Source organism: Roseateles toxinivorans (assembly GCF_004362525.1).
Taxonomy (GTDB): Bacteria; Pseudomonadota; Gammaproteobacteria; order Burkholderiales; family Burkholderiaceae_C; genus Paucibacter; species Paucibacter toxinivorans.
The window spans coordinates 1-49,721 of record NZ_SNXS01000019.1; the positions used below are offsets into that span (position 1 = coordinate 1).

The window sequence follows — 49,721 nt, forward strand, 5'->3', positions numbered from 1 at the left end:
CCCATGCCGAAGGCCATCAGCTTCAGGTTGCGGGTGTTGATGCCCATCGCCTTGGCGGCGATCTCGTCCTCGCGTATGGCCATCCAGGCGCGGCCTATGCGGGAGTTCTCCAGCCGGTAGCAGATCACGATGCTGAAGATCACCAGGGCCAGGAACAGGTAGTAGTACAGGGTCACCGGCGGCAGCACGAAGCCGAACACGTCCAGCGGTTTGCCCAGGTCGATGCCGAAGATGTGGATGCCGTCGATCTGGCCGATGCCGCGCGGGCCATTGGTGATGTTCAGCGGGTGTTCCATATTGTTCAGGAACACACGGATGATCTCGCCGAAGCCCAGGGTGACGATGGCCAGGTAATCGCCGCGCAGCTTCAGGGTCGGCGCGCCCAGCAGGATGCCGAACAGCCCCGCCAGCCCGGCGCCCACCGGGATGACGATCCACAGCGGCGAGTGCAGGCCATCGGGGAACATGGTCTTGAAGGCCTCGAACTGCTCGCTCAAGTGCGGCGAGGCCAGCAGCGCAAACATGTACGCGCCCAGGGCATAGAAGGCAACGTAACCCAGGTCCAGCAGGCCGGCATAGCCGACGACGATGTTCAGCCCGAGGGCCAGCAGCACATAGAGCAGGGCCAGGTCGATGATGCGCACCGGGCCGTTGCCGATCTGCTGCGCCAGCAACGGCAGGATGAACAGGCCGATGGCCGCCAGCACATAGAGGAAAAGCTTGTTCTTTTTCATGAGGGGCTCCTTCGGCTTCAGGCGCGGTCGGCCACACGTTCACCCAGCAGGCCCGAGGGTCGCAGGGTGAGCACCAGGATCAGGGCGATGAAGGCAAAGATGTCGGCGTAATGGCTGCCAAGAATGCCCCCGGTCAGGTCGCCGAGATAGCCGGCGCCAATCGCTTCGATCAGGCCCAGGAGCACACCACCCAGCATCGCGCCGCCAAGGTTGCCGATACCTCCCAGCACCGCGGCCGTGAAGGCCTTCAAGCCGGGCATGAAACCCATCGAATGCTGGACCGTGCCGTAGTTGGCAGCCCACATGATGCCGGCCACGGCCGCCAGCGCGGCGCCAATGATGAAGGTGGCCGAAATCACCGAATCCGGCTTCACGCCCATCAGCCCCGCCACGCGGGGGTTCTCGGCCGTGGCCCGCATCGCGCGGCCCAGCTTGGTGTGATTGACCAGCCACAGCAGGCCGACCAGGATGATGCCGGTGGTGACCAGAATCATGATCTGCACCACGGTGATGACCGGGCCGCCCAGGTCAAACGGAATCGAAGGCAGCAGGATCGGGAAGGGCTTGGGATTGGGCTTCCAGACGATCATGGCCAGCGTCTGCAGCAGCAGCGACATGCCCATCGCTGTGATCAGCGGCGCCAGGCGCGGCGCATTGCGCAGCGGCCGGTAGGCGATCTTCTCGATCGTGAAATTCAGCGCCGTGCAGACGATCACCGCCGCCACCAGCGAGATCAGCAACAGCACCCAGCCGGGCAGGCCCGAGTCGGCCAGGAAGGTGACCACCGTCCAGCTCGTCAGCGCACCCACCATCAAGACCTCGCCATGGGCGAAATTGATCAGGTTGATGATGCCGTACACCATGGTGTAGCCCAGCGCCACCAGCGCATACATGCTGCCCAGCACCAGACCATTGATGATCTGCTGGATGAAAGTTTCCATTGAGGAGGCTCCTGTTCGTTGCCATGCCAACCGCGGTCGGCATGCATCACGCGTTAAGCCCTGCGGCTGAGTCGGGCCGAGACCCCCACCAGCGCAGACGACCGGTTGCTGCGCACAAGTCGTGCAGACCGGCGCATTGTAGGAGCGGAGTTGGTGCCTTCCCGCCCGGAGTTTCCCGCGAGGCGGCATTGGCACGGCGGCCCCATATTCCCTTGACCGTGGCGCCGGCTGATGCTTGAACAAGCTAGGGTTTGGCGGCCCGCGCCTCCTCATTGAGCCGGCGCAACTCCGCCAGCTTCTCGCCAATGCGCTGCTCCAGGCCCCGCGGCACCGGTTCGTAGAAGCGCTGGTCTTCCAGCCCTTCGGGCAGATACTGCTCGCCAGCGACAAAGCCACCCGGCGCGTCATGGGCGTACTGATACTGGCTGCCATAGCCAAGCTGCTTCATCAGGCCGGTCGGCGCATTGCGCAGGTGCATGGGCACGGGCCGGGTGCCGTCCTGTTTGACGAAGGCGCGCACCGCGTTATAGGCCTTGTAAACGGCGTTCGACTTAGGCGCCACGGCCAGGAACACGACCGCCTGGGCCAGCGTCAGCTCGCCCTCGGGCGAGCCCAGGCGCTCGTAGGTTTCGGAGGCATCGAGACAGATGCGCAATGCGCGCGGATCGGCCAGGCCGATGTCCTCGCTGGCCATGCGCACCAGGCGCCGTGCGATGTAGCGCACATCGACACCGCCATCCAGCATGCGGGCAAACCAGTACAGCGCCGCATCCGGGTCCGAGCCGCGCACCGATTTGTGCAGGGCCGAGATGACGTCGTAGAACTGCTCGCCGCCCTTGTCGTAGCGGCGCAGTTGCTCGCCCAAAGCGCGCTCCAGCGTAGCCTCATCGATCTCGGCCAGGTCGGGCGCGGCCACCGAGGCGGCTGCGTCCACCGCATTGAGCAGCCGGCGGGCATCGCCATCGGCATAGGCAGCCAGGCGCTTGGCCGCAGCGGCGCTGAACGGCGGGCAGCCCAGCTGGGCCCGGGCGCGGGCGATCAGCGCCAGCAACTCGGCCTCGTCCAGCGCCTTCAACACATGAACGGTGGCACGCGACAGCAAGGCCGAGTTGACCTCGAACGAAGGATTCTCGGTGGTTGCGCCGATGAAGCTGAACAGGCCGGACTCGACATGCGGCAGAAAGGCGTCCTGCTGCGCCTTGTTGAAGCGGTGCACCTCGTCGACAAAGACCACCGTGCGCCGGCCCTGGGCCTTGGCCACCTGGGCCCGCTCCACCGCCTCGCGGATGTCTTTCACCCCGCCCAGCACGGCCGAGATGGCAATGAACTGGGCATCGAAGCTCTGCGCCACCAGCAGGGCCAGCGTCGTCTTGCCCACGCCCGGCGGCCCCCAGAGGATCATCGAATGCAGGCGCCCGGTCTCGAAGGCCACACGCAGCGGCTTGCCCGGACCCAGCAACTGCTGCTGGCCAATCACCTCGTCCAGCGTGCGCGGACGCAATTGCTCGGCCAGCGGGGCATCGGTCTGGGCCGTTGCCGGAACCTCGGAAGGGTCGGATTCAAAGAGAAGATCTTGCGCCGTCATCCGATCATTGTCTCAGGCGTGCATTGTTCACGTCAGCCGGCGCATTGCTGAGTCATGCACTCAATTGCTTCCAGCCGGCGCCGATACGACGAAGGACCGCAAGCGTTCTTGAGCGCGGCAACAAACTCCCGAGGAAACAGAATGAGCACAGACATCGTCGCCCTGAACACCACCAGCTACCCGGTGGCCCAACGCGCTGGCGCCCGCATCGCGGCCAACAGCGCCCCCGGCGAGTATCTGAGCATGCGTCTGGGCAATGAGGAATACGCGATCGAGATCCTGCGCGTGCAAGAGATCCGCTCCTACGAGGAACCCACCCGAATCGCCAACTCGGCCGCCTGCGTCAAGGGCGTGCTGAATCTGCGCGGCAATATCGTGCCGGTGATGGACCTGCGCCAGCTGTTCGGCCTGCCCGCCATCGAGCCCAGCGCCTCGACCGTGACCATCGTCCTGAACCTCGGCGGCCAGACCGTCGGTGTGGTGGCCGATGCCGTCAACGACGTGGTCGAGCTACGCGAGCAGGACATCAAGCCGGCCCCCGGCTTCTCGGGTGCGATCAAGTCCGATCACATCACCGGCATCGCCACCCTGCGCAATGCCGACGACCAGCAGCGCATGCTGATCTTGACCGATATGCAGCAGCTGCTGGCCAGTGCCGGGGCATTGCCTGAAACGCAGCTGGCGGCCTGATTTCCGTTCGTGGCCCCGGATTGCATCCGGGTCACTGTTCAATAAGGTCGGCGCCCGCCGGCATCACAAACTTGAAGCGATCCGCCGGGAAGGCGGGATTGCTGCTCACCGCGCTGAACTTCAGCTCGGAGCGCTGGCCGAAACCATCGACCAGTTCCAGCGCGGCCAACTCCCTGCCCTTGAACGCGATGCGCATCTGCTGGATGCTGCCGTCGCGCTGGCGCGGTGTGGCCTGCACCCAGTCCAGCCCTTGCGCGCTGGGCAGGGCCCTCAACTCGAAATCCTTGGCCAGATTGCCACCGGCCAGCAGCGCCGCCGGAGTTGACCCCAGGGCCTCGCCCATGCGGCGCGAGCTGACCTGGTTCAGGTCGGCGTCATAGAGCCAGACCTTCTGCCCGTCGCCAACGATCAGTTGCTCGAAGGGCTTGGTGTAGGCAAAGCGGAACTGATTGGGGCGGGCAAACTCGAAGCTGCCGCTGGACGTCTTCTTGCGCGTGCCGTCCGGCGAGCTGACCGTCTGTGTGAAGCTGGCCTTGCCGGTTTTCACGTCGCGCACGAACTCCTGCAAGGCCTCCAGCCCATCGGCCCGGGCCGCGCCAACGCAGCCGATCGTCAACGCCAGGGCCAGGAACTTCAGTGCGGGGTTCTTCATTCGTCTCGTTTCGGTAGCAGCAGATCGCGGTTGCCATTGGTGGCCATATTCGATACGAGCCCCGACTTCTCCATTTGTTCCAACAGCCGCGCGGCGCGGTTGTAACCAATGCGCAGATGGCGCTGCACCAGCGAGATCGAGGCCCGCTTGTGCTGCAGCACGATGGCCACGGCCTGGTCGTACATCGGGTCGGCCTCGCCATTGGCCTCGCCCGGAGCCCCCGGCTCGGTGCTTTCGGTATCGAACACGCCGCCTTCCAGAATGCCCTCAATGTAGTTCGGCTCGCCCTGGGTCTTCAGGTAGGCAACGACGCGGTGCACCTCTTCGTCGCTGACAAAGGCGCCATGCACCCGTATCGGCAGGCCGGTGCCCGAGGGCATGTACAGCATGTCGCCCATGCCCAGCAGGGCCTCGGCGCCCATCTGGTCGAGGATGGTGCGGCTGTCGATCTTGCTGCTGACCTGGAAGCTCAAACGTGTCGGGATATTGGCCTTGATCAGGCCGGTGATCACGTCGACCGAGGGGCGCTGCGTGGCCAGTATCAGGTGAATGCCAGCCGCGCGGGCCTTCTGCGCCAGGCGCGCGATCAGTTCCTCGATCTTCTTGCCGATGACCATCATCAGGTCGGCCAGCTCGTCGATGACGACGACGATATAGGGCAGGCGCTCCAGCGGCTCCGGCTGCTCGGGCGTCAGGCTGAACGGGTTGGGCAGCAGCTCGCCGCGCTCGTCGGCCTCGGCGATCTTTTTGTTGTAGCCGGCCAGATTGCGCACGCCCAGCTTGCTCATCAGCTTGTAGCGGCGCTCCATCTCGCCGACACACCAGTTCAGCGCGTTGGCCGCCTGCTTCATGTCGGTCACGACCGGCGCCAGCAGGTGCGGGATGCCTTCGTAGACGCTCATCTCCAGCATCTTCGGGTCGATCAGAATCAGTCGGACGTCGTTGGCCTCGGCCTTGTAGAGCAGCGACAGAATCATCGCGTTGATACCCACCGACTTGCCCGAACCGGTGGTGCCGGCCACCAGGCAGTGCGGCATCTTGGCCAGGTCGGCGACGATGGGCAGGCCGATGATGTCCTTGCCCAGGCCCATGGTCAGCTGAGAGGAGGCGTCGTTATAGACCTGGGAGCCGAGGATCTCGCTCAGCTTGATGGTCTGGCGCCGCGCATTGGGCAGCTCCAGGGCCATGAAATTCTTGCCCGGAATCGTCTCGACGACACGGATGCTGACCAGGCTCAGCGAGCGGGCCAAATCCTTGGCCAGGTTGACGATCTGCGAGCCCTTGACGCCTGTGGCCGGTTCGATCTCGTAGCGCGTGATCACCGGGCCCGGCGAGGCCGCGACCACCCTCACCTCGACGCCGAAGTCGCGCAGCTTCTTCTCAATCATGCGCGAGGTCATTTCCAGCGACTCGGGCGTGACGCTCTCGACCCGCCCCGGCGCCGCGTCGAGCAGATCAACCTGCGGCAGCTTGGTGTCGGACAGCTCGGTAAACAGCGGCTTCTGCCGCTCCTTGGCGACTCGCTCGGACGGCGGAGCCACGACCACAGGCGTCTCGATCACGATAGGCACATGCTCCTCGACCACATGGCGCTCGACTTCGACGACCAGCTCGCGTTCGCGCTGCGCCTTTTTGCCGACCCGCTTGTCCTCGGCCTGCTCGACCCGCTGCAAGTGGCGGTCACGCAGGCTGTCGACCCAGGTGCCCAGCGCCTCGGCCACGCGCAACCAGGAGAACTGCAAGGCCAGCGGCAGACCGACGATCAAGGCCGTGATCCAGACCACGCCGGAACCGGCAAAGCCCAGGGCCTTCATGCTCAAGGGCCCCAGCGCATGGCCCAGCACGCCGCCGGCATGGCCAGGCAGGCGCGACTCCCACAGATAGAGGCGCGTCCATTCGAGCGAGCAGCTGGCGCTCATCAAGACCGCCAGGCCCAGCCAGAATATCCAGGCCGCGGGCTTCGACGCCTCGGCCGGAGCGGGGCCACCGTCCTGCACGCGCAACACCCGCGCCAGGCTGCCCAGCCAGTGGCGCAGCCCCACCAGCACCAGCCACCAGCCGGAGAAGCCGAACAGGAACAGCAGCATGTCGGCAAACCAGGCGCCAAGACTGCCGACCTTGTTGCGGGTCAGCTCACCGGTGCCCGAGGTGGAGAAGGCAGCATCGGCCGGGTGGCGCGTCAGCAGGGCCAGCAGGGCCAGCACCAGCGCAATCGCGCCCAGCAACAGCCACAACTGCCTCAGCCCGCGCGACGGCGCCGCCTCGACGCGCACCGGCGCCGATTTCTTGGACGAACGTGTGTAGGTGGCGGACGCTGCACCAGCGGCATCGTCCCCTCGCAATGATCCCAACGGAAAGCTCATGCCGCCATTGTGGCCGATCACGGCCCGGGCCCTGACGAGCCCGAAGCATCAATCGCCGTTATGCAGCCGTTCCTTGATGACGACCGAGCCGTTTTCCAGCGTCTCGATGACGCCGCGGTCCTCCAGATCCTTCATCACGCGGCTGACCATCTCGCGCGAGGCGCCGACGATCTTGGCCATGTCCTGGCGCGACACCTTGCCGCGGATGATCTTGATGCCCTTGTCGTCCTCGGCCATGTCCAGCAGCGTGCGGGCGACGCGACCGTACACATCCAGCAGGGCCAGCGATTCGATCTGGCGATCGGCATTGCGCAGCCTGGCGACCAGGCCGCGCAGCACAGCGTACGACAGGCTGGAGCTGTCCGGCAGGCAGCGCGAGAATTCGTTGCGGCCCAGCACCAGCATGTCGGTCTGCACCTCGGCGCGCACGGTCGCCGAGTGTGGCTCGTCGTCGATCAGGCTCATCTCGCCGACGTAGTCACCCGGCTGCAGCACGGCCAGTATGACCTCGCGGCCGCGCTGGTCGGCGGTCAGCACGCGGGCGCGGCCATTGAGCAGGATGAACAGCGCGTTCGACTTGCGGCCCTGCTCGACGATCACTTCGCCCCGGCGGAAACGCCGCTTGACCACGCTGTCGGCAATCGACTGTGCCTGTTCCGTCGTCAGCAACGAGAACAGCGGCACGCGTCGAATCAGGTCCAAGTTGGACAACATCGCCATGAACAAGCTCCTAGCTTCGGTTTGTTTGAGATCAAGGGCCTGCAGGCCATGTGCCTACCCCACCCTCTTTAGAATACGGGATATTGTGCCAACTCCTTCACACATCGCCATAGGGTCTAGGCCGTATGTGCGCTGGCAGTGCTGAAACTGCCGCTCTTGTGACTCTCGCCCCCTACCCCACATACCCCTCATGAGCCAAACCAACAAACATGCCCAGGTCCTGATCCTGGGCTCCGGCCCGGCCGGCTACACCGCCGCCATCTACGCAGCACGCGCCAATCTGAAGCCGATGCTGGTGACCGGCATGGCCCAGGGGGGTCAGCTGATGACCACCACCGATGTGGACAACTGGCCGGCCGATGTGTCCGGCGTGATGGGCCCGGACCTGATGCAGCGCTTCCAGCAGCATGCCGAGCGCTTCAACACTGAAATTGTGTTTGATCACATCAACGAGGTCGACCTGTCCTCGCGGCCCTTCAAGCTCAAGGGCGACAGCGGCAGCTACACCTGCGACGCGCTGATCATCGCCACCGGCGCCTCGGCCAAGTACCTGGGCCTGCCCAGCGAAGAAGCCTTCATGGGCCGCGGCGTCAGCGGCTGCGCCACCTGCGATGGCTTCTTTTACCGCGAGCAGGAAGTCTGCGTCGTCGGTGGCGGCAACACCGCCGTCGAAGAGGCTCTGTACCTGTCCAATATCGCCAGCAAGGTGCATCTGATACACCGCCGCGACAAGTTCCGCGCCGAACCCATCCTGATCGACAAGGTCCATGAGAAGGTCGCCGCCGGCAAGATCGAACTGCACCTGTGGAACACGCTGGACGAAGTGCTGGGCGACCAGAGCGGCGTGACCGGCGTGCGCATCAAGAGTACAACGGATGGCTCGACCACCGACCTGAAGCTGCAGGGCTGCTTCATTGCCATCGGTCATCAGCCCAACACCGACATCTTCAAGGGCCAGGTCGAGATGAAGGACGGCTACATCATCACCAAGAGTGGCCTCGGCGGCTTTGCGACGATGACCAGCGTGCCCGGCGTGTTCGCCGCCGGCGATGTGCAGGACCATATCTACCGCCAGGCCATCACCAGCGCTGGCACCGGCTGCATGGCGGCCCTGGACGCGCAGCGCTTCCTGGAACAGTAACAGACCTGAGCTGGGCCAGTCACAGAAGATCGGCTATACTCGCGGGCTTGCCTGCCGGATGGACCGCCCCGGGCGGCCCGGTGACTTCACAGCAATGTGCTTGAGATGTCGTACCGGGCGCCGGAGTAGCAGGCATAGAGCGGTCATGTGGCCACCGAAACCTAGGGGAACCCCAGGCGTCGGCGGCTGGATAGAGAAGCAACAAACCGGAGAAGCGTCATGGCACGCGTCTGTCAAGTCACGGGCAAGAAGCCCATGGTGGGCAACAATGTTTCCCACGCCAACAATCGTACCAAGCGTCGTTTCCTGCCCAATCTGCAGTACCGCCGCTTCTGGATGGAGAGCGAAAACCGCTGGATCCGTCTGCGTATCAGCAATGCTGCTCTGCGTTTGATCGACAAGGTCGGCATCGACCAAGTCGTTGCTGATCTGCGCGCCAAGGGCGAGCTGTAATCCGCCCCGACCACTCTAAGTAAAGGAACACCACCATGGCATCCAAAGGCGGTCGCGAAAAGATCAAGCTGGAATCCACTGCAGGAACCGGCCACTTCTACACCACGAACAAGAACAAGAAGACCACGCCCCAAAAGCTGGAATTCATGAAGTTCGACCCCAAGGCGCGCAAGCATGTCGCCTACAAGGAAACCAAGCTGAAGTAATTCAGCCTGGCAGCCCGGCCAATAGGATCGGGCTCAACAAAAAACCCGCTCGGCGCAAGCTCGGCGGGTTTTTGTTTGTTCGCCCAGGCTTCAAGGTGCGGCTTTGGCGCTGGCCAACGAAAACTCGCTCCTGAACCAGTCGTCGACCATCGCCTTCTCGTAGCGCAGCGCATCGCTGCCGCTATAGCGGTTGAAGCCATCCTGGTAGCCCAGGTCGCTCAGGCGGCTCTCGCCACTGCGCAGCACGATCCCAGCTTCGCTCAGCGTGTAGCGAAGCTGTATCGACGGTGGCGTGGCGCCTCGAAGCACCCTCAGCATCGCACCCCGCGATGGAATCAGACGCTCGTCCCCGGCCAGATTGACATCCAGCACCTCGATCAACAATGTCTGCGAGCGGCTCACCCGCTTGTCGCCCACAGCTTTCAGATGCGCCTCCAGCCCCTGCAGGACCTGCTGCTGCTGAGCTTCGTCGCGGCCGATGTCGATGAACTTGTCCGGGCTCACAAAACGAACATCCACGCCTGCCAAAGCTCCAGCAGCTGCGCCCAACAGGCCCAACATCACTGCGATCTTCTTCATGCTGCACTCCCATGCTGAATACTTCAGATCAGTATAGGCAGCGCCCATGAAAAAGGCACCGCCTGGGCGGTGCCTTCTGGTGAAGCGAGGGTAAAGACTTGTTTCTCGTCAGGCGCGGGCTGCGCGCAGATTCTGCGAGAAGGCACGCAATTCGGCGATACCGCTTTCCTCGGCCTTGCGGCACCAGGCTTGCAGGTCATGGACCAGTTGCTCGGCCGACACATTGGTGCGCGTCCACAGCAAGCGGAGCTCTTCGCGCATCAGTACCAGCTTGTCCAGCGCCGGGCTGGCGGCGCGAGCGCCGGCCAGTTCGGCATGCACAGCCTGTGGGATGCGGTCTTCGTCACGATGCAGCCAGGTCTTGGCGGCCTTGAGCTGCTTCCATTGGACGCTGTGTTCATGCCCCTGTGCCTGCAGCTTGGCAAGTTCGACCGCGCAAGCCGCCTTCAGTTCACGGCCATACTTGGCCATCACTTCATAGCGGTTGGCAATGATGGCTTCCAGGGTGTCCTTGTCGGCCACCGGCTTGATCACACCGTGGCGCAGCATAGGCGGGGTCTTGCGGACCTTGGCCAGACCGACCATCTCCATCGCACGGATATAGGCCCAGCCGATGTCGAATTCATAGGGCTTGACCGACAACTTGGCCGAGGTCGGGTAGGTGTGGTGGTTGTTGTGCAACTCCTCACCGCCGATGATGATGCCCCAGGGCGAAATATTGGTCGAAGCATCCGGCGCTTCGAAATTGCGGTAGCCGCGGTGATGCGCCAGGCCGTTGATGATGCCGGCAGCGGTGATCGGGATCCAGGCCATTTGCAGCGCCCAGACCGACAGGCCCGCGGCGCCGAACAGCAACAGGTCGACAATCATCATCAGGCCCACACCTTGCCAGGTGAAGCGGCTGTACAGATTGCGCTCAACCCAGTCGTCCGGCGTCTGATGGCCGTACTTCTTCAGCGTTTCCTGGTTCTTCGCCTCGGCGCGATAGAGCTCGGCACCGCGGGTCAGCACGGTCTTGATGCCGTGGGTCACCGGGCTGTGCGGGTCCTCCACGGTCTCGCACTTGGCGTGATGCTTGCGGTGGATGGAGACCCACTCCTTGGTCACCTGGCCGGTCGTGGCCCAGAGCCAGAAGCGGAAGAAGTGGGCGGGAATCGGGTGCAGATCCAGCGAGCGGTGGGCCTGGCAGCGATGCAGGTAGATGGTGACGGCCGCGATCGTGATGTGCGTCATCACCAGTGCAGACACCAGAATCTGCCAGCCGCTGGCATGGGTGATGCCGTTGGCCAGCCAATCCACCAGTGCGTCATGCACCATCATCAGTTCATTCATTCAGTCCAGACCTTTCCCGGCGAGCGGGCTAGTAAAGAGGCGCGCGTGGCTTGCACGCAACTCGAATTGTAGGCGAGTCACCCTAGGCGGATATGGCAGTAGTTCACCCTAGCCCCTCAAATCGATGGCCGCGAAGCCATGTCAACAGGGTTAGATCAAAGAAACTACTTGCGTTCCCACACCGCGGCAAAGAAACCGTCGGTGTGATGGCGATGCGGCCACAAGCGCAAGAAGCCGTTCTGATCCAGGCTTGCAGCTTGGGACACATGGGCTTTTTCCAAGACCTCGGCGGCCGGCAAGGCCACAAAGTCCTTGTGCTCGGCACTGAAGGCGTTGGCAATGTCCTCGTTTTCGCTTTGCAGCAGGCTGCAGGTGGCATAGACGAGGCGCCCGCCCGATTTCAGCAGCCGGGCGGCGCTGGCCAGGATGGCGGCCTGCTTGACGCGCAACTCCTCGACTGCCTTCGGCGATTGGCGCCATTTCAAGTCCGGATTGCGGCGCAGCGTACCCAGGCCAGAGCAGGGGGCATCGACCAGCACGCGGTCGATCTTGCCGGTCAGGCGCTTGATGCGCTCGTCGCGCTCATGGGCAATCTGCGCCGGATAGACGTTGGACAGGCCGCTGCGCGCCATGCGCGGCTTCAGCGCATCCAGCCGGTGGCCGGACACATCGAAGGCGTACAAGCGACCGGTGTTGCGCATTGCCGCGCCCAGCGCAAGGGTCTTGCCGCCGGCGCCGGCGCAGAAGTCCACCACCATCTCGCTGCGCTTGGCGTCCAGCAGCAGGGCCAGCAGCTGGCTGCCCTCATCCTGTACCTCGACCAGGCCCTTGGTGAACAGCTCCAGCTTGTTCAGCGCCGGCTTGCCCGGCACGCGCAGGCCCCAGGGCGAATAGGGTGTGGGCTCGGATTCGATGCCGGCGGCCTTCAGCGCCGCCTGCACCTCCTCGCGCTTGGACTTCAGCAGGTTGACACGCAGATCGAGCTCGGCACCCTCGTTGAGGCTGGCGGCCAGCGGCCAGAAGTCTTCTTCGCCCAGCTGGGCCATCAGCGGATTGGCCAACCAATCGGGCAGGTTGTGGCGCAGCTTGGGCGCCAGCGTGCTGCGATCAATGGCCTGCACGCCGGCGAGCCATTTCTGCTCGTGCGACTCCATGCAGGCCTGGAGAAATTTGTCGCTGCCCTGCCAACCCAGCAGGGTCAGGCGGCGCTCCATGGGGCCGAAGCCGGTTTGGGCGAAGTGCTGGAACAGCAGGCGCTGGCGCAGCACGGTGTAAACCGTCTCGGCCAGGGTGTGGCGCTCGCGCTGGCCCAGATTCTTGTGCTTGCGAAAATAGTTGGACACCACGGAATCCGCGGGCATGTCGAATTGCAGCACCTGGTGCAGCAATTCGGTGGTCATTTCTAGAAGGGCATTAGGATGCATCTGGCGATTATCCCAGCCCTGCCTTACCAGCCCTGAATCTGCCCATGTCAGACAACGATCTGCCCGCCCTCCCCGACACGCCACTGGGCCCCTACAGACATTACAAAGGCGGCGAATACGAGGTCCTCGGCGTGGTCCGTCACAGCGAGACCCTGGAGCCGCTGGTGCTCTACCGGCCGTTGTACAAGGCCAGCGGCTTCTGGGTGCGACCGCACGCGATGTTCTTCGGCAGCCTGAACGTCGATGGCCGTGAAGTGCAGCGCTTTGCACCGATGAACGAGACCTGATGCACACCACCCTGACGCAGCTCAGCGTGCGCCCGCGCCTGATGGTGTCCGTCGGCCTGGGCCTGGTCGTGGCGCTGCTGCTGCCCGGCCCGCTGCATGCCACCACCCGCGGTCTGCTGGGCTGGAATGCCGCCGTCTGGCTGTATTTGCTGCTCGTGGCGCGGATGATGCACCGCGCCGACGAAGGCCATCTGCGCCGCAGCGCCGTGCAGCAGGCCGATGGCGCGCCCGTCGTGCTGCTCTTGGCGATCACGGCGGCGCTGGCCAGCCTGGCGGCGATCGCGCTGGAGCTCTCCCATGTGCGCGGCAGCGCCGGCCCGGGCTGGCAACACATGGTGCTGACCCTGGGCACCATCACCGGCTCCTGGCTGCTGCTGCCGCTGGAATTCGCGCTGGCCTATGCCAGCCGCTACTACGGCCAGGCCAAAGCTGTCAGCGGCTTGTGCTTCCCCAGCGACGAAGACGGCAAACCCAAGCTGGAGCCGGACTACATCGATTTCCTGTACTTCGCCTTCACGATTGCCGCCACCTCGCAGACCTCGGATATCGCCGTCACCACACGCGGCATGCGCCAGCTGGTGCTGCTGCACGCGGTGCTGTCCTTCGCCTTCAACACCATTCTCCTGGCCTTGACGATCAATATCGTCGCCGGCCTGCTGTGATCAGATCAGCGCCTGGGCACGGCCCTGGAGTTGCGTGACCAGGCCGTTCTCGACCGCCAGTTCATCCTGCACCAGCCAGCGCACGGCACGCGGATAGATCTCGTGCTCGCGTACCAGTACGCGCGCTGACAAGGTGGCCTCGCTGTCGCCGGGCAGCACCGGCACCACCGCCTGGGCGATGATGGGGCCGTGGTCGAGTTCCGGCGTGACCAGATGCACGGTGGCGCCCGCCACCTTGCAGCCGGCCTCCAGCGCGCGCTGGTGCGTGTGCAGGCCCGGGAAGGCCGGCAGCAGCGAGGGGTGGATGTTCAGCAGGCGGCCGTCGAAGGCGCGCACGAAGTCGGCCGACAGAATGCGCATGAAGCCGGCCAGCACCACCACATCGGGGGCGTAGCTCTGGATCACGCGGGCCAGCTCGGTATCGAAGGCCGCGCGCTCGGCAAAGGCCTTGTGATCGACCAGCGCCGTGGCAATGCCATGCTCGGCCGCGAAGGCCAGGCCGCCGGCGCCGGGCCGGTTGCTGATCACTGCGGCAATACGGGCCGGCCAGCCCTCGGCCGCACAGGCCTTGACGATGGCTTCCATATTGGAGCCGCGGCCCGAGATCAGGATCACGATGTTTTTCATGGGTCGGCAGTGTAGCCCTGCGCGCAAATGCTTGACTGCCTACAATCTGGCTCCCCCGACCGGCCTGCCTCCATGACTCCAGACACCTCCCCCGCCGCCCCGCCACGCCAGCGTGTGCTGTCGGGCATGCGCCCCACCGGCGCCCTGCACCTGGGCCACTACCACGGGGCGCTGAAGAACTGGGTGCGTCTGCAGAGCGAGTTCGATTGCTTCTTCTTCGTCGCCGACTGGCATGCGATGACCACGCATTACCAGGACCATGCCGACATCGAACGCAATGTCTATGACATGGTGGTCGACTGGCTGGCCGCCGGCATAGACCCCGAGCAGGCGACACTGTTCATCCAGAGCCGCATGCCCGAGCATGCCGAGCTGTTCACGCTGCTGGCGATGAGCACGCCGCTGAGCTGGCTGGAGCGCATGCCCAGCTACAAGGACATGCTGGAGAAGAACCGCGAGCCCGCGACCTACGGCCTGCTCGGCTATCCGCTGCTGCAGGCGGCCGACATCCTGATCTACAAGGCCGCCTATGTGCCGGTCGGCGAAGACCAGGCCCCCCATGTTGAAGTAACGCGCGAGGTCGCCCGCCGCTTCAACCATGTCTACAGCCCCGACCGGCCCATCCTGCCCGAGCCCCAGGCCCTGCTGACAGAGACCTCGCGCCTGACCGGCCTGGACGGCGAGAAGATGAGCAAGAGCTATGGCAACACCATCGCCATGCGCGACGCGCCAGAGGTGGTGGAGCAGAAGATCAGGCGCATGCCCACCGACCCGCAGCGCATGCGCCGCGACGATGCCGGCGACCCCGCGCGTTGCCCGGTCTGGCCGCTGCACCAGCTCTACTCCGATGCCGACACCCAGGCCTGGGCCGCCCAGGGCTGCAGAACGGCCGGCATCGGCTGCCTGGACTGCAAGCAGCCGGTGATTGACGCCATCAAGAAGGAACAGGAACCCTGGCGGGAGCGGGCCGAGGCCTATCTGAGCAATCCGAAGCAGGTGCACTGGATCGTCGAGGTCGGCACCGAGCGTGCCCGCGCGGTGGCGCGCAAGACCATGCGCGAGGTACGCACCGCCATGGGCCTGGCCTACTGATGACCGATCGCAACGCCATGGCCGGCATCCACATCACCGACATCGAGTCCGCCATCAACTGGTGGCGGGCACGCTCGCCGTCCGACGGCCTGCAGGCCTGCGCCGAGGTGCTCGCGCTGGCCGAGGTCTATGGCCTGATGGTCTATCAACGAGAGACGGACTGCGACGAAGACACCATGCCCCTTGAAGCCAAGCTGGCCTGGCTGCGCTGGTACGAGACCACGCCCGACGCGCCCTGCATAGCCATCTGCTCGACCAGCCAGGGCGATGACTGGTGCAAGGGCTGCGGGCGCAGCTTCGACGAGGTGCAGCACTGGCCAGTGATGACGCCCGGCGAAAAGCGCGCCACCTGGCGCCGTATCTCGATGGAGGCCACCGCCTGGCGCTTCAACCGCTATGCCGAGCGGGCAAGGTCCGCATCAGGCATCGATCATGACGGCGCTCAGGCGGCCGGGGGCCCTGTTTGAGCGCCCCCGCCACCCTGCTCCAGAGCCTGCAACGCATCGCCCCCCTGGCCTGGCCGGTGTTCATAGGCCAAGTGGCAGTGTTGGCCTTCAGCACCCTGGACACGATGCTGGTGGCCCGCTATGCCGCCGTCGATCTGGCGGCACTGTCGGTGGGCTCGGCGGTCTACATCACCGTCTTCATCGGTCTGATGGGCGTGGTGCTGGCGCTGAGCCCGATTGCCGGCCAGATGTTCGGCGCCAAGAAGCTGCACGAGGCCGGCCGCCAGTACCACCAGGCGATCTGGCTGGCGCTGGCGCTGTCGGTGCCGGGCTGCCTGGTGCTGCTGTTCCCGCAGCCCTTTCTGAACCTGGCCCAGTCCAGCCCCGAGGTGGCAGACAAGGTGCGCGGCTACCTGGGCGCGCTGGCCTTCTCGCTGCCGGCGGCCCTCCTGTTCACCGCCTTCCGCGCCTTCAATACCGCCGTGTCGCGGCCCAAGGCGGTGATGGTGCTGCAGCTGGGCGGCCTGGCGATGAAGGTGCCCTTGAGCCTGCTCTTCGTCTATGGCTTCTCCGTGGGTGACATCCACCTGCCGGCACTGGGCGTGACCGGCTGCGGTATTGCCACAGCCATCGTGATGTGGAGCCAGGTCTTGCTGGCCTGGTGGGTGACGCGGCACAACGCCTTCTATGCCGACTTCGGCCTGCAGCGGCGTGGCCTGATGCCGCCGGACCGCGCCGCCATCGTCAACCAGCTGCGCCTGGGCATACCGATGGGTTTCACCGTGCTGGTCGAGGTCACCGGCTTCAGCTTCATGGCCATCTTCATCGCGCGCATAGGCGCCACCGCGGTGGCCGGCCACCAGATCGCCGTCAACCTGGTGTCGCTGCTGTTCATGATGCCCTTGGCCCTGGCCAATGCCACCAGCACCCTGGTGGCCCAGCGCATCGGCGCCCATGAAATGCTCGACGCTCGCCGGGTCGGTTGGCATGGCCTGGAGATAGGTCTGCTGGCCGCCGCCCTGCTCGGCGGCCTGGTCTACTTCGGCCGCGATCTGGTGCTGGGCGTCTACACCCAGGACCCGGCGGTCATCGCCGCCGCACTGCCGCTGCTGGCCTGGCTGTGGGTATTCCATATCGCCGATGCGGCGCAGACGCTGGGCGCCTTCATCCTGCGCGCGCACCGCGTCACCACCCTGCCCTCGTTGATCTATGTGCTGGCGCTGTGGGGCGTGGGTCTGGGCGGCGGCTATGCGCTGGCCTTCCATTCGCAGGGCTGGGCACCGGCCAGCCTGTCGGGCGCGCGTGGCATGTGGGCGGCCTCCACCGCAGGGCTGGTGCTGGCGGGCATCAGCATGTGCGCGCTGCTGGCGCGGGTGCACAGGGCGGAGCTGCGAAACCCCTGATCAGCTCAGTGCCGGCAGCTCCAGCACAAAACAGCTGCCCCCGCCATCGCGCGGCAGGCAGCGCACGGTGCCCTGGTGGCGCAGGGCAATCTGCTTGACCAGGCTCAGGCCCAGGCCCACGCCACCCGCCTGCTCGGCGTGGCCGGGAAGACGGAAGAAGGGTTCGAAGATGCGCTCGCGCATCGCCTCGGGCACACCGGGGCCGCGGTCGCAGACCTGCAACTGCACCCGCTGGCCCTGCCGAGACAGTATCAACAGCACGTCCTCGCCACCGTAGCGCTTGGCGTTCTCCAGCAGATTGCGCAGCGCGCGGCGCAGCAGGCGTTCGTCACCCTGCACGCGCAGCGGCGCGGCGCCCTCGGCCCGCACCTCGGCGCCGGTTCGGGCAGCCTCCTCGGCGGCCAGGCCCAGCATGTCCTGCGGCAGGTCATGGGCCGCGCTGTCGGTCTCCCGTGCCTGGCCGTCCAGCCGGCTGGCCAGCAGCACCTCTTCGACCAGCGCATCGAGTTCGGCAATATTGGTACGAATCTCCCTGCGCAGCGCCTCGCGCTGGTCCGGCGCTGCCTCCTCGACCAGGGACAGCGCCATCTTCAGCCGTGCCAGCGGCGAGCGCAGCTCATGGCTGGCATTGGCGAGCAGGCTTTGATGCGAGCGGAACAGCAACTCGACCTGGGCCGCCGTGCGGTTGAAGCTGCCGGCCAGGCGCGCGACCTCGTCACTGCCCCTGTCATCGACACGGTAGCTGAGCTGGCCGGCGCCGAATTTTTCAACGCCGCTTTGCAGCGTTTCGAGCCGGCGCGTCAGCCGGCGCACGACCGGGAAGGCGCCCAGGGCTACGCCCAGGAACAGCAGCACCAGCAGCACGATCAGGGTCAGGCCGTTGTGCCAGGCGGGGGGCAGGCCGGGCAACCAACCGGGCAGCAGCCTGGACTCCATGCGCGGGCCACGCTCCATCGGCGCAGAAGCGCCAGCCTCGCGAGCCGCACGCACATTGCGCAGAAACGGCCCGCCGCGCATCGTCCACAGAGTGCGGTCGTCTTCGAGGCGCACCGCAAAGCCCTTGCCGAGCTGCTCCTGCTCGCGCCGCCGGTACGACTCCGAGGTGGCAATGCGATGACCGCTGGCATCGTCCAGCGCCAGCGGTAGGCGCAGGCGCTGCGACCAGTCCAGCAGGGCCTCGGCCTGTTCGTCGGGCGGCGTATCAGCGCCGGGCAGCGAGCGATGAATCAAGGTGGCCATGGCGGCCAGACGCTCGGTGGCGGCGGCGTCAGAGCGCTCGCGCTCCTGTTCAAACTGGCGCTGAAACAACCAGCCCGAGCCAAAGGCAAAGGCCAGCAAAAGCACCACCAGGGTCAGGTAAATGCGAAGGTAGAGTGACTTCAAAAGTCGGGCCCGAGACGGTGAAGAGCAGGCTCAGGCGGCCTGGTCGTGGGCATCGTCCTGCTTGCGGGCAAAGACATAGCCGGCGCCACGTATCGTCAGCACCCGGCGCGGGTTGCGCGGGTCGTCCTCGATCACCGAACGGATGCGCGAGATGTGCACGTCGATCGAACGGTCGAAGGCGTCGAGCGGATGACCCTTCAGCGAGTCCATGATCTGGTCCCGAGAGAGCACCCGGCCGGGGCTCTGCGCCAGCACCACCAGCAGGTCGAACTGATGGCTGGTGAGGTCGCAACTCTGACCGTCGAGCCGGGCCAGGCGGGCGGCCAGATCGATCTCGAGACGGCCGAAGCGCAGCACGTCCTGGTCTTGCGCATCGGGCAGCGCGCGGCGCAGCAGGGCCTTGACGCGGGCCAGCAGCTCGCGCGGCTCGAACGGTTTGGCCAGGTAGTCGTCGGCGCCCAGCTCCAGGCCGAGGATGCGGTCCATCGGCTCGCCGCGTGCCGTCAGCATCAGCAGCGGCAGGCGGCGGGTGCGCGGTGAGCCGCGCAGCTCGCGGCAGAAATCCAGGCCGTCCCCATCGGGCAGCATCAGATCCAGCAACAGCAGATCGAACTCGCCGCCCAGCAGGCAAGCCCGGCCCTCGGCCAGGCTGGCGGCCACGGTGATCTCGAAACCGGCCTTGCGCAGATAGTCGCCCACCATGCCGGTGAGCCGGGCGTCGTCGTCGATCAGCAGCAGTGATGCACCCATGGTGGCTTAGGCAAAGGTAGAGGTGGCCCAGGGGCCCTGAAAAAAGGCCCGACTGGCCGCAAGCATAAGCCGATTGGCCGGCCTGCGGCCACCGAGCCCTCCTGGCTTACTTCGTCGGGGCCGGTGCAGCCGGCGCGCCGTGCATGCGCTGCATCATGCGGGCCTGGCGCTTTTGCATGCGCTCGATGAACTTGGCGCGCTGCTCGGGCGTCAGCACCCGCGACACGTCGATCATCAGCTGGCTCATGCGCTTGCTGGCCTGGTCATGCTGGGCCAGCATCTGCTGGCGCAGCGCCTCGACGGCATTGGCGTCCACCACCGGGGCGCCGAACAGGGCCAGGCCCTGCTCATGCAGCTTGCGACCCGCTTCGCGCTGGGTCTTCATGTCCTGCTTGGCGGCATCGGTGAGGGTCTTGATCTGGGCGCGCTGCGCGTCGGTGGCATCCACCGCGTCCAGCACATGCTCCATGCGGCCGCCGCCAAACATCATGCCGGCGCCGCCGCCATGAGCACCAGGGCCACCATGCCCGCCGTGGCCCATCATCGGCTGGGCCTGGGCGGTGAAGACCGCTCCGGCCAGCATGGACACCATCACGGTGGACTTCAACACTTGCTTCAGGGACAGCTTGGTCATTTGGGATCTCCGGGGGTTGATCAAGAGCCTTCAGTGTCGCGGTCGCTTGTCAACGCGCCATGGCGCAGCGGTAAAGATCTGTGAAGGGTTTGCTCCATGAAAAAAGCCGCTGCACCTGGGAGGCGGAGCGGCTCTTGACTCAAAGCAAGGCGATCAGCGGATGGGCTTGAAGCGCATGCGCTTCGGACGCGCGCCCTCTTCACCCAGACGCTTCTTCTTGTCGGCCTCGTACTCGTGGAAGTTGCCGTCGAAGAAGAACCACTGCGAATCACCTTCGCAGGCCAGGATATGGGTGCAGATGCGGTCCAGGAACCAGCGATCGTGGGAGATCACCATTGCCGAACCGGCGAACTCCAGCAGCGCCTCTTCCAGCGCGCGCAGGGTTTCCACGTCCAGGTCGTTGGACGGCTCGTCCAGCATCAGCACATTGCCGCCCTGGGCCAGGGTCTTGGCCAGGTGCAGGCGGCCGCGCTCACCGCCGGACAGGCTGCCGACCTGCTTTTGCTGGTCATTGCCCTTGAAGTTGAAGCGGCCCAGATAGGCGCGGCTGGGCATGATGAACTTGCCGACGATGATGTTGTCCAGCCCGCCCGACACGTCCTGCCACACCGTCTTGGTGTCGTCCAGGCTCTCGCGGCTCTGGTCGACAAAGGCCACCTGTGCGGTCTTGCCGATCACCACTTCGCCGACATCGGGCGTTTCCTTGCCCTCGATCATGCGGAACAGTGTCGATTTACCGGCGCCGTTGGGGCCGATGATGCCGACGATGGCGCCGGCCGGCACCTTGAACGACAGGTTGTCGATCAGCAGGCGGTCGCCAAAGCTCTTCGAGACATTCTTGAACTCGATCACCTCATTGCCCAGGCGCTCAGCCACCGGGATGAAGATTTCGTTGGTCTCGTTGCGCTTCTGGTAGTCGACGTCGCTCAACTCCTCGAAGCGGGCCAGACGCGCCTTGCTCTTGGCCTGGCGGCCCTTGGCGTTGGAGCGCACCCACTTGAGTTCCTCCTTCATCGCCTTCATGCGCGCGTCTTCGCTCTTCTGCTCGCCCTCCAGGCGCTTCTCCTTCTGCTCCAGCCAGTCGGTGTAGTTGCCCTTCCACGGAATGCCGGCGCCGCGGTCCAGTTCCAAGATCCACTCGGCGGCGTTGTCCAGGAAGTAGCGATCGTGGGTGATGGCCACCACGGTGCCCGGGAAGCGCTGAAGAAACTGCTCCAGCCACTCGACCGACTCGGCGTCCAAGTGGTTGGTCGGCTCGTCGAGCAGCAGCATGTCGGGCTTGCTCAGCAGCAGGCGGCACAGCGCCACGCGGCGCTTTTCGCCACCGGACAGCACGCCGATATTGGCGTCCCAGGGCGGCAGGTTCAGCGCATCGGCGGCCAGTTCCAGCTGCAGATCGGTGTTCTCGCTGCCGGCGGCGGCAATGATGGCCTCCAGATTGCCCTGCTCGGCGGCCAGCGCGTCGAAGTCGGCGTCTTCGTCGGCATAGGCGGCATAGACCTCGTCCAGGCGCTTCTTCGCGGCCAGCACGCCGCCTATGCCCTCTTCCACCGCTTCGCGCACGGTCTGGTTGGGGTTCAGCTTGGGTTCCTGCTCCAGATAGCCGATCTTCAGATCGGGCATCGGCACGGCCTCGCCCTCGATGTCCTTGTCGACACCGGCCATGATCTTCAGGAAGGTGGACTTGCCTGAGCCGTTCACGCCCAGCACGCCGATCTTGGCGCCGGGGAAGAAGGACAGAGTGATGTCCTTGAGGATGTGGCGCTTCGGGGGAACGATCTTCCCGACGCGGTTCATCGTAAATACGTATTGAGCCATGGTGATGGGGCCTTGGACTGAAAGCTGGAAACTGGGGCTGGCGAGTCGGGACTGCACCGCCAAGAGTTGGCAAATGAGTGATCTCGTTACAGCAAACCTCGTATTGTCGCCCAGCTCGCTTACGGAGCCAAGGTAGAATGCACCCAGCAGCTGCGAGTCCAGTCACCGCGCTGCTGTCACTCTGACACCGGACGAGATCAACTCGCACTCCGCTACTACCGTTTCCGCCTGAGACTGACGCCCGCAAGAGGCGACAGGCAGAACCACCTGGTTCCTACATGTCTTTTGATACTCTCGGCCTTGCCGAGCCCCTGCTGCGTGCGCTTCACGAACAGGGTTACACGACCCCCACCCCCATCCAACTGCAAGCCATTCCCGCCGTCCTGAACGGTGGTGACTTGCTGGCCGGCGCCCAGACCGGCACCGGCAAGACCGCCGGCTTCACGCTGCCGATGCTGCAGCGTCTGAGCTCCACCCCCGCCGTGCGCGATGCCAAGGGCCGCGTGCCGGTGCGCGCCCTGATCCTGACCCCGACCCGCGAACTCGCGGCCCAGGTCGAGGAAAGCGTGCGTACCTATGGCAAGTACCTGTCGCTGACCAGCATGGTGATCTTCGGCGGTGTGGGCATGAACCCGCAGATCGCGCAGCTGCGCAAGGGCGTGGACATTCTGGTGGCCACACCGGGCCGCCTGCTGGACCTGCATCAGCAGCGTGCCGTCGATCTGAGCCAGGTCGAGATCTTCGTCCTCGACGAAGCCGACCGCATGCTCGATATGGGCTTCGTCCATGACATCAAGAAGGTGCTGGCCGTGCTGCCGCCGAAGAAGCAGAGCCTGCTGTTCTCGGCCACCTTCAGCGACGACATCAAGGCCCTGGCCGACCGCCTGCTGAATCAGCCCGCGCTGATCGAAGTGGCCCGTCGCAACCAGACCGCCGAGAACATCGCGCAAAAGCTGCACCCGGTCGGCCGCGACAAGAAGAAGGAGCTGCTGGCCCATCTGATCAAGGACGGCAACTGGCACCAGGTGCTGGTGTTCACGCGCATGAAGCATGGCGCGAACCGCCTGACCGACTACCTGAACAGCGTCGGCATCAGCGCCATGGCCATCCACGGCAACAAGAGCCAGAGCGCCCGCACCAAGGCCCTGGCCGAGTTCAAGACCGGTGACCTGGCCGTGCTGGTGGCCACCGACATCGCGGCGCGCGGCATCGACATAGATCAGCTGCCCCACGTCGTCAACTTCGAGCTTCCCAATGTGCCCGAGGACTATGTGCACCGCATCGGCCGCACCGGCCGTGCCGGCGCCCAGGGCGAGGCGGTCTCGCTGGTCTGCGTCGATGAGCTGGGTTTCCTGCGCGACATCGAGAAGTTGATCAAGCGCGAGATCCCCAAGGAGGTCGTCGCCGGCTTCGAGGCTAGCCCCAACGAGAAGGCGGAGCCCATCGTGCTCGGCCGCATGGTGCTCAATGGTGGCGCCGGTGCCGGTGGTCGTAGCGGTGGTGGTGGTGCCGGCCGCGGTGGTCGTCCCGGTGGTGGTGGTGGCGGTGGCCGCGGCGGTGCTCGCCCGCAGTCCTCGTCACCTTCGCAGCCCGGTCGCGGTGCACCGCGCCCTGCGGGCCACAAGCCTGCTCAGCCGGGCCAGGCAGCACCCCGTGGCCGTGATGGCGCGCCCTCGCGTGATGCCCATGCCCCGCGCAACCCGGACCAGCGCCCGGCCGACCGTTCGCAACAGCGTCCGCAACAGCGGTCCGCAGGCCCGTCCAACGGCCCGCGCCTGACACAGCCCAAGCGCTGATCAGCGCTGAGCAATCAAAAAACCCGGCCTCGGCCGGGTTTTTTCATCGTCCCTCAGGTGAAAACACGCTCGCGCAGCCATTTGGTAGCCACCCACTTTTCACCGGCGATCACCGGCGAGCCGCCATGCAGGCTGGCCGTCATCGGGTGAGGCCGGTCATAGCTGAAGAACACCGCATTGCCCTTGATCGGGCCCACTTCCAGCTTGACGTCGGGAAACACCGTGCTGCCGCCCTTGATCGGCGTGTTCAGGTACATCACCAGGCTGGCCACGCGCTGGCCGCCGCGCGCCAGTATGCTGGGCGTGCCAGAGTGCACCGGATCGAAATAATCGTAGTGCGGCTTGTACTCGGCGCCGGGCCGGTAGCGCAGCACCTGCAGGCCCTCGCCGTTCTCGATCGGCCAATTCAGCAGCGCCGCAATGCGTGCCTCGACGCGCCGGCAGACCTCATGCTCACCGCGCTCGAAAAACATGCCCTCGCTGGTGCGCGCCTCATTGACCTCGCTGCCGCCGGTGGACGTTTCCACCGTCTCGGAACGCGCAAGCCGCGCAGCGGCCAGCGCCACGACCTCGTCACATTCCTCTTCGGACAGCAAGCCGCCGAATACCACCACGCGCGGGTGTCGCAGGCTTGTCAGCACGCGTACCTCGCGGTCATGAGCCCAGACGCAGGACGGCGAATCGCTCAGATCGGGTTCGGGCACCGGCACGGCCGGAGGCAAGGACTTGAGCCTGGCCTGCGCATCCAGATGGGCGGTGAGCGTGTCTTCCAGCGCCTTGATGGCCACGTCCTCGGCCCAGCCGCTGGCCAGCATGGACTTCAGCACCTCTTCGGGTGGATGGCCGGCGACGGCCTGCTCCACAATCCATTGGCGCAATTCGGGGGTGATCAGTTGCTGCGTCATGGCCGTATTTTTACCTCAGCTTGAGACTCAGGCCAGGCGACGCCTGAAAACAAGGCGCTCGGGCTCGGAGGCTGCGGCATCAAAACGGTAGCCATCAAGATTGAAGCCCTCCAGCCCGTTGGCTGTTTTCAGCCGGTGCTGGATCGCGTAGCGCGCCATCAGCCCACGGGCGCGTTTGGCGAAGAAGCTGATGACCTTGTACTGACCGTTCTTCCAGTCCTCGAACACGCATTCGATCACCGGCGTGCGCAGCGCCTTGCGATCGGCGGCCTTGAAGTACTCCTGGGAGGCGAGGTTGACGATCAGAGCAGTCTTCTTCTCGCGGGCCAGCTGGGCGTCAAGGTATTGGGCAAGCGTGTCGCCCCAGAAGGCGTAGAGATTGCTGCCCTGGGCATTGGCCAGGCGCGTGCCCATCTCTAGGCGATAGGGCTGGAGCTTGTCCAGCGGGCGCAGCACGCCATACAGGCCGGACAGGATGGCGACATGCTGCTGTGCCCAGGCCAGATCGTCGGCGCTGAGCGAGTTCGCATCGAGCCCGTCATAGACATCGCCGGCAAAGGCCAGCACGGCCGGCTTGCTATTGGTCTTGGTGAAGCGTTTGGACCAGGCCGCGTAGCGGCGCACATTCAAGGTGGACAGGTCTTCGGACAGGTCCATCAGCTCGGCGATATCGGCCGGCGTCTTGGTCTTCAGCAGCGCGATCAACTCGGCCGCTTGCGGCACGAATTGCGGCGTCGTGGCCTTCTCCAGCAATTCGGGCGGCACGGTGGTCTCATAGTCCAGGGTCTTGGCGGGCGACAACAGAAATAGCATGGGGTCAGTCTTTGCGGGAAGGCACGGCAGCAAGAATAACCGCAGACCGGCCCTCAGGTTTTCAGCAGGGCCAAGGGCTTGACGGCCGAGCTGTCCGGGAACACCTCGGACTCCAGCCTGGCGCTGGAGATCTGCAGATGGTCGGCCAGCACGCCCTTGAGCACAGCGCGCAGGTCGGTGGTGATGCGCAGATCGCGGCCCTCGAAGCGCTGCGCCCTGGCCAGGCCCGGCCAGTCGCCCAGCACCCTGCCGCCCTTGACGGCACCGCCCAGCACAAAGGCCACGCCGCCGCTGCCGTGGTCGGTGCCCTGGGTGCCGTTGATCTGTACCTCGCGACCGAACTCGCTGGCAACGACGACCACAGTTCTCGCCCAGGCGCCCTGCCCCTGCATCAAGCCCTCGCGCAAGGCCGCCAGACCGGCATCCAAGGTGCGCAGATTCTGCGTCAGCGCACCATTCGGCGCCGCCTGGTTGGCATGGGTGTCCCAACCGCCCAATTCCAGCACCGCTGCTTGCGGCCCCTGGGGCTGAGCCAGAAACTCGGCCGCCCGCCGCGCCAACAGCACAAAGCCCGCGCCGCCGGTCGTTGCGGTCATGGCTGACATATCAGTGCGCTCCCGCAGCCCCTGCGCCCGCGCCAGCGCCGTGCCAAGGGCCGGATCGTCCGCATACAGACGCATCAGCCGTGCCACCAGGTCCGCACCCGGCTCGGGCAGGACCGACGGCGACCAGGTATCCACCTCGGCCGCGCCGCGCAAGACCAGCGGCACGGCGGTGCTCAGGGCCAGTGATTTAAGCCCTGTCGGGCTCAGCGCACGGGCCAGCCAGCCGGTGCCCAGCTGATGGGGCCGGGTGCCGCCGCTCTCCAGCACCTGCTGGGCATCGAAGTGCGAGCGCTCGCGATAAGGCAGGCCGGTGGCGTGGACCACGCAGGCCTCGCCGCGGCCATACATCGCGTGCAGCTGGGCCAGCGCCGGATGCAGGGCATAGGGGCCGGCCAGGCTGAGCAGCGGATCGGCGAACTGGGCCAGCGCGCCACGGGCAGCGGCAAAGTCGGGGTCACCGGGCACCGGCGCGGCGCCCAGGCCGTCCATGCCACCGCGCAATATCACCAGCACCAGGCGGTTCGATGATGGACCGGCGGCCGTGCCGGCAAAGCTCAGCGCCGGGGCCAAGGCCAATGCCTGCAAGAGTTGGCGGCGGCGCAGTCCGGAAGGGGTGATGTTCATCAGCTGTCTCCGGTGATTCAGCGACGTTGGAATTCGGGCGACATCAACAGCAGGGTCAGCGCCTGCGGCCCATCGGCAGCACGGGCGATCTGCTGGCCCGAGGCGGGACTCAGCAGCGGGCCCAGGCTGCTCCCGGCCAGTTGCCGGGCATCGACGCGCGAGCCCAGGCGGCCGGCCAGACGCGAGGCCCATTCGACACGCTTCCACATCGCCTCCGGGCCCAGCCACTCATCCGCGCTGTCGGGCCAGCCGGCCGGCGATGGCGCGGCCTGCACGCGCTGACCCATCTGGGCAATGCCACCGTCGCGGCTGCGCGCCAACAAGGCTTCACCCAGACCGAGCAGGCGAGCCGACGAGATCACGAACTCCTCCGGCGTCTTCAGCTTGGTCTGCTGCGGCGCCCAGGCCTCCGGCGCGGTGGCCAGGGTCTGATACAACGCCGGCAGCTGGCCGCCGCTGCGCTGAAAGCTCTGCGCCAGGCGGTCCACCAGGGCCGGCGGCGGCTGATCTCCGACGAAATGGCGGGCCAGCTTGGTGGCGATGAACTTGGCCGTGGACGGGTGCAGGGTCAGGTCGTGCAGCACCTGGTCCAGGGCCTGCGGCCCTTCGGCATAACGCCTGCCCAGCAACGTCTTGCTGCCGGGTTCGTGCCAGGAATGATCAAAGTAGCTGGCATTGACCTCCTTGTCGTCAAGGCGCTGCGGGTCGGCCACGCGCCAGCCGGTCAGCACCGCCGCCAGAGCGGTGACATCGGCCTGGGCGTAGCCGCCCTGCACACCCAGGGTGTGCAGCTCCAGCACCTCGCGGGCCAGGTTTTCATTGAGGCCGGTGACGCGGGCGGCACGCATCTCGCCCTCGGCCGGAACGGCCCTGCGCGAACGGCGCTGCGCCAGCCGCGAGTTCGGGCCGGCCGAGGCGCTGTTGTCCAGATAGCGCAGCATCGCCGCATGCGTGACGGCGGCCTTCAGCATGGCCTCGAACGAGCCGCCGACATGCGGGCGTATGGCCTCGCGCTCGAAAGCGCCGACCAGGCCCCGCACCTGGGCCTTGGCCATCGACACGGTGAAGTGATTGGCCCAGAACAGCATCAGGCGCTCGTTGAAGGGCCGCTGGCTCTGCACCGCGGTCAGCAGGCGCGATTGCACGTCGGCATCGACGGTGGCTCGGAAGTGCTCGGCGAACTGCTGCTCCGCCGATTTACCAACGGTGGTGCGCAGCTTGCGGCGCTCAAGGTAGAAGGACTGCTGCAGACGCAGGCCGTCCAGCGCAGTCGGCAGGTTCACACCCCAGGGCGCACCGGCCGGGCCGATCTGCGCCAGCAACCAGGCCTGCGGATCGGAGCCTATGCGCTCAAGGTCCGTCACGCCCAGACCAAAGCGGTGGGCGGCCAGCGCGGCAGCTGCGTCTTGCGTCATTGCCATGTGACACCTCCGTCTCCAGGCCACCATCGTGCACCCGCGCTGTTGCCCTTGCGCGGGATGAAGATCAAGAAATGTAAAGCCGAGAAGAACACAACCCGCCGCGGCGAGACGCCGGGGCGGGTTGTTCAATCAAGCAGCGCGACTATGCGCGCTTCAGCTCAGGGCGCGATCAGCCGGTTCAGCGCGGCCACATCGTCCGGGCTCAGTTGGCCGGCGGCTTGGCGAAGGAAGAGGCTACCAACCATCACCCCGTACCGGGCCTTGGCTAGGTCTCGCTGGGTCTGGAACAGCTGGGTCTGCGAGTTCAGCACATCGAGGTTGACGCGCACACCAACCTTGTAGCCCAGCTGCGTCGCTTCTAGTGCCAGCTTGGTAGACGACTCCGCGGCCTCCAGCGCCTTTACGCGCGCCTGACCTGAAACCACGTCGAAATAGGCTTGGCGAGTCTTTTGCCACACCAAACGCCGGGTCGCCTCAAGGTCATTGCGGGCCTTGTCTTCCAGGACCAGCACTTCCTTGATGCGGTTCTGCGTCGCATAGCCGGTGAACAGCGGCATGCTCAGCTGAATGCCCACGGACAGGTCGTTCTTGCTGCCATTGAGCGTCGGCAGGTTGCTGTCGGCGCGAGCCCGTGAATAGCCGCCGGTCAAACCCACGGTGGGCAGATTGGCCGCGCGGGCACGCTCGATTTCCAGCTTGGCCACGTCATAGGCAATGCGCGCCTGCATGATGCCGGGATGCTGGGCATCGGCGTTCGTGACCCAGGCTTCCGGATCGGCGGGCAGCACGGCGGGCAAGGCAACCGGCACCAGCAGGGGCTTTGGCGTGACGCCGGTGCGACCCACCAGCTGGTCGAGCGCAATGCGCTTGGAGCGCAGGTCGTTCTCCGCAGCGATTTCGTCTGCCGTGCCGATGTCGAATCGGGCCTGGGCTTCACGGGTGTCGGTGATGGTGGCTGTGCCGACCTCGAAATTGCGCTTGGCCGAGGCCAGTTGCTCGGTGGTGGCGGCCTTGCTGGTGCGGGTCGTTGCCAGCACGTCCTGCGCGGCCAGCACGTCGAAGTAGGCCTGGGCCACGCGCACGATCAAATCCTGCTCGGCGGTGGCCAGCTGGGCCTTGGCCAGATCCAGCTGCTTCAGCGCCTGCTGCACCGTCACCGCATTGTTGCGGTTGAACAGCGCATACGAGCCCTGCACACCGACCTGGGCATTGGTGGTGTTGCTGGTCGGTGCCGTGCCTTCGGAGTTCACGCGCGAGGCACCTGCCGTCAGCGAAGCCGAGGGGCGCTCCAGCGCCTTGCTCTGCTCGACCTTGTACTGCACCGAGTCGGCCAGCGAGCGCGAGGCCAGATAGGTGGCGTCATAGCCCTTGGCGGCTTCGTACAGCTCCATCAGGCTTTGCGCCTGCACGGCCGACGCGCCGCCGAAGGTCAGGCTCAGCGCCAGGGCCAGCCGGCTGCTCAGTCGGAATGGCGTACCGGAACGGCGCGTGGCCAGAGTTTGGGGTCGTTCGACGGACATGGAGTCTTCCTTCTGAGCGATGTTGTTAGGCATGTGACGGTTGGGCGCAGGCGCCCGATTCAATATCTCGGCACCGAGGGGTCCATGTGCACAGACCACGCCTCGATGCCACCGGCGAGGTTATAGACCGAATCGAAGCCCTGGCGCTGCAGAAATGCGATGACTTGCAGACTTCGCATGCCGTGGTGGCAATAACAGACGACAGGCTGCGCCGGATCCAGCTCGTCCAGGCGCTGCGGAATCTGCCCCATGGGGATGCTCAGCAAGCGGGCGCCATCGATGCGAATGGCGGCCAGCGCCATCTCCCAGGGCTCGCGCACATCGAGCAGGACGGCGCTGCCGCCCAGCTCTTGCAGCAGGCCCGGCAGGCGATCGACGGGCAGCTGCTGCATCAGAAGCTGAAGCGCGAGGCCTCTTCGAAGCCCTGCAGGCGCGGCGCGATGGTGTCGAACAGCTCGACCGTGCGGAAATCGCGCTCGGCAAGACGTGTCACCAGCACCGCGCGCATCACCGGCTCCTCGCCCCTGATGGCAATCAGGCGCCCACCGACCTTCAGCTGCTGCAGCAAGGCATCGGGAATCTCGGCCACCGATCCGGACAGCACGATGGCGTCGAACGGTGCTTCGCCGCTCAGGCCCTTGGAGCCATCGGCTTGACGCACCGTCACCTTGTTCATGCCCGCGTGCTTGAGCTTCTCGGCAGCGGAGCGGGCCAGCTCGGGGTCGAGCTCCAGCGAGATCACCTGCTGCGCCTTGTGGCCCAGCAGCGCGGCCATGAAGCCGGACCCGGTGCCCACCTCCAGCACCTTCTCATGGCGTTGCAGCTTCAGCTCCTGCAACAGGCGAGCCTCCAGGCGCGGCGCCAGCATGAAACGCCCCCCCCCCAACGGCACCTCGGTATCCATGAAGGCCATGCTCTTGTAGGCGGGCGGCACGAAGTCCTCGCGGCGTACCGCGGCCAGCAGGGCCAGAACGGTCTGATCCAGCACGTCCCAGGGGCGGATCTGCTGCTCGATCATGTTGAAACGGGCCTGTTCGATATTCATACCTGGTTCCCTTGCATGGGCTGCAATCACAAATGTCGAATTCTATGGCGAGGGGCGGCCCGGACCATGGTCCGACATCAAGCCGCGCAGCATCAGATCAATCTGGGTGTTGAGCACCGACTCCGGTACCAGTTGAGGCGTGTAGACGCCACAGGCGCCGAAGGACTGCTGTTGCAGCGACAGGAACAGCAGGGGGCTGCACAGCACATGGACGGTGTCGGCCACCGGCACGGGGCGGAACTCGCCACGCTGCACACCGCGCTGGATGACGCTGCCCAGCAGCTGCTGCGCCGGCATGATCACCTCCTCGGCATAGAACTGGGCCAGCTCCGGGAAGTTTCCCGCCTCGGCCATCATGATCTTGACGATGCCCCCGCTTGGGCCCACGCCGACACGTTCCCACCAGGTCCTGAGCACCAGGGCCAGCAGATCGGCCGTGGAACCTTCGAATGCCGCGGCGATCTCCATACCCTCGAGAATGGTGGCCGACAGGTTGTGGCGCACCACCGCCTTGAACAGTTCTTCCTTGCTGGGGTAGTACAGGTACAGGGTGCCCTTGGACACACCAGCGCGCTTGGCCACCTCCTCGGCGCGCGTGGCCGCAAAGCCGCGCTCGACGAACAGGGTCAGCGCCGCGTCCAGCAGTTCCTGCGGGCGGGCCTGCTTGCGCCGCTGGCGTAAGGTGGGGGGAGCGTTCATTGGATTGATACTGACTAACTGGTCAGTAATGTACGTGTCCATCCCTGCCCGGTCAAGGCGGGCCGTCCGCCAGGTGCCTCACGAGTGCATTGCCAAACATGACATTTCTCTTTCGTTCCTCGCTGTTGTTGTCGATCTGCATCGCGTTGGCGGCCTGCGCCACGCTGGGCGGTGTGCGCACACTGACTTTGAGCGAGGCGGAGTTGAACGAGCGCCTGCAGCGCCAACTGCCGATCGAGCGCCGCATGCTGGAGTTGCTGGAGATACGCCTCAGCGAGCCCCGGCTGCAACTGCTGCCGCAAAGCAACAGGATCGCGCTGACCTTGGCGGTGGCGAGCCGGGAGCGCCTGTCCGGCCGCGCCTACCAAGGCCGCATCACCATCGACTTCGCGCTGCGCTATGACGAGCTGCGCCAGGCCATACGGCTCGAGCAGGTCCGGGTCACCGACTTCCTGATCGACGACCTGCCACCCAGGCAGCAGGCGCAGACAACCCGCCTGGGCAGCCTGATCACCGAGCAGTTGCTCAAGGATCTGGCCGTCTACCGCTTCAAGGCGAAAGATTTGCAGGCCGCCGAGGGCATGGGCTACGCACCAGGGGCGGTGACGGTGACGGCGCGGGGGGTGGAAGTGACGCTGGTACCGCGAAGCTCCGCACAGTAGGCGCCACGTGCTAACCCTCTGCGTGCGATTTACCCTAGTTCGACGGCAAGGACACCGGGTTGGTACGAAAAACTCCAAGACAATAGCGCCGCCTTCAGCCGAGAACCCACACATGATCAAACGGCCTCCCCCATCCGCGCTGCCCGGTCGCCGAGGCAGCACCCTCGCCCGCCACCTGCTGGCCGCGGTCCTGGTCTCATCCGCGCTGACAGGCGCGCAGGCGGCCACCGACGCCAAAGCCTCGCGTTACTACGAAGACGCGCTGCAGCGCTATGAGCGCAAGGACATACCCGGCGCCATCATCCAGTTGAAGAACGCGCTGCAGATCGACAAGCGGATGCTGCCGGTGCAGGTACTGCTCGGCAAGGCATTGCTGGCCAATGGCGAGGCGGCGAATGCGGAGATTGCGCTCACCGAGGCGCTGAACCTGGGCGTGAACCGCGCCGAGGTGGTGGTGCCGCTGGCCAAAGCCGTGGCAGCCCAAGGCAAACAGAAGCTGCTGATGGAGCAGCCCCGCTTTGCTTTGGCCGGACTGCCGCCGGACGTGCAGTTGCACCTGCTGCTTTTGCGGTCATCGGCGGCGTCGGATCTCGGCGACGTGCAGGGCGCAATGAAGTACATCGAAGACGCGCGCGCCATCGACGGGCGTTCCATCGAAGCCTGGCTGGCCGAGGTGCCAGTGCGCATACGCGCCCGGCAGTTCCGGGAGGCCCATCTTGCGGCCGACAAAGGGCTTGCGCTCGGGCCGAACTCTCCAGAAGCCTGGTATCAGAAGGGCTCGATTGCCCATGTGCAGAATGACCTGCAGGCGGCCCTGTCCAGCTACGACAAGGCCCTGCGCAGCGACGGCGAGCATGTGGAGTCGCGGCTGGCGCGGGCCGGCATCTACCTGGACCAGGGCCGCACAGAAGAAGCCAAGGCCGATATCGCGGAAGTTCGCCGCGTCGCCCCGATCGAGCCGCGTGGCGCCTACCTCCAGGCCCTGATGGCCGAGCGGGGCGGCGATGCGCCGGCAGCGCGGGCCGCCCTGCGCGAGGTGACTGAGCTGATTGACCCGATCCATATCGACTTCATCCGCTACCGTCCCCAGTTGCTGATGCTCAATGGCCTGGCACACTTTGGCCTCAACGAGCGCGAGAAGGCCAAACCCTATCTCGAGCTTTTCCAGAAGGTGCAGAACAACAGTCCTGTGTCCAAGCTGCTCGCCCAGGTCTATCTCGGCGAAAACAACCCGGACCGCGCCATCGAAGTGCTCGAGAACTACATGAAGAACCATGCGGGTGATGCCCATGGCGCGTCGCTGCTGGCCGGCGCCTATATGGCCAAGGGACGGCACGCCAAGGCCACCGCCTTGATGCAGGAAGTGCTGCGAAGCCAGGATGCACCGCAATTCCGCACCGCACTGGGCCTGAGCCTGATAGGAGGCGGTCAGTTGGGCAACGCGGTTGTCGAACTCGAAACCGCGTTCAAGAAAGACCCCAAGCAGGTGCAGGCAGGCGTCGCACTGGTCAGCCTCTATGTGCGCAACGGTCAGGCAAGAAAGGCCGCCACCGTCGCCCAGGCCCTGGTCAAGCAGCAACCGTCCAATCCCAGCTTTCACAATCTGCTGGGCATTGCCCGCGCCCAGTCCGGAGACGCGGCCGGCGCCCGAACCGCCTTCGAACAGGCCGTCAAGTTGGACGGCAGCCTGGTTCAGCCTCAGCTGGGACTGGCCCGGTTGGACATTGGCACCAAGGCCTATGAAGCGGCCGCCAAACGTCTTGCCGAACTGCTGAAGGCGGACGAGCGCAATGTCGATGCCATGTACGACATGGCGGTGTTGGCCGAGCGGCGCGGCCAGCCGGCCGAGGCTCAGCGCTGGCTGGACAAGGCCGTGGACTACAGCGGCCCGCACGAAACTCGCCCCAGCTTCGCCCTGGTCGAACTGCATCTACGCAGTGGCCGCCCAGTCCCGGCGCTCGAAGCGGCCAAACGCCTGTTGTCCAAGGCCCCGGACGCCGTGCCTGTGCTGGTGGTCTATGCTCGAGCGCAACTGGCCAATGGCGACGCCGCAGGAGCACGCATCACCTTGACCAATGCCTCTCGCCGCGCGGACTACGAGGCGGCGGCGCAGTTCGGCATCGCCAGCCTGCAAATCAGTGCGAATGATGTTGCCGGCGCCGCCTACAGCCTGGAAAAGGCACTCAAGAGCGACGCCGACTTCCTGCCGGCCCAGGCCCTGATGAGCAATGTGGAACTGCGCCAAGGCGATCCCGCCAAGGCCGAACGACGTGCGCGCCAGATCATCCAGAGTCATCCAAAGCTGGCGGTCGGGCACCATCTGCTCGGTGAAATCACCTTGTCCAGGGGGCAGGCGGCCGCCGCGCTGGAGTCATTTCGGCGCGCACACGAACTGGAGCCCAGCAGCGCATCGCTGCTCCGGCTGTTCGCCGCGATGGCCAGCCAAGACGCTGGCAAACCGACGGGCACTGCCCTGCAGCTGGCAAATCAATGGCTGAAAACACATCCTAAGGACCTGCCGGTGCTCAAGGCTGTGGCCAACACCCACGCGGCCGCTGGCAACTTTGTCGCCGCGCGCAGCGCCTACGAGCAGCTGTTGAAGTTGGCGCCTGACGATGCCGACACCTTGAACAACCTGGCCAATGTGCTGCTGCGCACCAAGGATCCCGCGGCCCTGAAAGTTGCCGAACAGGCGCTGGCCAAGGCCCCCAACAACGCCAACGTGATTGACACGGCAGGTTGGGCCGCCCATCTGGCCGGCCAGAATGAGCGCGCCCTGCAACTGTTGCGGGACGCCCGTCTGCGCGATCCGAGCAATCCGGATATTCGCTACCATCTGGCGGCCGCTTTGGCGCAGGCCGGTCGAAAAGGTGAGGCCCGAGAAGAATTGAACTCGGCACTCAAGACACATCCAGGCTTCGAACACGCGGCCGAGGCAAACCACCTGCTGCAGGCACTTAGATGAGGGGATGGCATGGCTGTCGGAAAGGCTTACAGTCGGCCTCAGCAAATACAGGAATATCTCTTCAAGCGTTTGATTTTTAAAGAGAAAATCCATGTGGCCCGACTCTTGCTTGATAGTGACAAATAGCGACAGCTCGCAAGTTTGGAGAAAAGAATGTTCAAAACAATGATGCGCAAGTTGGCGGTGACCGCCCTGACCGGGTCCGTTTTTCTGGTCTTGGCACCGGCGGCGCAGGCGGCAGCCACATGGACTTTCGGGAGCTCCTGTGCGCAGGTCAATGACAGCAGCAAGGACAACTTCGGCAACAGCTACCGCTGTGCCGGCGCAGGAAACATCAATGGCTCGACGAGCGGGCTGGGCCTGACGGCCTATGCCTGGAGCCGCACGACAACGGCATCGCAAGGCTTGCAGACGGCCAACCTGGCGCTCTATGGCGGTGGCTTCGGCGTGCAAAGCCAAGCCGAAGGCATCCCGGTGGGCCAGCCCGAGCACGCGATGGACAACAATCCATCCGGCTACGTCCCCGACGTGATCGTGCTCAAGTTCGACACCGCCATCGCCCTGGACACCATCAAGTTTGGCTGGTCGCAAAGCGATGCCGATGTCACCGTGATGGCCTACAACGGCGCGGGCACGCCGGATGCCTTCCTGAAGGGCAAGACCGACACCTACAACTTCAACTCCGCCGCAGCCGTCGCCAATGGCTGGGCCCTGGTCGAGAATTCGGGCGATGCCGCCCCTGACACTGCTTATGGCGCCAGCAGTTCGATCATCAACCGAACCGTGAACAACGGCGAGGCCGCCGGTGCCAAGAAGAACGTGACCTCCAGCTGGTGGATCATCAGCGCCTACAACAGCGGCTACGGCGATGGTTCGCTTGACAGCCTGCTCGACTACGTCAAGCTGCTGGGCGTGGCCAGCAAGGATGTGACCCCCACGACACCCAATCCGACCCCGGAACCAGGCTCGCTGGCCCTGGCTGGCATTGCTCTGCTGGGCGTGCTGGGCACCCGCCGCAAGCTGCTCAAGCAAAAGTCCTGAGCGCAGCGCGCATCTGACCGAAAGGGTCGGCCCAAGGGCCGGCCCTTTTGCTTTTTGCGCAGCAATAACGCCATCCTGACATCGAGCCAAGCCGAGGCTGCAGCTATCATCGCCCGTCCTTTCATTCGGAGCCCCAGGCCTTGGATACCCTTTTGCTGATCAAAGCCGCCCTGATGGGCATTGTCGAAGGCCTGACCGAGTTTCTGCCGATTTCCTCCACCGGGCATCTGATACTGGCCGGTTCGCTGCTGGACTTTGCCGACGGCAAGGCCAAGGTGTTCGATATCGCGATACAGACCGGGGCCATCTTCGCGGTGATCCTGGTGTATTGGCAGCGGCTGCGCGATACGGCAGTCGGCTTCGGTAGCTCGGTTCAGGCGCGGCGTTTCGTGCTCAATGTGGCGATCGGCTTTCTGCCGGCCGTGGTGCTGGGCCTGCTGCTGGGCAAGGCCATCAAGGCCCATCTGTTCACCCCGACCATCGTCGCCAGCACCTTCATCATTGGCGGCTTCATCATCCTCTGGGCAGAGCGCCGACCGGCGGCGACGGTGCGACTGGACACCGTTGACGAGATGACGCCGATGGACGCGCTCAAGGTCGGCCTGGTGCAGTGTCTGGCCATGGTGCCGGGCACCAGCCGCTCGGGCGCCACCATCATCGGCGGCATGCTGCTGGGCCTGAGCCGCAAGGCGGCCACCGACTTCAGCTTCTTCCTGGCCATTCCGACGCTGATCGGCGCCGGCCTGTACAGCCTGTACAAGGAACGCGCGCTGCTGTCGACCGCCGACATTCCGATGTTCGCCGTGGGCCTGCTGTTCTCGTTCCTGAGCGCCTGGATCTGCGTGCGCTGGCTGCTGCGCTACATCGCCAGCCACAGCTTCGTGCCCTTCGCCTACTACCGCATCGTGTTTGGCGTGGTGGTGCTGCTGACCAGCTATATGGGCTGGGTTACCTGGGCTGACTAGCTAGCCTGGACAAGCTCAATGACCGAGGATCTTTGACAAGAAATCCCTGGTCCGCTCGCTCTGCGGGTTGTTGAAGAACTCGTGCGGCTTGTTCTGCTCGACGATCTGGCCCTGGTCCATGAAGATCACCCGGTCGGCCACGGCCTTGGCAAAACCCATCTCGTGGGTCACGCAAATCATCGTGATGCCCTGGTTGGCCAGCTCAATCATCACGTCCAGCACCTCCTTGATCATCTCCGGGTCCAGGGCCGAGGTGGGCTCGTCGAACAGCATCACCTTGGGCGTCAGGCACAGCGCGCGGGCGATCGCCACGCGCTGCTGCTGACCGCCAGAAAGTTGCAGCGGGTACTTGTGCGCCTGCTCGGCGATCTTCACCCGCTCCAACTGCAGCATGGCGCGCTTCTCGGCCTCGGCCTTGGGCGTCTTGCCCACCCACATCGGCGCCAGGGTCAGGTTCTCCAGCACCGTCAGATGCGGGAACAGATTGAACTGCTGGAACACCATGCCGACCTCGCGGCGCACCTTTTCGATGGCACGGATGTCGTCGCTGATCTCGGTGCCGTCAACGACGATGCTGCCCTCCTGGTGCTCCTCCAGGCCGTTGATGCAGCGTATCAAAGTGGACTTGCCCGAGCCCGAGGGCCCGCAGATGACGATGCGCTCGCCACGGGTCACGGTCAGGTCGATGTCGCGCAGCACATGGAAGCTGTTGCCGTACCACTTGTTGACCTTGCTAAAGGTGATGATGGGTTCGCTCATGAAGGCATTGACTGGTTGACTAACGGTTCTTGCTGCGATTCAGCTGCTTCTCGATCCACAGGCTGTAGCGTGACATGGCAAAGCAGAACACGAAGTAGATGGCGGTGATGAAGAGATAGCCCTCGACCTTGAAGGGCCGCCAGTTCGCGTCGGAGTTCAATGCCAGGCCCAGCGCACCGGTCAGCTCGTAGAGCGACACGATGGTCACCAGCGAGGTGTCCTTGAAGATCGAGATGAAGCTGTTGACGATGCCCGGCACCACCAGCGCCAGCGCCTGCGGCAGCACGATCTTGCGCTGCGTCTTCCAGTAGCTCAGGCCCAGCGACTGGGCCGCCTCGACCTGCCCCTTGGGTATCGCCTGCAAGCCGCCGCGCACGATCTCGGCCAGATAGGCCGCGGCGAACAGGGTGATGCCCGCCAGCACCCGCACCAGCACGTCGATGCTGAAGCCCTGCGGCATGAACAGCGGGAACATGAAGCTGGCCATGAACAGCACCGAGATCAGCGGCACGCCGCGTATCAACTCCACGTAGATCGTGCAGAAGGTGCGGATCGCCGGCATCTGCGAGCGCCGCCCCATTGCCACCAGCACCGCGATCGGGAAGGCCATCACGATGGACAGCGATGACAGCATGATGGTCAGCGGCAGGCCGCCCCATTGATCGGTCGTTACCTTGGTCAGACCCAGCACGCCACCGCTCATCAAGGTGAAGGCCGCCGCTAGCACCACCACCCACAGCGCGGCCAGCCAGGGCCGCCAGAAGGGCCGCGTGCAGCTGGCCATCAGCAGCGCCATCATCAGCACGGTGGCCGCCAGCGGCCGCCACTGCTGGTCGAAGGGGTAGCGGCCGAAGATGATCAGCCGGTGCTTCTCGGTCACCACACCCCAGCAGGCACCTATGCCGCGTGCGGCCTGGCAGGCATCCGCGTCGGCCGCCGTGATGGCGTCGAAAATCATCCAGCGCAGCATGCCCGGCACATACAGCACCGCCAGCGCCAGCAGCGCCAGCGTGAACGCACTGCTCTGCCAGTTGGAGAACAGATTGCGTCGCAGCCAGACAACCGGCCCGCGCGTGGAACTGGGGGCAGGCCTTGCGGCCACCGGGGTGAAGACGGCGTTCATCGTGTCAACGCTCCTTGATCGCCGAGCGCTTGTTGTACCAATTCATCAGACCCGAGGTGCTCAGCGAGGTGCTCAGATAAATCAGCATCACGATGGCGATGCACTCCATCGCACGGCCGGTCTGGTTGATGGCGGTGTTGCTGATCGACACCACGTCCGGGTAGCCGATGGCCACCGCCAGCGAGGAGTTCTTGGTCAGGTTCAGGAACTGGTTGGTCATGGGCGGGATGATCACGCGCAGCGCCTGTGGCAGCACGATCAGACGCATGTTCTGGCCTGGTGACAGGCCCAGACTGCCGGCCGCCTCGCTTTGGCCACTGGGCACCGAGGCGATGCCCGAGCGCACCACCTCGGCCACAAAGGCCGCCGTGTAGAGCACCAGACCCAGGAGCACGGCAATGAATTCGGGGGTGAGCGCGCTGCCACCCTCGACGATCACATCGGCCAGATAGGGCACGTTCCAGGCATTGGGCGCGCCACCGGCCAGCCAGCCCAGCACGGCACTGGCCAGCACGATCACGACCGGCAACCAGAACATGCTGCGCACGCGCCCCGTGCGTTCGAACTGGGCACGCGCGTGGCGTCGCCAGGCCCATGCCAGTACCAGGCCGACCAGCGCCCCGCACAGGGCCAGCCCCTGACCCAGACCCCACACAGGCACCGGATAGGTCAGACCGCCCTTGCTCAGGAACACCAGCCCGAAGGCGGAGATCGGCTCGCTGGCATCGGGCAGCCATTCGGTCAGCAGCAGATACCACAGCAGCAGCTGCAGCAGGATGGGCACATTGCGGAACAGTTCCACATAGCCGTAGCAAAGGCCACGCACCAGCGCATTGCTGGAAAAGCGCCCCACCCCGACGGCCGTGCCGATCAAGGTGGTCAGCACGATGCCGATCAGGGCCACCTTCAGCGTATTGGCCAGGCCCACCAAAAAGGCGCGCCAGTAGGGATCGAGAGCGTCGTACTTGATCAGCACCTCGCCGATGTCGAAGCCGGCGGGCTGCAGCAGAAAATCGAAGCCACTCTGGATGCCACGCACCCGCATGTTCTCGGCCGTGTTGTGGGCCAGGAACCAGACCACCAGCACGATCAGGCCCACCGCGAGCAGCTGATAGACCAGGGCGCGAATGCTCCGGCTGCGCCAGGACCATTCCCGGCGTTTGGCCGGCGCCTGTCTAGCGGACATAGATGACTCCTCGAGCGGATGCGCGCAGCAACCGGCCCCAAGGTGCTGGGGCCGGAGCGCGTTGGTTCAAGAGGGCGGCACCCGTCGCCGGGCCTGCCCCCGGTGTATCAGCGGATCGGCGGGGCGTACATCAGGCCGCCCTTGTTCCACTGGTTGTTGACACCGCGCGGCAGCTTCAGTGCCGAGCTCGGGCCGACATTGCGCTCGAAGATCTCGCCGTAGTTGCCGGTGGCCTTGATGGCCTTGGCCATCCAGTCCTTCTCCAGGCCCAGCAGCTTGCCGGTGTCTTCGGTCACGCCCAGGATACGCAGCACGGCGGGGTCGGTGCTGGCCTTCATCTGCTCGACATTGGCCTGCGTGATGCCGTATTCCTCGGCTTCTAGCAGGCCGAACACCACCCACTTGGCGATCGCGAACCACTCGTCGTCACCGCGGCGCACCGATGGGCCCAGCGGCTCCTTGGAGATCAGCTCGGGCAGGATGATGTGGTCGGCGGGGTTCTTGGCCTCCTTGTTGCGCACCGAGGCCAGACCGGAGGCGTCGGTCGTGTACGACTGGCAGCGGCCGGCGAAGTAGGCGCCGGTGGCGGCCTCGACCTTCTCGAACACCACCGGCTTGATGTCCAGCTTGTTGGCGCGCGAGAAATCGGTCAGGTTCTTCTCCGTCGTCGTGCCCGACTGCACGCACACCGTCGTGCCCTTGAGCTGCTTGGCGTTCTTGATCTTGCCCTTGGCCGGCACCATGAAACCCTGGCCGTCGTAATAAGTGGTGCCGGTGAAGACCATGCCCAGCGAGGCGTCGCGGGTCAGGGTCCAGGTGGTGTTGCGCGACAAGATGTCGATCTCACCCGACTGCAGCGCGGTGAAGCGCTGTTGTGCGTTGAGCGGCACGAACTTGATCTTGGTGCCGTCGCCCAGCGTGGCGGCGGCAATGGCGCGGCAGATGTCCACGTCGATGCCGGACCAGTTGCCGTTGCTGTCAGCTGCCGCAAAGCCCGCCAGGCCGGTGTTCACACCGCACACCACCTGGCCGCGCGCCTTGATGGCGTCCAGCGTCTTGCCTGCATGCGCGGCGCCCACGCTCATCATCGTGGCCGCAGCCACCATCGCACTGACCAACGTCTTCACAGCATTTGATCTCATCGTTCAAGCTCCTGGTGATTGGGCTCCGCATCCCCTTGCCGGACGATCCCAGGCAAATGCGAGCTGAACCGACGATAGCCCCAAGCCAGGGGCCGCAGGAATAGGGTGAACACTGACTTTTTGGGCCCGAAAACGTGCACGGCCGCGACCCAAAATGGGATCTTTGCGATAGCAGCGCTTCGCGCCGGTGCAGTGTCAGGTCTTGCGCTTGAAGACCAGGTCCCAGACGCCATGGCCCAGCTTCAGGCCGCGGTTCTCGAACTTGGTCAGCGGCCGGTAGTCAGGCTTGGGTGCATAGCCCTCGGCCGTGTTCTCCAGGCCCGGCTCGGCACTCAGCACCTCCAGCATCTGCTGGGCATAGGGCTCCCAGTCGGTGGCGCAGTGCAGATAGCCGCCGGGCGCGATGCGCCCCAGCAGCTGCTTCACAAACGCGGGCTGTATCAGGCGGCGCTTGTTGTGGCGCTTCTTGTGCCAGGGGTCAGGGAAGAAGATGTGCACGCCGGCCAGTGAATCAGGGGCAATCATCTGCTCCAGCACCTCCACCGCGTCGTGCTGCAGGATGCGGATATTGCTCAGAGCCTGCTCGTCGATGTGCTTGAGCAGGGCGCCGACGCCGGGCTCGTGCACCTCGCAGCCAAGGAAGTTGATGCCCTCAAGCGTCTTGGCGATCTTGGCGGTCGCGTCACCCATGCCGAAGCCGATCTCCAGCACCAGCGGCGCATCGCGGCCGAAGGCCTGGGCCACGTCCATCTGCCCGGCCTTGAAGGGCAGCACGAACTTCGGGCCGAGTTCGGCCAGCGCCCGCACCTGCCCCGAGCCCATGCGGCCGGCGCGCACCACGAAGCTCTTGATGCCACGCCTCACCGGCTGGTCATCTGAGGGGGCGTCGGGAGTCTTGGTGTCGGACATGGTTGACAGCAGGGGAGCAAGGGGCGTGGGGGGCGCAGAGTCTAACTCTTATGCCAGACCCATCCCCATCGCCGACAAGGTGTTGAGCACGCGCACCACATAGTTCATGTCAGCCCCGGTGAACTCCAACTCTGTGCCACTGACGCGCTCGACCAGCGGGGTGATCGCAAACAGATCGGCCAGCGCCACCGACTGCGCCCGCACCTGGCAGTGAATGGGGCCTTCCAGGCGCACCGGCGCCACCGGCCGCAACAGATGCGCCTGCATGGCCGCCTTGGCGCCGGCCTCGATCGCCGCGCAGGAGGCCTCGGGCGACAGATGCAGCGCCGCGCGCTGGCCCAGTGCCTGCTTGGTCACGACAAAGGCCGTGTGCGGCAGCATGGCCCGGGTTTCGTCGGCAAACACATTGTCGCCGCTGCACATCAGCACCGGTACGCCGAACTCGCCGGCCAGCGAGCCATACAGCGCCGCCTCACCGTACTCGACGCCATTGATCTGAATGCAGGCGAACGATTTGCCGCTGATGGTGTGCGCCAGCACGCCCTCGGCCCCTGCCTTGGCGTGATAGCCCACCAGCATCAGTGCCTGGCACAGCGGCACGCCGGCCACCATGCCCAGCGCACGCGGCCGGCCATTGAGCAGCCGGGCCTGCGGGTGCAGATGCAGGGGCAGCAGATTGCGGAAATCGCCATGGGAGTCATTGACGATGACCTCGGTCGCACCGCCGGCCAGGGCGCCACGGATGGCGGCATTCGCCTCCTGCGTCATCAGCCGGCGCGCCACCTCGTACTCGCCGTTGCCCATCTGCCCCTGGCCGGGATGGGTGACCCCGGCCACACCTTCGATGTCCACGGAGATCAGCAGTCGCATCAGGCTTCCAGGTGAAGAGATTTCAAAGCGCCGGCTCACCAGCGCTGCGGCAGCGATTGCAGCAGGCGCACGCCCTCGCGTGAGATCGCAATGTAGTCGCCCTGCTCCAGGTCTTTCAGCAAGCGGCTGACCATCTCCCGCGAGCAGCCTACCCGAGAGGCGATGTCGCCATGGGTCAGCCGCTCGGCAATCAGCCGTGTGCCATCGAGTTGGGGCGTGGCCAGCGACACCAGCAACTGCACCACCCGGCCATAGACGTCCAGCAAGGCCATGCTGCGCGCATTGGCCGTGGCCATGCGGGCGCGGCGTATGACCCGGCTCAGCAGCTCGAAGGCGAACTCGGGCTCGGCGGCGATGTGCTCGCGCAGGCTTTGCCGCGTCAGCACCACGCAAACGCTGGGCTCCAGCGCCATCACGCTGGCCGAGCGCGGCCCGCCATCCAGGCTCATTTCGCCGAAATACTCGCCCGCGCCGTAGACGCCGTAGGTCACCTCATGCTCGCGGTGGTCGATCGAGAAGGCCTTGACCCTGCCGCTGAGCAGCAGGTACAGCGTATCGCCCTGCGTGCCCTCCTCGATGATCAAGGTGTGCTTGCGGTAGCTGCGCGTCACGCCGCGCCGCGCCAGGCCGCGCAAGGCCTCGGGCAGCACATCGAACCCGGGGGCGGACGATGAATTAGGGATTGGAGATTGAAGCGTCATCGCGTCCAGACTGAGGCCTATTGGCGCGATCCAGCGCCCGACGCGAGATCGTAACGTGCCAGGCGCCGCAGCCAGGCCCGTGTTTGCCACAGCTGTGCGCCGGCTGCCATTCAGGGCGCCACCTGGTCCAGCGCCGCCAGCAGCCGGGCAATGTCATCGGCATCGTTGTAAGCCTGGACCGAAAGGCGCACAAAGCGCTGGCCAGCATGCTGCGTCACCGGAATCTCGATGCCGCGCGCGAACAAGGCGGCGCGCAGGGCCTCGGCATCGTGGTGCGGCACCGGCAGCGTGACCATCTGCAGCCAGTCCGCATCCTGGCCGATAGGCGCCAGCCCGTAGCGCTGCACCACCTCACGCAGCGCCTCGCCCGCCAACGCGTGGCAGCGCGTGCGATGGCCCCCCCAGTCATGGCGCTGCTGGAAGGCGATCGCTGCCGGCACGGTCAGCCAGGCGGCGATGTCGCGCGTGCCCTGCCATTGCAGGTGCCGCTCCAGCCATGACGCGCCGGCATAGGCCTCGTGGCCACGCCCCTGATCCACATGGCCCCAGCTCACGATCAGGCCCTGCAGCCGCTCATGGTGCTCGGGCCGGGCATGCAGGAAGGCCGAACCCTTGGGCGCACACAGCCACTTGTGGCAGTTGCCGGTATAGAAATCGGCACCCAGGGCGTCCAGATCCAAGTCCAGTTGCCCGGGCGCATGGGCGCCGTCGATCAGCGTCAGCACGCCCATCTGGCGCGCGCGGGCGCAGAGCTCAGCCAACGGAAACGTCAGCGCCGTGACCGACGTGATGTGGCTGCTGAAGATCAGCCGCGTGCGCGGCCCCACCTCGGCCAGCAGGCGGTCAGCAAAGCGGGCGCGCTCGAAGGGCAGAGGCACTTCCACCAGCCTGTAGTGCGCGCCGGCGCCCGCACAGACCCTGCGCCAAGTCTCGTCGCAGGCGCCGTACTCATGGTCGGTGCCCAACACCTCATCGCCCGGCCGCAGATCCAGCGCACGCGCCACCGTGTTGACGCCGGTCGTCGCATTGGGCAAAAAGACCAGATGCTCGGGTGCGGCGCCCAGGTAGGCCGCCAGTTGCGCGCGTGCGTCCATCAGCAGGGCGGCCGAGCGCCGGCCCAGGAACTCGACCGGATTGCGCTCCAGTGCCAGCTGCCAGTCCTGATACACCCGGAAGACCTCGCGCGGACAGGCGCCGAACGAGCCATGGTTCAGGAACACCAGATCCGGGTCCAGCAGAAAGGCTTCGCGCATGGCTTCAAGTGTAGCCATCGCCCCAGTCGCGACCGCCGAAGTGTGGGCATCGGAGCGGAATCATCATGCGCTTCGTGCGCCAACGCACCGATATTGCGCCGGCATCGGCGCAGGCTGCATCACAGCCCGTCTGCACCGACCGCCGGTCAGACGCCCCATTCAATCGATCAAGGAGCTTCACCATGTCAAAAGGTCAGCACGGCAACAAGGAAGCGAAGAAACCGAAGAAGGCCGCTGCGCCCGCCAATCCGCTTGCCGCGGGAATGGCCACCCAGGTGGTGGCCGTGGCCGCACGTCAGCAGGACAAGGGCAAGAAGCGCTGATCGCCCATCGGGGTCGCACAGCAACGCAAAGGAGTCAGACCATGTCAGACAGCAAATACCTGGGCGGCGAACAGGACCGCCGCCGCATCAACCTCAACGACGCACAAGCGCTACACGACTGGAGCAAGGCGTTGCACGCCAGCCCCGACGAACTCAGGCGCGCCATTTCGGCCGTGGGCGACGACGCCGATCGGGTCAGCGAGTATCTGAAGGGCACACCTTCGGGCGCCAAGCCGTGACGCTGATGCTGACCGACCGGCAACGATCAGCCCCACAAGCCGGACATCAGCATTTCTCGCCCGTGAACAGCACCGCCCGCAGCCCGTCCAGCCTATCCAGACCGTCCCGACTGGCCAGTGCGGCCAGCACATCGCTGCACAGTTCGGCGCTGGCGATGCAGGCCAGGCCCCTGCCATCGACCTCCGCCATCAGGGCCAGCCAGGACCGAAGGCCCACCAGGGTCACCTGGGTTCGTGCGGTGGTGACCCAGCCGAACGCTGCGAGCTGACCCAGATAGATCCAGGTCTGACGGCGTGAGAGGCCCGACAGCTGGCCGATGCAGGCCTGCGCCACCGGCAAGGACAGGCTCCGCCCCGGCCAAGCGGTATCAATCCCGGGCGCCAGGGCAGCGGCAAGGGTTGCCAGCACGCTGACCAGACGCTGGAAGCCGTTGCCGGCCAGGCGCATGAAGATCTGCTCCTGGAGCCTGGTTTCGGTGGCCGAGTACAGCTGCTCGGCATCGGCGAATTGCTGTGGCGCCGGCCCCGCCGCAAGCCGAGTCCAGGGAATGTTGATGGTCACCACATCGACCAGCGCGGTGACGTCGTACTGCGCCACATGCTTGCCCAGCGGCGAGGCGCTGCCGATCACGTCACCGAGCCACAGCGCCGCCACGGCAACCCGCGTGCTGCCGGCCACCTGGGTGATCAGGCCGACCGCCCCGCTGCTGATGGCAATCCATTCGGCTGGTGTGCTGCCGGCGCGCACGATGATCTGGCCGCGGCGAAACAACTTCACCCGCGCATCGCTGATCCAGGCAGGCGAAGGCTCGCGCCGCGTTCCGGGCGGGCACGGCCCCAACGGTCGGCTCACCACACCGCCATGCTCTTGGTGAGCACACGCTGCAGCCAGGTTCGGGATGCGGCCTCCGAGACGTCGCCCTGACCCACGCTTTCAAGGCTGGCATTGACGACCTCCTTGGAGCTGACGACATTACCGGGGCGGATGTCGCGCGGGTCGACGATGCCCGAGAAGCGCAGCGTGCTCACGCCACCGTTCAGCCCGGTGCTGCGCTCGCCGGCCACCAGCAGATGGCCATTGGCCAGCACATTGATGACGGTAACGGCAAGCTGGGTGTTGAAGCTGCTCGAGGTCTCGGTGCTGCCGGAGCCCTTGAACGAATCGCTGCCGGCAGCAGCGGCGTCGGCGTTGAGCAGCGAGTCGATCAACCCGCCCGACTTGCGGCCCGAGCCCGGCCCCTTGACCGCCGCCTTGTTGTCGCGGCTGGTGTCACTCGACTGCTTCTGGCTGGCCTGCAGGCTCTCCGAGATGTCCACCTTCAGCTTGTCGCCCACGGCCTGTGGCTTGCGTTCGCTGGAGAACAGCGTGCCTGCCGACATGCTCAGCTGGAAGATGGAGCCGTTGTTCGGCCGCTCCAGGTACAGCGGCGTCCTGGCCGGCGCTGCCGACACCGGGCCCTGCACCAGAGGAGGCGGCGCCGAGGTGCAGGCGCAAAGCAGGGCCGCGAGCGGGCCGGCGGCCAAGCCAAGGCTCGGGAAACGGTTGAAGGTCATGTCCTGGTTCTCTTTCAGGTTGCTTGGCCGGCTCAGCTCTCGAAGCCGGTGATGACCGCCTTCACGACCGGCGCGAGCTTGCGTCGCGTGCTGGCCCATTTGCTGATCGCAAAGTTCTCGTCCACCAGATACGAGCTGGCGCCCATCAGCGAGCCATTCGCTCGGTGCAGGCTGAGGGTGGCGGCGCTCAGGTAGGAGCGATGGGCACCCCCCATCGGCGGCACGGCCCAATGCACGGTGGCGGCGTAGCGGACCCAGTAGCGGCAGTCCGGCCCGCCTGAGCCCGGCTCAAACACCCGGCTCGACACGCCCTGTACCTTGAGCTCCAGCTGCAGCGCCGGCACCAGATCGTCCAGCTGGGGCTGGCCGTTGTATTCGATGCACACGCTCTGGATCGGGGCGTCGCCGTGGTGAATCGTGTTCGTCGCCTTGCCCGGCCCATAGTTAAGTGCCGCCGAGGTGGCCGTGCCCGTGGCCTTCACCAGCTCCCAGGTGGGCGCCACGTTGAAGATCGAGCAGCCCGACAAGGCCGCAACTAGGGCGCCGCACAGGCAGCCTCTGGACAATGAATCGAGCATCAAGGCCTCTTGCTGTCTTCTAGACAAGTTCATCGAGCAACGCGCCACCTGCGAGGGCAGCGAGCGCGCCATAGCCTGCGGTGCTTGACGCGAGCCCGCCGAGTTGACGCGTCGCGTCGGCCACCTGCGCCTCCAAACACGCAGCGGCCTCCTGGACGGCGCCACGCACCGCGCCAATGCCGCTGGTCAGCGCCTGGGCGCCGCAAACCAGCAGGTCCGACGCTTGAGCCCCCACCGAGTCGACGGCGCGAGCGGCTGCCAGGATGCCGCCACCGACCGCATCGCCGACGCCTTGCACGTCGGCGCCTGCCCTCGCCGCCTGCGCCAGTGCCGCGGCCTCCAAGGCCTGCAGGCTTTGCGCACTGAAGCTCACCTGTTGGCCTGGCTGCTTGATCCCGGCCTCGGCCGCTCGCGTGGCAGCGGGGCTGGTCCGGGCGGTACGCGGCTCATCCGCAGGTGGCATCGGCGACGCGCCAAGCCGTGCGCCCGGTCCGTCGGCGGGCACACCGGTGTTGTGCATCGACACCATCGCGCTCAGGCCTTGTTGGCCGTTGCAGCGCCTGCAGCAGTTGCGGCTGGAGGCGCTGCAACTGCACCTGCATCGCGCTGCGCGGCGCCAGCAGCTTGGGCCCCCTTCAGCAGCTCGCTGAAGCTGTCGGGGCCAGGTTTTGCTGCCTGAGCGGCGGCGGGCTTGCTCAATGAGCGATCAACTTTGACGGCTTGCGTGTTCACTTGCATGACGGTGTGACTGAGTGGTGTGGCGATGAACAAATTCTTGCCCGCCAAGCCATTTCAGAAGCCCGGAAAAGCCGCCCCACACCCGGTGTTTCCCCAGCCTCGGTGATGAATGTCACTCAACCCATGCATCGGGCGCGCGAATACCGAAGCGACGGGGCAAGGTGCTCGAGAAGGCCAATCGACGCCTCGACTCAAGCAGGACATTGCATGTCGGCCCGGACGAACTCGGGCAGGCCGCAGCGGAGTGTGGCGACGACGCCGAGACCGTGCGCGACCAACCGCAAAAGGACCACGACGTCCCGGGTGGACGGCAGCGCTAGGAATGCGCCAACCGGACTGGCCAGTGGGACCCGGGTTCAATTCCCCCCGGCCCACCATATTGGATGACCCGCTGCCCGGCGGGTGAAGTCAAAGAAGAGGCTCAAGTCTGTTACGGACTTGGGCCTTTTCCATTTGGGTGCCGCTTTCTGTCCATTTGGTTGAGCCGGGGTCACTTGAACACGCCTCTGTAACCCGCATAAACGCTCAACTTCTTACAGCAAGACAAGAATAGTTGTCCGGATAGTTGTACGTCAAATTGCCCAAGGCCCCCCCATCTGTCCGCTCCATCTCACCACCCGGACTTCGACTGGATTCAAGAGCAAATACAGCGAGAGTGCCAAGCTACTGAACAGCTGCAAGCAAGGCTTGATAGTGATCATTGTCCGCTTTGAGGGACTCCATCAGTAGCGAGACAGCGCCCTCGATGTCCGCTACGGCGTTCGTATTGGTCATCAAGCGTTCGACGCTCTCAAGGTGGCTAAAGTGGTGCAGGACCTTCAGTATCCGATTCGCCTTCTCCGCTCCGAACAACAGCTCAGCGCGCTTCTCAACCTTTGAGCTTCGCCCCATAGGGAGCTTCGCATACGTGTACAACTCAAGAAACCTTCGCGCGGCATTTGGCAAAGCAAGCAGATGCTCCGCGTCCGCCTTGTTGGAGCTTTGGTCGAAGCTATGCAGAATGTGAAACAGGTAGTGGTATTCAGAAGAATACCGAGAGATAGACTCAGGCAGATTGCCCATAGTCGAGCGGGTCGAACTGATTCGCTTAGTCAAGAAGTATCGGGCCTCCCCCGGCAAGTCCCGAAGCAGCGAGAAGAACTCGTAGTTGTGTGTAGAGACAAAGAGCTGCTTGCAAGTAGTCGCAACAGTCCGCTGGTTCGGTATCTTCTTGAAGAAGGTCGACTTCAATATGGAATACACCTGAAAGATGTGGTTGCTGTCCAGCGGTATCCGTCCGGCCAAGTCATCTTGAAGTCGCCAAGCGGAACCGTAAGGATCGTGTCCACTTAACTTAGGTGGACACGATGCCAAGCGAGAAGAT

At 65.3% G+C, this 49,721-nt stretch carries 52 protein-coding genes; 16 read left to right on the forward strand and 36 right to left on the reverse strand.

Annotated features, from left to right (window positions below; translation table 11 throughout):
- The 3 genes from DES47_RS28120 to DES47_RS28130 form a co-directional block, all read right to left on the reverse strand.
- A partial coding sequence (locus tag DES47_RS28120; RefSeq protein WP_133704111.1) for a branched-chain amino acid ABC transporter permease occupies positions 1-734 on the reverse strand: 734 nt, incomplete at its 3' end.
- A 17-nt stretch (positions 735-751) separates the two neighbouring features.
- Positions 752-1,675, reverse strand: a complete 924-nt coding sequence (locus tag DES47_RS28125; RefSeq protein WP_133704112.1) for a branched-chain amino acid ABC transporter permease — start codon at positions 1,673-1,675, stop codon at positions 752-754.
- 244 nt (positions 1,676-1,919) lie between these two features.
- The gene (locus tag DES47_RS28130) at positions 1,920-3,260 is read right to left on the reverse strand and encodes a replication-associated recombination protein A (RefSeq protein ID WP_133704113.1); all 1,341 of its coding nucleotides are present in this window, start codon (positions 3,258-3,260) and stop codon (positions 1,920-1,922) included.
- A gap of 141 nt (positions 3,261-3,401) precedes the next feature.
- Between DES47_RS28130 and DES47_RS28135 the strand changes: the two genes are divergently transcribed.
- A complete protein-coding gene (locus tag DES47_RS28135; RefSeq protein ID WP_133704114.1) occupies positions 3,402-3,950 on the forward strand; it encodes a chemotaxis protein CheW in 549 nt (182 codons plus the stop codon).
- 31 nt (positions 3,951-3,981) lie between these two features.
- On the opposite strand, the gene lolA is transcribed toward DES47_RS28135, so the two are convergent.
- The 3 genes from lolA to DES47_RS28150 are packed head-to-tail and all read right to left on the reverse strand — an operon-like array spanning position 3,982 to position 7,685.
- Positions 3,982-4,602 carry an outer membrane lipoprotein periplasmic chaperone LolA gene (gene lolA / locus DES47_RS28140; RefSeq protein WP_133704115.1) on the reverse strand — a complete coding sequence of 207 codons (621 nt, stop codon included), beginning with the start codon at positions 4,600-4,602 and terminating at the stop codon, positions 3,982-3,984.
- On the reverse strand, positions 4,599-6,965 hold the full coding sequence (locus DES47_RS28145) for a DNA translocase FtsK (RefSeq protein WP_133704116.1): 2,367 nt from the start codon (positions 6,963-6,965) through the stop codon (positions 4,599-4,601). Before DES47_RS28145 ends, lolA begins: the two co-directional genes overlap by 4 nt.
- A 48-nt stretch (positions 6,966-7,013) precedes the next feature.
- Entirely contained in the window at positions 7,014-7,685 is a 672-nt protein-coding gene (locus DES47_RS28150) for a Crp/Fnr family transcriptional regulator (protein WP_133704117.1), read from the reverse strand.
- Positions 7,686-7,875: 190 nt separating this feature from the next.
- Here DES47_RS28150 and trxB point away from each other — a divergent pair, with 190 nt between their 5' ends.
- The 3 genes from trxB (at position 7,876) to rpmG (ending at position 9,485) form a co-directional block, all read left to right on the forward strand.
- The gene (gene trxB, locus DES47_RS28155; RefSeq protein ID WP_133704118.1) at positions 7,876-8,826 is read left to right on the forward strand and encodes a thioredoxin-disulfide reductase; all 951 of its coding nucleotides are present in this window, start codon (positions 7,876-7,878) and stop codon (positions 8,824-8,826) included.
- A gap of 219 nt (positions 8,827-9,045) precedes the next feature.
- A complete protein-coding gene (gene rpmB / locus DES47_RS28160) occupies positions 9,046-9,279 on the forward strand; it encodes a 50S ribosomal protein L28 (protein WP_133704119.1) in 234 nt (77 codons plus the stop codon).
- A gap of 35 nt (positions 9,280-9,314) precedes the next feature.
- Positions 9,315-9,485, forward strand: a complete 171-nt coding sequence (rpmG, locus tag DES47_RS28165) for a 50S ribosomal protein L33 (RefSeq protein WP_133704120.1) — start codon at positions 9,315-9,317, stop codon at positions 9,483-9,485.
- A 90-nt stretch (positions 9,486-9,575) separates the two neighbouring features.
- Here the strand turns inward: rpmG and DES47_RS28170 are convergent, their stop codons facing one another.
- The 3 genes from DES47_RS28170 to DES47_RS28180 all read right to left on the reverse strand — a co-directional run bounded on the left by DES47_RS28170 (position 9,576) and on the right by DES47_RS28180 (position 12,820).
- On the reverse strand, positions 9,576-10,112 hold the full coding sequence (locus DES47_RS28170; RefSeq protein ID WP_133704121.1) for a DUF3016 domain-containing protein: 537 nt from the start codon (positions 10,110-10,112) through the stop codon (positions 9,576-9,578).
- A gap of 60 nt (positions 10,113-10,172) precedes the next feature.
- Entirely contained in the window at positions 10,173-11,396 is a 1,224-nt protein-coding gene (locus DES47_RS28175) for a DesA family fatty acid desaturase (protein WP_243748493.1), read from the reverse strand.
- 164 nt (positions 11,397-11,560) lie between these two features.
- On the reverse strand, positions 11,561-12,820 hold the full coding sequence (locus DES47_RS28180) for an RsmB/NOP family class I SAM-dependent RNA methyltransferase (protein ID WP_133704122.1): 1,260 nt from the start codon (positions 12,818-12,820) through the stop codon (positions 11,561-11,563).
- Positions 12,821-12,864: 44 nt separating this feature from the next.
- On the opposite strand from DES47_RS28180, the gene DES47_RS28185 reads away from it, so the two are divergent.
- Together DES47_RS28185 and DES47_RS28190 are read left to right on the forward strand one after the other, a co-directional pair.
- Entirely contained in the window at positions 12,865-13,107 is a 243-nt protein-coding gene (locus DES47_RS28185) for a DUF1653 domain-containing protein (protein WP_133704123.1), read from the forward strand.
- Positions 13,107-13,769, forward strand: coding sequence for a DUF1345 domain-containing protein (locus tag DES47_RS28190; protein ID WP_133704124.1), 663 nt, complete (start codon positions 13,107-13,109; stop codon positions 13,767-13,769). The genes DES47_RS28185 and DES47_RS28190 overlap by 1 nt, the downstream gene beginning before the upstream one ends.
- On the opposite strand, the gene purN is transcribed toward DES47_RS28190, so the two are convergent.
- Positions 13,770-14,396: a phosphoribosylglycinamide formyltransferase gene (gene purN, locus DES47_RS28195; protein WP_133704125.1), complete on the reverse strand. Its 627-nt coding sequence runs from the start codon at positions 14,394-14,396 to the stop codon at positions 13,770-13,772. It abuts the gene before it with no gap.
- Between the two features lie 72 nt (positions 14,397-14,468).
- Between purN and trpS the strand changes: the two genes are divergently transcribed.
- From trpS to DES47_RS28210, 3 genes are read left to right on the forward strand one after another with little or no spacing between them, the layout of a single operon-like run.
- A complete protein-coding gene (trpS, locus tag DES47_RS28200) occupies positions 14,469-15,488 on the forward strand; it encodes a tryptophan--tRNA ligase (protein ID WP_133704126.1) in 1,020 nt (339 codons plus the stop codon).
- 17 nt (positions 15,489-15,505) lie between these two features.
- Complete coding sequence (locus DES47_RS28205) at positions 15,506-15,955, forward strand: DUF3717 domain-containing protein (RefSeq protein ID WP_133704160.1); 450 nt, start codon at positions 15,506-15,508, stop codon at positions 15,953-15,955.
- Complete coding sequence (locus DES47_RS28210; RefSeq protein ID WP_133704127.1) at positions 15,952-17,337, forward strand: MATE family efflux transporter; 1,386 nt, start codon at positions 15,952-15,954, stop codon at positions 17,335-17,337. The genes DES47_RS28205 and DES47_RS28210 overlap by 4 nt, the downstream gene beginning before the upstream one ends.
- Here the strand turns inward: DES47_RS28210 and DES47_RS28215 are convergent, their stop codons facing one another.
- From DES47_RS28215 to ettA, 4 genes are all read right to left on the reverse strand, one after another.
- On the reverse strand, positions 17,338-18,720 hold the full coding sequence (locus DES47_RS28215) for a sensor histidine kinase (RefSeq protein WP_133704128.1): 1,383 nt from the start codon (positions 18,718-18,720) through the stop codon (positions 17,338-17,340).
- A gap of 30 nt (positions 18,721-18,750) precedes the next feature.
- Positions 18,751-19,470, reverse strand: coding sequence for a winged helix-turn-helix domain-containing protein (locus tag DES47_RS28220; protein ID WP_133704129.1), 720 nt, complete (start codon positions 19,468-19,470; stop codon positions 18,751-18,753).
- 106 nt (positions 19,471-19,576) lie between these two features.
- Positions 19,577-20,104 carry a Spy/CpxP family protein refolding chaperone gene (locus DES47_RS28225; protein WP_133704130.1) on the reverse strand — a complete coding sequence of 176 codons (528 nt, stop codon included), beginning with the start codon at positions 20,102-20,104 and terminating at the stop codon, positions 19,577-19,579.
- 153 nt (positions 20,105-20,257) lie between these two features.
- Positions 20,258-21,922, reverse strand: coding sequence for an energy-dependent translational throttle protein EttA (gene ettA, locus DES47_RS28230; protein WP_133704131.1), 1,665 nt, complete (start codon positions 21,920-21,922; stop codon positions 20,258-20,260).
- Positions 21,923-22,200: 278 nt separating this feature from the next.
- Between ettA and DES47_RS28235 the strand changes: the two genes are divergently transcribed.
- Positions 22,201-23,718 (forward strand): DEAD/DEAH box helicase, encoded by a 1,518-nt coding sequence (locus DES47_RS28235; RefSeq protein WP_133704132.1) that lies wholly within the window; start codon positions 22,201-22,203, stop codon positions 23,716-23,718.
- Between the two features lie 53 nt (positions 23,719-23,771).
- Here DES47_RS28235 and DES47_RS28240 read toward each other — a convergent pair whose 3' ends face one another.
- From DES47_RS28240 to DES47_RS28275, 8 genes are all read right to left on the reverse strand, one after another.
- Positions 23,772-24,623, reverse strand: coding sequence for a 2OG-Fe(II) oxygenase (locus DES47_RS28240; RefSeq protein ID WP_133704133.1), 852 nt, complete (start codon positions 24,621-24,623; stop codon positions 23,772-23,774).
- Between the two features lie 27 nt (positions 24,624-24,650).
- Complete coding sequence (gene yaaA, locus DES47_RS28245) at positions 24,651-25,436, reverse strand: peroxide stress protein YaaA (RefSeq protein ID WP_133704134.1); 786 nt, start codon at positions 25,434-25,436, stop codon at positions 24,651-24,653.
- A 53-nt stretch (positions 25,437-25,489) separates the two neighbouring features.
- Complete coding sequence (locus DES47_RS28250) at positions 25,490-26,665, reverse strand: DUF1501 domain-containing protein (protein ID WP_133704135.1); 1,176 nt, start codon at positions 26,663-26,665, stop codon at positions 25,490-25,492.
- Positions 26,666-26,682: 17 nt separating this feature from the next.
- Positions 26,683-28,086 carry a DUF1800 domain-containing protein gene (locus DES47_RS28255; protein WP_166652230.1) on the reverse strand — a complete coding sequence of 468 codons (1,404 nt, stop codon included), beginning with the start codon at positions 28,084-28,086 and terminating at the stop codon, positions 26,683-26,685.
- A gap of 158 nt (positions 28,087-28,244) precedes the next feature.
- Positions 28,245-29,606, reverse strand: coding sequence for a TolC family outer membrane protein (locus DES47_RS28260; RefSeq protein WP_133704137.1), 1,362 nt, complete (start codon positions 29,604-29,606; stop codon positions 28,245-28,247).
- 59 nt (positions 29,607-29,665) lie between these two features.
- Entirely contained in the window at positions 29,666-29,998 is a 333-nt protein-coding gene (locus tag DES47_RS28265) for a rhodanese-like domain-containing protein (protein WP_133704138.1), read from the reverse strand.
- Positions 29,998-30,651, reverse strand: coding sequence for a protein-L-isoaspartate O-methyltransferase family protein (locus DES47_RS28270; RefSeq protein ID WP_133704139.1), 654 nt, complete (start codon positions 30,649-30,651; stop codon positions 29,998-30,000). Before DES47_RS28270 ends, DES47_RS28265 begins: the two co-directional genes overlap by 1 nt.
- A 42-nt stretch (positions 30,652-30,693) precedes the next feature.
- The gene (locus DES47_RS28275; RefSeq protein ID WP_133704140.1) at positions 30,694-31,350 is read right to left on the reverse strand and encodes a TetR/AcrR family transcriptional regulator; all 657 of its coding nucleotides are present in this window, start codon (positions 31,348-31,350) and stop codon (positions 30,694-30,696) included.
- 98 nt (positions 31,351-31,448) lie between these two features.
- Between DES47_RS28275 and DES47_RS28280 the strand changes: the two genes are divergently transcribed.
- The 4 genes from DES47_RS28280 (at position 31,449) to DES47_RS28295 (ending at position 36,983) form a co-directional block, all read left to right on the forward strand.
- Positions 31,449-32,012, forward strand: coding sequence for a DUF1439 domain-containing protein (locus tag DES47_RS28280; protein ID WP_133704141.1), 564 nt, complete (start codon positions 31,449-31,451; stop codon positions 32,010-32,012).
- 112 nt (positions 32,013-32,124) lie between these two features.
- Positions 32,125-34,977, forward strand: coding sequence for an XrtA/PEP-CTERM system TPR-repeat protein PrsT (prsT, locus tag DES47_RS28285; RefSeq protein ID WP_133704142.1), 2,853 nt, complete (start codon positions 32,125-32,127; stop codon positions 34,975-34,977).
- A 153-nt stretch (positions 34,978-35,130) separates the two neighbouring features.
- Entirely contained in the window at positions 35,131-36,018 is an 888-nt protein-coding gene (gene xdp1, locus DES47_RS28290; RefSeq protein ID WP_133704143.1) for an exosortase-dependent surface protein XDP1, read from the forward strand.
- A 140-nt stretch (positions 36,019-36,158) separates the two neighbouring features.
- Positions 36,159-36,983, forward strand: coding sequence for an undecaprenyl-diphosphate phosphatase (locus tag DES47_RS28295; RefSeq protein WP_133704144.1), 825 nt, complete (start codon positions 36,159-36,161; stop codon positions 36,981-36,983).
- Positions 36,984-36,998: 15 nt separating this feature from the next.
- Here the strand turns inward: DES47_RS28295 and DES47_RS28300 are convergent, their stop codons facing one another.
- From DES47_RS28300 to DES47_RS28335, 8 genes are all read right to left on the reverse strand, one after another.
- On the reverse strand, positions 36,999-37,742 hold the full coding sequence (locus DES47_RS28300; RefSeq protein ID WP_133704145.1) for an amino acid ABC transporter ATP-binding protein: 744 nt from the start codon (positions 37,740-37,742) through the stop codon (positions 36,999-37,001).
- 19 nt (positions 37,743-37,761) lie between these two features.
- Positions 37,762-38,865, reverse strand: coding sequence for an amino acid ABC transporter permease (locus tag DES47_RS28305; protein ID WP_133704146.1), 1,104 nt, complete (start codon positions 38,863-38,865; stop codon positions 37,762-37,764).
- A 4-nt stretch (positions 38,866-38,869) separates the two neighbouring features.
- Positions 38,870-40,051 carry an amino acid ABC transporter permease gene (locus DES47_RS28310; RefSeq protein WP_133704147.1) on the reverse strand — a complete coding sequence of 394 codons (1,182 nt, stop codon included), beginning with the start codon at positions 40,049-40,051 and terminating at the stop codon, positions 38,870-38,872.
- A 107-nt stretch (positions 40,052-40,158) separates the two neighbouring features.
- Positions 40,159-41,157 carry an amino acid ABC transporter substrate-binding protein gene (locus DES47_RS28315; RefSeq protein WP_425057493.1) on the reverse strand — a complete coding sequence of 333 codons (999 nt, stop codon included), beginning with the start codon at positions 41,155-41,157 and terminating at the stop codon, positions 40,159-40,161.
- 231 nt (positions 41,158-41,388) lie between these two features.
- A complete protein-coding gene (gene trmB, locus DES47_RS28320; RefSeq protein WP_133704149.1) occupies positions 41,389-42,102 on the reverse strand; it encodes a tRNA (guanosine(46)-N7)-methyltransferase TrmB in 714 nt (237 codons plus the stop codon).
- A gap of 48 nt (positions 42,103-42,150) precedes the next feature.
- Positions 42,151-42,972 carry a M55 family metallopeptidase gene (locus tag DES47_RS28325; protein ID WP_133704150.1) on the reverse strand — a complete coding sequence of 274 codons (822 nt, stop codon included), beginning with the start codon at positions 42,970-42,972 and terminating at the stop codon, positions 42,151-42,153.
- A gap of 35 nt (positions 42,973-43,007) precedes the next feature.
- Positions 43,008-43,673 carry a Crp/Fnr family transcriptional regulator gene (locus DES47_RS28330; protein WP_133704151.1) on the reverse strand — a complete coding sequence of 222 codons (666 nt, stop codon included), beginning with the start codon at positions 43,671-43,673 and terminating at the stop codon, positions 43,008-43,010.
- A 110-nt stretch (positions 43,674-43,783) separates the two neighbouring features.
- A complete protein-coding gene (locus tag DES47_RS28335) occupies positions 43,784-44,944 on the reverse strand; it encodes an aminotransferase class V-fold PLP-dependent enzyme (protein ID WP_243748494.1) in 1,161 nt (386 codons plus the stop codon).
- Positions 44,945-44,991: 47 nt separating this feature from the next.
- Here DES47_RS28335 and DES47_RS28340 point away from each other — a divergent pair, with 47 nt between their 5' ends.
- The gene (locus DES47_RS28340; protein WP_133704152.1) at positions 44,992-45,249 is read left to right on the forward strand and encodes a hypothetical protein; all 258 of its coding nucleotides are present in this window, start codon (positions 44,992-44,994) and stop codon (positions 45,247-45,249) included.
- Positions 45,250-45,290: 41 nt separating this feature from the next.
- Positions 45,291-45,488, forward strand: coding sequence for a DUF3606 domain-containing protein (locus DES47_RS28345; RefSeq protein WP_133704153.1), 198 nt, complete (start codon positions 45,291-45,293; stop codon positions 45,486-45,488).
- Between the two features lie 46 nt (positions 45,489-45,534).
- Here DES47_RS28345 and DES47_RS28350 read toward each other — a convergent pair whose 3' ends face one another.
- The 6 genes from DES47_RS28350 to DES47_RS28375 form a co-directional block, all read right to left on the reverse strand.
- On the reverse strand, positions 45,535-46,266 hold the full coding sequence (locus DES47_RS28350; RefSeq protein WP_166652231.1) for a cyclic nucleotide-binding domain-containing protein: 732 nt from the start codon (positions 46,264-46,266) through the stop codon (positions 45,535-45,537).
- Positions 46,267-46,337: 71 nt separating this feature from the next.
- Complete coding sequence (locus DES47_RS28355; RefSeq protein WP_133704155.1) at positions 46,338-47,042, reverse strand: flagellar basal body L-ring protein FlgH; 705 nt, start codon at positions 47,040-47,042, stop codon at positions 46,338-46,340.
- Between the two features lie 32 nt (positions 47,043-47,074).
- Positions 47,075-47,620: a cell division protein FtsI gene (locus DES47_RS28360; protein ID WP_133704156.1), complete on the reverse strand. Its 546-nt coding sequence runs from the start codon at positions 47,618-47,620 to the stop codon at positions 47,075-47,077.
- 19 nt (positions 47,621-47,639) lie between these two features.
- Positions 47,640-48,149, reverse strand: coding sequence for a hypothetical protein (locus DES47_RS28365; RefSeq protein ID WP_133704157.1), 510 nt, complete (start codon positions 48,147-48,149; stop codon positions 47,640-47,642).
- Between the two features lie 5 nt (positions 48,150-48,154).
- Complete coding sequence (locus DES47_RS28370) at positions 48,155-48,406, reverse strand: hypothetical protein (protein ID WP_133704158.1); 252 nt, start codon at positions 48,404-48,406, stop codon at positions 48,155-48,157.
- A 615-nt stretch (positions 48,407-49,021) separates the two neighbouring features.
- A partial coding sequence (locus DES47_RS28375) for an AAA family ATPase (protein WP_208115145.1) occupies positions 49,022-49,721 on the reverse strand: 700 nt, incomplete at its 5' end.

Excerpts from the sequence above, each read along its gene's own strand:
- DES47_RS28190 (WP_133704124.1), top strand. The coding sequence starts at position 13,107 with ATGCACACCACCCTGACGCAGCTCAGCGTGCGCCCGCGCCTGATGGTG.
- DES47_RS28330 (WP_133704151.1), bottom strand. The coding sequence starts at position 43,673 with ATGACGCTTCAATCTCCAATCCCTAATTCATCGTCCGCCCCCGGGTTC.
- trpS (WP_133704126.1), top strand. The coding sequence starts at position 14,469 with ATGACTCCAGACACCTCCCCCGCCGCCCCGCCACGCCAGCGTGTGCTG.
- trxB (WP_133704118.1), top strand. The coding sequence starts at position 7,876 with ATGAGCCAAACCAACAAACATGCCCAGGTCCTGATCCTGGGCTCCGGC.
- DES47_RS28275 (WP_133704140.1), bottom strand. The coding sequence starts at position 31,350 with ATGAACGCTCCCCCCACCTTACGCCAGCGGCGCAAGCAGGCCCGCCCG.
- DES47_RS28325 (WP_133704150.1), bottom strand. The coding sequence starts at position 42,972 with ATGCGACTGCTGATCTCCGTGGACATCGAAGGTGTGGCCGGGGTCACC.
- DES47_RS28360 (WP_133704156.1), bottom strand. The coding sequence starts at position 47,620 with ATGCTCGATTCATTGTCCAGAGGCTGCCTGTGCGGCGCCCTAGTTGCG.
- yaaA (WP_133704134.1), bottom strand. The coding sequence starts at position 25,436 with ATGCTATTTCTGTTGTCGCCCGCCAAGACCCTGGACTATGAGACCACC.
- ettA (WP_133704131.1), bottom strand. The coding sequence starts at position 21,922 with ATGGCTCAATACGTATTTACGATGAACCGCGTCGGGAAGATCGTTCCC.
- DES47_RS28185 (WP_133704123.1), top strand. The coding sequence starts at position 12,865 with ATGTCAGACAACGATCTGCCCGCCCTCCCCGACACGCCACTGGGCCCC.
- rpmG (WP_133704120.1), top strand. The coding sequence starts at position 9,315 with ATGGCATCCAAAGGCGGTCGCGAAAAGATCAAGCTGGAATCCACTGCA.
- DES47_RS28205 (WP_133704160.1), top strand. The coding sequence starts at position 15,506 with ATGGCCGGCATCCACATCACCGACATCGAGTCCGCCATCAACTGGTGG.
- DES47_RS28335 (WP_243748494.1), bottom strand. The coding sequence starts at position 44,944 with ATGGCTACACTTGAAGCCATGCGCGAAGCCTTTCTGCTGGACCCGGAT.
- DES47_RS28175 (WP_243748493.1), bottom strand. The coding sequence starts at position 11,396 with ATGAATGAACTGATGATGGTGCATGACGCACTGGTGGATTGGCTGGCC.
- xdp1 (WP_133704143.1), top strand. The coding sequence starts at position 35,131 with ATGTTCAAAACAATGATGCGCAAGTTGGCGGTGACCGCCCTGACCGGG.
- DES47_RS28340 (WP_133704152.1), top strand. The coding sequence starts at position 44,992 with ATGCGCTTCGTGCGCCAACGCACCGATATTGCGCCGGCATCGGCGCAG.
- trmB (WP_133704149.1), bottom strand. The coding sequence starts at position 42,102 with ATGTCCGACACCAAGACTCCCGACGCCCCCTCAGATGACCAGCCGGTG.
- DES47_RS28265 (WP_133704138.1), bottom strand. The coding sequence starts at position 29,998 with ATGCAGCAGCTGCCCGTCGATCGCCTGCCGGGCCTGCTGCAAGAGCTG.
- DES47_RS28225 (WP_133704130.1), bottom strand. The coding sequence starts at position 20,104 with ATGACCAAGCTGTCCCTGAAGCAAGTGTTGAAGTCCACCGTGATGGTG.
- DES47_RS28180 (WP_133704122.1), bottom strand. The coding sequence starts at position 12,820 with ATGCATCCTAATGCCCTTCTAGAAATGACCACCGAATTGCTGCACCAG.
- DES47_RS28255 (WP_166652230.1), bottom strand. The coding sequence starts at position 28,086 with ATGGCAATGACGCAAGACGCAGCTGCCGCGCTGGCCGCCCACCGCTTT.
- DES47_RS28260 (WP_133704137.1), bottom strand. The coding sequence starts at position 29,606 with ATGTCCGTCGAACGACCCCAAACTCTGGCCACGCGCCGTTCCGGTACG.
- DES47_RS28130 (WP_133704113.1), bottom strand. The coding sequence starts at position 3,260 with ATGACGGCGCAAGATCTTCTCTTTGAATCCGACCCTTCCGAGGTTCCG.
- DES47_RS28145 (WP_133704116.1), bottom strand. The coding sequence starts at position 6,965 with ATGAGCTTTCCGTTGGGATCATTGCGAGGGGACGATGCCGCTGGTGCA.
- DES47_RS28315 (WP_425057493.1), bottom strand. The coding sequence starts at position 41,157 with ATGGTGGCTGCGGCCACGATGATGAGCGTGGGCGCCGCGCATGCAGGC.
- DES47_RS28125 (WP_133704112.1), bottom strand. The coding sequence starts at position 1,675 with ATGGAAACTTTCATCCAGCAGATCATCAATGGTCTGGTGCTGGGCAGC.
- rpmB (WP_133704119.1), top strand. The coding sequence starts at position 9,046 with ATGGCACGCGTCTGTCAAGTCACGGGCAAGAAGCCCATGGTGGGCAAC.
- DES47_RS28365 (WP_133704157.1), bottom strand. The coding sequence starts at position 48,149 with ATGGTGTCGATGCACAACACCGGTGTGCCCGCCGACGGACCGGGCGCA.
- DES47_RS28300 (WP_133704145.1), bottom strand. The coding sequence starts at position 37,742 with ATGAGCGAACCCATCATCACCTTTAGCAAGGTCAACAAGTGGTACGGC.
- lolA (WP_133704115.1), bottom strand. The coding sequence starts at position 4,602 with ATGAAGAACCCCGCACTGAAGTTCCTGGCCCTGGCGTTGACGATCGGC.
- DES47_RS28305 (WP_133704146.1), bottom strand. The coding sequence starts at position 38,865 with ATGAACGCCGTCTTCACCCCGGTGGCCGCAAGGCCTGCCCCCAGTTCC.
- DES47_RS28310 (WP_133704147.1), bottom strand. The coding sequence starts at position 40,051 with ATGTCCGCTAGACAGGCGCCGGCCAAACGCCGGGAATGGTCCTGGCGC.
- prsT (WP_133704142.1), top strand. The coding sequence starts at position 32,125 with ATGATCAAACGGCCTCCCCCATCCGCGCTGCCCGGTCGCCGAGGCAGC.
- DES47_RS28170 (WP_133704121.1), bottom strand. The coding sequence starts at position 10,112 with ATGGGCGCTGCCTATACTGATCTGAAGTATTCAGCATGGGAGTGCAGC.
- DES47_RS28150 (WP_133704117.1), bottom strand. The coding sequence starts at position 7,685 with ATGGCGATGTTGTCCAACTTGGACCTGATTCGACGCGTGCCGCTGTTC.
- DES47_RS28220 (WP_133704129.1), bottom strand. The coding sequence starts at position 19,470 with ATGGGTGCATCACTGCTGCTGATCGACGACGACGCCCGGCTCACCGGC.
- DES47_RS28235 (WP_133704132.1), top strand. The coding sequence starts at position 22,201 with ATGTCTTTTGATACTCTCGGCCTTGCCGAGCCCCTGCTGCGTGCGCTT.
- DES47_RS28280 (WP_133704141.1), top strand. The coding sequence starts at position 31,449 with ATGACATTTCTCTTTCGTTCCTCGCTGTTGTTGTCGATCTGCATCGCG.
- DES47_RS28355 (WP_133704155.1), bottom strand. The coding sequence starts at position 47,042 with ATGACCTTCAACCGTTTCCCGAGCCTTGGCTTGGCCGCCGGCCCGCTC.
- DES47_RS28345 (WP_133704153.1), top strand. The coding sequence starts at position 45,291 with ATGTCAGACAGCAAATACCTGGGCGGCGAACAGGACCGCCGCCGCATC.
- DES47_RS28240 (WP_133704133.1), bottom strand. The coding sequence starts at position 24,623 with ATGACGCAGCAACTGATCACCCCCGAATTGCGCCAATGGATTGTGGAG.
- DES47_RS28250 (WP_133704135.1), bottom strand. The coding sequence starts at position 26,665 with ATGAACATCACCCCTTCCGGACTGCGCCGCCGCCAACTCTTGCAGGCA.
- purN (WP_133704125.1), bottom strand. The coding sequence starts at position 14,396 with ATGAAAAACATCGTGATCCTGATCTCGGGCCGCGGCTCCAATATGGAA.
- DES47_RS28135 (WP_133704114.1), top strand. The coding sequence starts at position 3,402 with ATGAGCACAGACATCGTCGCCCTGAACACCACCAGCTACCCGGTGGCC.
- DES47_RS28270 (WP_133704139.1), bottom strand. The coding sequence starts at position 30,651 with ATGAATATCGAACAGGCCCGTTTCAACATGATCGAGCAGCAGATCCGC.